We start from the raw sequence: 57,671 nt of genomic DNA, 5'->3' as shown, positions 1-57,671 counted from the left end.
GCGTGGGATCACGTCATCGTCGGTCAGTCGATCACAGCGGGTACACCGTTTGAAGGCTTCATGATCAAGAACGGTATCGACAATACAGCCGTGGAAGGGATGCGTGAGCCCTACGATCTGCCAATGAAACTGACGGTTCATCATCCTAAACTTAACGTGCCTGTTTTGTGGTGGCGCAGCGTCGGCTCGACACATACCGCCTTCGTCATGGAAACGCTGATTGATGAAATCGCCCACGCCAGCAAAAAAGATCCTGTCGCCTATCGTTTAGAGGCCTATGGCGACAAGCACCTGCGTCACCGTGCTGCGTTACAGTTAGCGGTCGAGCAAAGTGGCTACGGTAAAAAATCGCTGCCGAAAGGTCACGCCTGGGGTGTTGCGGTACATGAATCCTTCCAGACTGTTGTCGCCTATGTAGTTGAGGCCTCTCTCAAAAACGGCAAACCTGTTTTACACCGCGCCACTGCCGGCGTTCATTGCAATCTGGCGGTCAATCCACGCACGATTGAAACACAGGTGCAGGGTGCGGCTCTAATGGGATTGTCGATGTGCTTACCTGGCGCAGCAATCACATTTAAAGATGGTGTGGTTGAGCAAAGTAATTTCAGTGATTTCGTGGTACCACGTATTACTGAGATGCCTGAGATTGCCGTCTTTATCGTACCAAGTGCAGAACCACCGACCGGCATGGGCGAACCAGGCTTGCCGCCACTGGCACCGGCATTGGCCAATGCCGTGTATAAACTAACTGGCAAACCAATTCGTCAGTTACCATTTAATGTATAAATAACGCAAAAGAAAGCGCATGGAAGATCTCGATACGATCGTTTTACGTACAGCCCGCCACTGGCAACAGCAAGGGCTGGCCGTGATCTTAGTCACTGTCGCCCGCACGTGGGGTTCCTCCCCACGGCCACCCGGCTCGTTGCTGGCGATTAACGAACGCGGAGAGACCGTAGGGTCGATCTCTGGCGGTTGTATCGAAGATGACCTGATCAGCCGCATCCGTGAAGAAGGCGTACAAGCCGTCTGCACGGATGCACTGCCACAGGTGCAACGATATGGTATTTCGGCCGATCAGGCACATCGTTTTGGATTACCTTGTGGCGGTACTATTGAGTTAGTCCTCGAACCCATTACCGATCGTACTCACTTGGATGCGTTATTGCTCGCCTGCGAACAACGACGCAATATCGCACGCCATCTTGATCTACACACCGGCGAAGCAGAGCTACGCGCCGGCACACGCGGCGGCGTGCCTGTACTAAACGACGATCAACTGATCACCTTTATGGGCCCACAAGTCAGACTCATCGTTATTGGCGCGAGTGATTTGTCACGTTTTTTGTGTCAGTTTGCATTAAGCCTGGGATTTGAAGTGATCGTGTGCGATCCGCGCGAAGAATACCGTGCCAGTTGGCAATTAAGCGGTGTAACCGTATCAGAAGAAATGCCGGATGATTTGATATTGCGCCTCCAGCCTGACGCCCGCACTGCAGTGATTGCCCTCACTCACGATCCTAAACTAGACGACCTGGCACTGATCGATGCCTTACAGTCGCAAGCCTTTTACGTCGGTGCCATCGGCTCACGCCGCAACAGCGAACACCGCCGCGAGCGCTTACGTACCCACTTCGACATCCCTGAAGACAGCCTGCAATCCTTGCACGGCCCTGCTGGCCTCTACATTGGCAGCAAAACCCCTGCGGAAATTGCCCTATCTATCATGGCGCAAATCGTTGCCGTCAAAAATGGTATTCCTGAATCGCTCGCTACTGAAGTCGGGACAGGTAAGCTGCAACATGAAAATCCACCCAACTCAGAAATACAGGGCTGCATTGTCTGACGTCATCATTTAGCGGATCAAAACCTTTGTTCGGCTAATTTGAACACGTGAAAGTAAAGTCTATTCGGCTGAGTTGGCACTTTTGCCCATTTACGACATCAACCACTCTCTTTGCACATTTATTTAGTGCTAAATAAGCCACAATTTTCGGGTTTATTCTTGCTATTTTGGTTAAAAAGTAAATATTTGTGAAATAAGATGCGGTTTTAGTTACAATGTGTTGCAATAAATCACACTGTTCATCATGAGCCCTGCCGACACTGAAATCAGCACTATTCTCTCTTTTCCCGTTTCCAGGCAAGTACAGGCATTGCTTGATGAGTCTGTACATGAAGTTATTTCAGCTCGATACACAACCCACCCTCATGGGGCTTTCGGCAAATGTTCTATGTATGCAATCGTTGGGGCACAGGTACTCACGATGCTGACTGGCACGCAATGTACTGCGGTGTGTGGCGGACAAATTATGGATTGTGGTTCTGATCAATATGTCGTCATTTCTCCAAATCGCAAAGAATTACGTAGCGCAAGAAAACTGTCAGAAATCAGCAATTACCATTGCTGGATCCAGGTATCACCAGTTGACAAAGGCGATACATCACCGGTAATTATTGACTTCACGTTACGTCACGATAGTTATTGTGCAAAACTCTTGAAAAAGCCCTTTAATCGCTGTGACTTATTACCGTTTCTATGGGAGGGTATGAGTTATTTTGATAAACCAATTCCCCAAGAATTACGGCATCACCCACATCTGAAAGACCGCGAATACGGTTGGTTATGGCGCAATGCTCATTGTGAAAAATTACTGCAGCAGTACATCGCTGATAACCGTGCGCATTTTTCCCTGCTGTCGTCCCTCGTCCTCGACACATTTGCTAATCGGATTGAGAGACTCAATTCCTGAGTAATTAGCGAATTATCTTTAAGTGCGAGTAGTAATTTCGAGATTACATCCAGGATCATTTAATTTGAACTGGAAATAAAAAAGGGCTCACATTTCTGTGAGCCCTTAGTCTTACTGGTGCCGGCTGCCGGAATCGAACTGGCTACCTGATGATTACAAGTCAACTGCTCTACCAAGTGAGCTAAGCCGGCGGAAATCTTATCGTTTGCACTTGATTACTCAAGCACTTCCGAAGACCAAGATTATAGTCTACTTTATTATTTTAAGCGAGGGCTTTTCTGATTTTTTTTGATCTTTTTCAGGATTTTGACTTGTGGTATCAGTTGGACCGGAACTTACTGCAGCCAGACCAAGGCCAGGTTTAGGTTTTTCTTCAGATTGGCTAGAAGCTAATTCTGTTGTTGCTGTTGATTCACTCAGATCAACCTCAAATGCCATTCCCTGACCATTTTCACTGGCATAGACGGCAAGAACATTCGCCACAGGCACATAAATTTCGCGAGAAACACCGCCGAACCGGGCTTTAAAGGCAACGGCTTCATTATCCATTTTCAGGCCGCTGGTCGCACCAAAGCTGATATTAAGAACAATTTCACCGTTACGGACAAATTCCATAGGAACTTGTGCGGCACCGCCAACTTTCACAGCCATGTAAGGCGTATAGCCATTATCCGTGCACCATTCGTAAATAGCGCGCATGAAATAAGGCTTGGTAGATGTTTCTTGCATAAGAGTTACTCAAACGTATAAATAATTAAGCATAGATTGCAGTTCGTAAAACAACAAGGCTGACCTGATGCATCGAGTCAGCCTTGTTGTTTGATCTGCAGATATTAATCTGTCAATCTAACGATATGATCCGATAGATTAACGACGCATTACTTTTTCAGATGGCGTCAATGCTTCGATATAAGCAGGACGAGAGAAAATACGTTCTGCGTACTTCATGATAGGTGCAGCCGTTTTGGATAATTCGATACCGTAGTGATCAAGGCGCCATAACAATGGTGCAACAGCCACATCCAGCATGGAGAATTCATCACCCAGCATGTATTTGTTTTTGATAAACAAAGGTGCTAATTGCGTCAGACGATCACGAATTTCAGCGCGGGCTTTGTCTTGAACTTTAGCAGAGCTGGTATTTTTGTCGTTTTCCAAAGTATGAACGTGAACGAACAATTCTTTTTCAAAATTAAACAACATCAAACGTGCACGTGCGCGTTGCAATGGGTCAGCTGGCATCAATTGTGGATGCGGAAAACGTTCATCGATGTACTCGTTGATGATATTGGATTCATACAATATCAATTCACGTTCAACCAGAATAGGTACCTGACCATAAGGATTCATGGTCGAAATATCTTCAGGTTTGTTGAATAAATCAACATCACGGATTTCAAAATCCATACCTTTTTCAAACAACACCAAACGGCAACGTTGAGAAAATGGGCAAGTTGTGCCCGAGTAGAGAACCATCATTTTTATAGTTCCTTAAAAACGATCAGGGCGAGGTGCCAGTTTTGCGCACCTCACCCTAGGGATTACTCGTCCGTCTACGACGGAGAAAAACGGACGATCTGAGAAAATTCTGACTTGTTATTTAACTCACTTCGCAAGACAGAAACATTGCTTTTACTTAACTTCCTTCCAGTAGGACGCATTCAAACGCCATGCGAGTGTCGCCAAAAACGCCATGAATATCACAACTATAGCACCTAAACGCTTGCGAGTTGCTTGTGCTGGTTCACCCATCCACTGTAGATATGCTACCAGATCACCGACTGCGTTGTCATATTCTGCTGCGGTTAATGTTCCATCGGAAACTTTTTCGAAACCGTCAAATTTGTGAACCGACTTAGATTCGTCGTGCGGATCCTTCTCTTCGACAAATTTTGCGGTACGAACACCTTGCAATTGCCACAACACATGCGGCATGCCGACATTCGGGAAAACCATGTTGTTCCAGCCAGTTGGACGTGAATCATCTTTGTAATAGGTACGCAGATAAGTGTAAATCCAGTCGGCGCCTGAGCCAGCATCAGATGCTTTGGCACGGGCAATTACCGATAAATCTGGTGGAACTGCACCGAACCAGGCTTTCGCATCTTTTGGTGACATCGTGGTTTTCATCAGATCACCGACTTTTTCACCAGTGAACAGCAAATTAGATTTAATTTGATCTTCTGTCAGACCAATGTCACGCAAGCGGTTATAACGCATCGCCGACGCTGAATGGCAATTCAGGCAGTAATTAACAAATAATTTCGCGCCATTTTGTAATGCAGCCATATCGGTAGAGCGGTCTGGCGCGTGATCCAGAGGAAAACCTCCTTCATTTGCCATCACCATTGCTGGAATAAAGGCCAGCGTCGCGATCAGTTTTTTAAGTAATTTCATGCTTATTCTTCCTCGCTATATTTGCTCAATGAGGCGTAAAAGTTACACGCTTCGGTACTGGTTTAAAGGTACCCATCGCACTCCACCAAGGCATCAACAGGAAGAAGCTGAAGTAGATGATTGCGCAAACCTGAGAGATACGTTCACGGATTGGTGAAGGTGGTTGTACACCCAAATAACCCAAAGTCACGAAAGTGATTGCAAAAACGATGTAAACCAATTTGTGCCAGTCAGGACGATAACGGATAGATTTTACCGGCGACAGGTCGATCCAAGGCAAGAAAGCCAGAATCACAACTGAACCGCCAAACAACACCACACCCCAGAATTTCGCATCCAACGCGCCTGGCATCATGCCTGCAATCGCCAGTAATGCAACGCCAGCAATCGCAAACTTGATTGCTTGTGGCAATTTAGTTTTCAAGAAAATCAAAGCGACATAAGCGGCCACACCAGCTTGAACGACGAACAAGAATTCAGAAGTTGTCGCACGCAAGATCGAATAGAAAGGCGTGAAATACCATGTTGGCGCAATGTGCGGCGGCGTTTTCAGGGAATCAGCAGGAATAAAGTTATTGTATTCCAGGAAATATCCGCCCATTTCTGGGGCAAAGAATATCACTGTACTGAACAACGTCAGGAACACTGTCACACCAAAAATATCGTGGAAAGTGTAATAAGGATGTGAAGGAACACCATCAACAGGATGACCATCAGGACCTAAGTTTTCTTTGATCTCGATACCATCAGGATTATTGGAGCCTACTTCATGCAGAGCAATTAAATGCGCTACAACCAGACCCAGCAATACCAATGGAATTGCAATCACGTGGAAAGAGAAGAAGCGGTTCAGAGTTGCATCGGAAACGACATAATCACCACGGATCCACAAGGACAAATCTGGACCAATGAAAGGAATCGCACCAAACAAGTTAACAATAACTTGCGCACCCCAATACGACATCTGACCCCATGGCAGCAGGTAACCGAAGAACGCTTCAGCCATCAGGCACAAGAAAATCGCGAAACCAAACAACCAGATCAACTCACGTGGTTTGCGATAGGAACCGTACATGAAAGCACGCGCCATATGCAAATAAACCACGATAAAGAACGCCGATGCGCCAGTGGAGTGCATATAACGCACCAACCAACCCCAAGGCACATCACGCATGATGTATTCAACTGAGGCGAACGCCAAAGTAGCGTCTGGTTTGTAATGCATGACGAGGAAAATACCGGTAACGATCTGAATGACCAGCACCAGCATCGCCAGTGAGCCAAAGATGTACCAGAAATTAAAATTCTTTGGAGCGTAGTATTTACCCCATTGATCGTTCCACAGTTTAGTCAGTGGAAAGCGGGAATCGACCCAATTAAGGGCTTTATCAATAACGGGTGCATCCGCCGGGAGCTTTTTCTCAACAAACGCCATGATTACGCCTCACCTTTCTCATCTTTACCGATGACAATTTTGGTATCCGATAAAAACATGTGACGTGGCACATCCAGATTTTGCGGTGCTGGTTTGTTTTTATATACGCGACCGGCCAGATCGAATGTCGAACCGTGACATGGGCACAAGAAGCCGCCTTGCCAGTCATCTGGCAATGAAGGCTGTGCGCCGGGCTGGAATTTTGAGCTTGGTGAGCAACCAAGATGAGAACAAATACCCACAGCAATCAATAAATCTGAATGTTCTTTGCGTGAGCGCGTTTGCTTGTCGCAATACTCTGGCAATTCCATGGTGTAAGGTTTTTTAGACTCTGGGTCTGCGACCTTATCTTCGGTTTTTGGCAAAGTGGCCAACATGTCAGGTGTCCGCTTTAAAATCCATACTGGCTTACCACGCCATTCAACGGTGGTCATTTCACCTGGTTTTAAAGCAGAGATATCTACCTCTACCGGAGCGCCAGCTGCTTTCGCACGCTCTGACGGCTGAAAGGTACTGACAAGTGCCCCTGCCGTTGCTAATCCTGCTACACCACCCGCCGCGCAAGTGGCGACGAGCAAACCGCGACGGCCGGAATCGACCTGCTTTTCATTACTCATACCAACCCCAATCTGTCAAAAATCGAAACTTGATGAAGCTCAAACCCGCATCTAGCAACATTAAATTATAAAGTAGCTATATATGGTTTTAAAGCAAAAACTACCCAAAACAGCAACACTTCCCGTATATTTTTACAATTCCACCTCTATTTGACTTAGTTCATGCTCTCGCACGGCATTTTGTGCCTAAATTTGAAAATCAGTGATTTTATGTAAAGATAATTGACAAACAAAAACGATAAATTAACTGTTTTGCGCATTAAAATACAGTCAATTCTACTTACGGCGCCTTTGCCAAACATTCACCGGAGATTATCAATGAGCATGATGCAAGAATTCAAAACCTTTGCCACTAAAGGGAATGTAGTCGATCTGGCCGTCGGTGTCATCATCGGCGGCGCATTTGGCAAGATTGTTGACTCTTTGGTTGCTGATATGGTCATGCCTGTGATCGGTAAATTATTTGGCGGCCTGGATTTTTCAAACTACTACTTACCACTCAACGGACAGAGCGCACAACTCACTTTGATTGAAGCGAAAAAAGCGGGTGGTGTTTTGGCTTACGGTAATTTTATTACTGTGACCGTCAATTTTATTATCCTGGCTTTTGTTATTTTTCAAATGGTCAGACTAGTTAATAAATTGCGCAACAATGAGCCAGCTCCGGCACCAGCACCAGTTGCAACGCCTGAAGATGTGCTGTTACTCAGAGAAATTCGCGACGCACTGAATAAATAAGACGGACGCTTCTCCCTCTTCATTTCCGGCTAAGACGAACAACCAAAAGGTTGTTTGTCTTAGCCAGAATTATGTCCCAAAGTATTCGGATCGATTACATTTTTAAATCAGACCGGATTATCGATATCAACGAAATGGTGCACGATACCAAATTGTTGTGCCAGATAATCACCTAAAGCTTGTATCCCATACCGTTCTGTCGCGTGGTGACCACAAGCCAGGTACGCAACCCCTGTTTCGCGTGCCAGATGCACGGTAGGTTCCGAGATTTCACCGCTCAAATACACGGTTGCGCCAGCAGCAATGGCCTGGTCTAACATTCCTTGCGCAGCACCAGTGCACCATGCTACCTTCCCAACCCGCTGCGCCGGATCACCAATGAGTAAGGGTTGTCTTCCGAGCTGCCGCGCCACATGATTTTGCAGATCTGCCATCGTCATTACTCCCGGGACGTCGATACCGCCTAGCCAGCCCAGTTCATCCTCGCCAAACCTGCCGTCCGCTCGCAAACCTAAGACCTCCGCCAGACGCGCATTGTTTCCGATGGTGGGATGCTTATCCAAGGGCAAGTGGTAACCGAATAGGGAGATGTCATGTTGCAGCAATAATTTCAAACGCCGCTGCTTATGGCCAATCACGCGCATGTCCTCCCCACGCCAAAAGTAACCATGGTGTACCATAACAGCATCGGCTTGATATTGAATTGCGGCTTCGAGCAAGGCGATGCTGGCGGTGACGCCGGTGACGATCGTTCCAATCTCATTTCGCCCTTCCACCTGCAAGCCATTTGGGCAATAATCACGGATACGCGACACCTGTAATTCAGTCGCTAGAAATGTTGCCAGTTGATCCCTATTTATTGTATTTTTACTCATTATTTACCTTATGCGACGTCTATGGTTATTATTTGCCCAGACTGTAACGGTCGGTCTGGCGTTTTGGTTTATTTTAACCACCCTCAAACCCGACTGGGCAAATAATGCCTGGAGTATTGGTCATAGCGCGGGTCCATCACCGACATTTAAAATAGCCGATACCTCCGTTAAAAGCGCGGCAGCGCAGGGTTCGTACCGTCTGGCGGCGCAAAAAGCAATGCCATCGGTCGTCAATATCTATACATCAAAAGAAGTACAACGTTCCAGAAATCCTTTACTCAATGACCCTGCCTTGCGACGTTTTTTTGGTGAGCAAGCCGGTCCCAGAGCAGAGCGTCAATCCAGCCTTGGGTCGGGAGTGATTGTCAGTCCCGAGGGCTATATTCTCACGAATAATCACGTTGTCGAATCCGCAGATGAAATTGATGTGGCGTTGGCTGACGGCAGAAACGTCGCAGCTAAAGTCGTTGGAACCGATCCAGAAACGGATTTGGCAGTCATTAAAATTGATCTTCAAAACTTACCCGCAATTACCCTTGGGCATGAAGATGCTGCACAGGTTGGCGACGTCGTGCTAGCGATCGGCAATCCATTTGGTGTTGGCCAAACAGTAACGATGGGTATCGTCTCAGCACTTGGCCGCAAAAATTTGACTGAGAATGCATTCCAAAATTTTATTCAAACGGATGCGGCGATCAATCCGGGCAACTCTGGTGGTGCATTGGTCGACATCAATGGGAATTTACTCGGAATCAATACTGCCATCTATTCGCAAACAGGCGGATCGGTCGGGATTGGTTTTGCAACGCCGATTTCCACTGTCAAATCAGTGATGGAATCCATTATTACGCAAGGCCAGGTAGTCCGAGGCTGGATCGGCGTTGAACCACAAGATATCACTCCAGAACTAGCGGAAAGTTTTGGTATCAAACAGAAATCGGGTGCAATCATTGCGGGTGTGATTCGCGGTGGCCCCGCCGATAAAGCGGGTATGAAGCCGGGCGATATTCTGGTTACCATCGAAGGCAAACCTGTTACTGGAACCATGGAGATGATGAACCTGGTTGCGCAGCTGACACCTGGAAACAAAGCGAAAATTACGGTCTTACGAAATAATCAAGAGCCTACCCTGCAGATCCTGGTCGGTAAGCGACCTCCCTCACGACGCGAAGAGTAAAACCTCATGCACCTGATTGACTTACAAGCTTTTCTGTCGGAACTCTCAGACAATAATAATAGAGCGTGGTTTGTGATGAACAAACCACGTTACGATATTCTGCGTGCGGAATTTTTACAACTGGTGACCGAATTAATCGCCGGCATACAAAAATTCGACCCAGCGATTGCTGGCTGTGAACCGAAGAAAGCTTTATTCCGCATCAATCGTGACGTCCGCTTCGGGCATGATAAATCCCCGTACAAGACGACTTTTTCATCATCTATTCTGCCGAGTGGCCGAAAAAAACCCAGCGAAGGCGGGGGCCCCGCATATTACTTTCAGTTAGATGCAAACGGCAGACTTTTTTTCGCCTGCGGAGAATATATGCCACCTGCTGATCGCTTGAAAGCCATTCGTGATCATATACTTCATGATGAAGCTGGATTTGAAAAATTACTGAAAGATAAAAAACTCAAACAGTTTTTTGGTGAACTACAAGAGGAAGGCAAACTTAAGCGTCCACCAAAAGGCTACGACGCTGATCTCAAGCATATCGAATACCTGAAGCTGAAAAATTTTATGGTCTGGACTGAGTGTCCGTATCAAGGCTTAAGTAGTGACGAAGTCAAGCAAACATTGCTCAACGCATATCAGAGTGCTCTGCCACTGGTGCATTGGTTACGCGCTGCGTAAACGTTTCAAATGCACGTTTCAAATACACGTTTCAAATGCACATTTCAAATGCACGTTTCAAATGCAAAATTAAAAAGACGGGAAATAGTCAATGACGTCCCGTCTTTTTTCTAAATCGGCTTTGAGCTGATATCTTTGAAATCACTTAGTCCACGCTATCGGGCGCCTGTGTCACACGCACAAACAGCGGTGCAATCATCAGGCCAAGCTCATACAACAACCACATAGGCAATGCCAGTGAAAACTGACTCACTAAATCAGGTGGGGTCACAATGGCTGCAATCACAAACGCGCCAACAATCACATACGGTCGAATCGCTTTAAGTTTCTCAACCGAGACCAGTCCCATACGAACGAGCACAACGACCACCACTGGCACTTCAAAGGTCACGCCAAATGCGAGACACATTGACATGATGAAATCCAGATAGTTTTCTATATCCGGTGCCATATGAATGGAGGTTGGAGAAAACGCATTAATAAATTTAAAAACGCGACTGAAGACGATGAAATAGCAAAACGCAACGCCAGTTAAAAAAAGAAGTGATGAAGAAATCACTAACGGTGCAATCAAGCGTTTCTCATGAGCATATAGACCAGGTGCAATGAATGCCCATGCTTGATATAAGATCCACGGCAAGGCGACCAAGACCGCCAGTAACATCGTGACTTTCATCGGCACCATGAAAGGCGAAATCACGCCAGTGGCAATCATCTGCGAACCTACCGGTAAGGAATCTACCATAGGCTGTGCCAGAAAATCATAAATCACCGATGGGCCAGGCCATAACATTAATAGCACGGTGGCGATCGCCAAGCCGTAACAGGCCTTTACCAGACGGTCACGTAATTCGACCAGATGAGAAATAAAACTTTCCTCAACGCTGGGTTCAATTTTATCGCTCATGCGAATACCACCCAAAATAAAAAACGCCGGGACATAGAAATGGACTTAAAAGAAACTGATCGGAGGCCGAGATTTGGCGCGGTGTCGCGCCATGCGAGCTGAACCAGAGACAATATGTTGACGTTGACCATGGCGATTTTTGTACCAACTTGGAATAGCGGATGTTTTTGTCAGCTTTTTACGGCGAAAATCTTTTGCTTTGCGTGCCAGTTGTTCAGTGCTGACAAAGACCTCGCTTGATGTCGCATCCGACGTCGTTACGTCCTGACCGATCGTACGCAATTCTTCGGAAGTGTCGTTCCATGATTGCGCGACAGACTGCTCTACATTATTCGCAGCTTCCTGGACATCTTTTTGCATCTTGCGCAATTCATCGAGCTCAATTTCCTTGCTAACTTCCGCCTTAACGTCGTTAATATAACGTTGCGCTCGCCCCAACAGGGTACCCGCCATGCGGGCAACCCGTGGCAACTTTTCGGGGCCAATAACAATTAACGCAACCACGCCAATTAGAGCGAGTTTGCTGATACCTAAATCAATCATTGCATCTGCCCGGGCTGATGACTACTGCTAAAAAAATCACAGTTTTGATTTCTCTTTAGCGTCAACATCAATGGTTTTTTCTGCATTCGCCTGAGCGACAGGTGCTTTTTCTTCTTCACCCTTGATGCCATCTTTGAAACCTTTGACTGCTTTACCAAGATCACTACCGATATTGCCCAATTTTTTGGTGCCGAAAATCAAAATTACAACAACTAAAACGACGATCCAATGCAAACCACTAAATGAACCCATTTTCAACTCCTGATGAGAGTTTTACTCTCAGATAATAAATTAGCTCTGTCCACGCCAAGGTTGAGGACCACCGATGACGTGCAGATGCAGATGATACACCTCTTGTCCACCATCAGTGCCCGTATTAATCAAGGTTTTATAGCCACCAGTATATTTACCGTCTGCCTGCAAAACTGGAGCGCAACCATGTTCCGCAGCTAATTTAGGCGCCAAACCGAGTATTTTTCCAAGCAATGCTTCATGTTCCGCTTTTGCCGATGACAAGGTATCTAAGTGTATTTTCGGAATCACCAACAGATGTACCGGAGCGGCTGGATTAATATCTTTAAATGCCAACAAGTCATCGTCTTCATAGACAATTGTTGATGGAGTTTGTTTAGCTGCAATTTTACAGAAAATACAATTATCCACGTTTTATCCGTTTCTTTTAAACAAAGAGGCAAGAAAATTGATTTATTATTGACTGATTTTTAGTCTTTTAGTCTTTTAGACTTTTTCGACCTTGCTCAGGCTACTTCTCTGACCGGGCGGCTTTTTCATCCAAACCAGAAAGTCCCTCGCGCCGGGCCAGCTCATCGATGACTTGCTGCGGGCGCAGATCGTACTGCGCTAACATGACAAGTGAATGAAACCACAAATCAGCACATTCATACAAGACTTTAGTATGGTCGCCAGATACCCGCGCGTCTTTTGCCGCCATCACTGTTTCCGTCGCTTCTTCACCGATTTTTTTGAGAATAGCGTCATCGCCTTTGGAAAATAGACGGGCGACGTAGGAAGTGTCAGGGTTGCCGCCGTTGGCCAACTTGCGGCTTTCGATTATGTCAGACAGTCGCTGTAAAACTTGCTCTTGGGATGCATTCATTTATAAATACTTTCCGGGTCTTTCAATACGGGATCCACAGCATGCCAGTCACCGTCGTTTAAGCTCCCTTCAAATTTTTGAAAGAAACACGAATGGCGACCAGTATGGCAAGCGATACTATCGATTTGTTCGATCTTTAGCAAAACCACGTCTTCGTCGCAGTCGAGCCGAATTTCTTTGACCTTTTGCACATGGCCAGATTCTTCACCTTTGTGCCACAATTTCTTACGTGAGCGGCTCCAATAGACAGCCTCACCCAGCTCAACTGTTCTGGATAACGCTTCACGGTTCATCCAGGCAAACATTAATACATCATTGCTGCTGGCTTCCTGAGCAATCACAGGTACCAACCCTTGATCATCCCACTTCACTTTATTTAGCCATTTAGCGGCACTCATACCAACCTCATCGGAATTTGTTGCGCTGCCATGAATTGCTTTGCTTCGCCAACTGTATGCTGACCATAATGAAAAATACTGGCGGCCAAAACGGCATCCGCTCCGCCTATTTTGATGCCATCAGCCAAATCTTGCAAATTACCAACGCCACCTGATGCAATCACCGGGATCGATACGGCGTCGGCAATTGCACGGGTTAATCCCAAGTCAAAACCAGAACGCGTCCCATCTTTATCCATGCTGGTCAACAAAATCTCGCCAGCGCCTAGTTTGGCCATATTTTTTGCCCATTCAACCGCATCCAGACCTGTTGCATTGCGTCCGCCGTGGGTGAATACTTCCCATTTTCCGGGACCAACATTTTTAGCATCAATCGCCACTACGATACACTGCGAGCCATATTTTTGCGCAGCATCGGCCACTAATTGTGGATTTGTTACGGCTGACGTATTGATTCCGACCTTATCAGCGCCAGCATTCAACAAGCGGCGCACATCAGCGACGGTGCGAACGCCACCACCAACAGTCAGTGGGATAAAAACCTGAGAAGCCACGGCCTCGATAATTGGGAGAATCAAATCACGACCATCGGATGAGGCAGTGATGTCAAGGAAGGTAATCTCGTCAGCACCTTGTGCATCATAGCGACGGGCGATCTCGACCGGATCACCGGCGTCTCGCAACTCTTGAAAATTGATTCCCTTCACGACACGACCCGCAGTCACGTCGAGACAAGGAATAATACGTTTGGCTAATGTCATTCGGCGTCTTCTTCTATGTAATACGCAACGCCATCGTCGGTAAGTTCATCGGCACGGTCTTGCGCCGTCAACAAATCCAGCGTGCCTTCATAGATTGAGCGACCACAAATCACGCCTTCAATACCTTCGGCCTGGACTTCGCACAACGCTTCGACGTCGGCTAAATTATGGACACCACCAGAAGCAATAACTGGAATACTCACGGCCTGCGCTAATTTGACTGTGGCGTCGATATTCACACCGCCCATCATGCCGTCGCGACCAATATCAGTATAAATAATGGCTTCAACACCATAACCTTCAAATTTTTGTGCCAGATCGATCACTTCATGACCGGATAATTTACTCCAGCCATCCGTTGCGACTTTACCATCTTTGGCATCAATACCTACAATGATCTGACCTGGAAATGCGCTGCAGGCGTCTGCCAGGAAACCAGGATTCTTGACGGCAGCTGTGCCGATAATGATGTACGAGAGCCCGCCATCCAGATAACGCTCGATGGTATCGAGGTCGCGAATACCGCCACCGAGCTGTACTGGAATTTCGTCTGTATCGGTCTCTTCAGCGTAATCGCGCACCGCCTGAATAATTGCTTTTACTGCCGCTTCATTTTTAGGTTTACCGGCGAATGCGCCATTCAGATCGACCAAATGCAAGCGGCGTGCGCCTTGCTTGAGCCAATGACGGGCAGTTTCGGCAGGATCCTCAGAAAACACGGTGGCTTGGTCCATATCACCTTGTTTGAGGCGTACGCAGTGACCATCTTTCAGGTCGATAGCAGGGATGAGCAACATGATGTAAAAGAAATATAAGCGTCTAAAAGACAGTAAAAAATCAAAATAGCCAATTTAAGTGAACTTGATGAAAACGATGCGCCTGTGAGGACGCAAGGCTGTCATCAGGGCTTCCAGTGTACAAAGTTTTTATACAGTTGCAAGCCAGCTTGTGCACTCTTTTCCGGATGGAATTGTGTTGCAAAAATATTGTCACGTGCGACAGCACATGAGAACGGCTGACCGTAATCAGTTAAACCCACGGTATGCATCGTATTTTCCGGTTGTGCATAGTAACTATGCACAAAATAAAAATACGCCTCATCCGGTATATCTTGCCACAAAGCATGAGACCGTGATTGTTGCACCCGGTTCCATCCCATTTGTGGCACTTTAAAGCGCGAACCGTCAGCTTGCAATTGACCATCGAGTGCAAAGCGTACGACCTTACCTGGTAACAAACCTAAACCTGGTGTTTGTCCTTCTTCACTCAGATCGAACAACATTTGTTCGCCAACGCAGACACCGAACAAAGGTTTGCTACGGGAGGCTTCCAGCACTGCCTCTTGCACCCCAGAATCACGCAAACTACGCATACAATCTGGCATCGCGCCCTGACCAGGTAAAACGATCCGGTCAGCACTCTGAATATCGGCGACTTCGCCTGAAATAAGCACATTTGCTTCAGGCGCGACAGCACGCAGGGCTTGCGCCACCGAGCGCAAATTTCCCATACCGTAATCAACAACAACAATTTTATTCATCATAATTTACCCCGTATCAACATGGCCGACTCGTGATCACGCGCATGTCAGGACAGAGTCTGGAGTGTGAAATTAAAGGCTACCCTTAGTAGATGGGATAGTACCAGCTGCGCGTGCATCAAGTTCTGCGGCCATTCGCAAAGCACGTCCAAACGCTTTAAAGACGGTTTCACATTGATGATGGGCATTGTCGCCACGTAAATTATCAATATGCAGGGTTACTAACGCATGATTCACAAAACCCTGAAAAAATTCACGTGTGAGATCAACATCAAAGCCGCCGATCATGGCGCGGGTAAAGGGGATATGGTATTCCAGACCTGGGCGACCAGAGAAATCAACCACCACGCGCGATAAGGCTTCATCCAATGGCACATAAGCGTGACCGTAGCGACGTATGCCTTTTTTATCGCCGATCGCTTTGGCAAATGCTTGCCCCAGGGTAATGCCGACATCTTCGACGGTGTGATGGGCATCGATATGTAAATCACCCACTGCTTCGATATCGAGATCGATTAAGCCGTGGCGCGCAATCTGATCCAGCATATGATCAAGAAAAGGGACGCCGGTATTGAGCTTTTGCTGACCCGTTCCATCGAGATTGATGGCAACACGGATTTGCGTTTCATTGGTATTGCGGGTAACCGCCGCAATGCGTTGAGTTGAGTTATTCATTTTGATGGCATAGAAGCTGCAAACGCAGCAAGAAAAAGCGCATTCTCTTCCTGAGTACTGACTGTGATACGCAGACAATTCTCAAGCAGAGTATGCATTTTACCTACATTTTTGACTAAAATTTTGTGATTCAACAATTTGGCAAAGACTTGTTCAGCATTTGCAACACGGATCAGCAAAAAATTCGCTGACGATGGAAAAACCTCGACACCTGGTGTTGCCCGTAAGGCAGTAGACAATTTATCCCGTTGCGCGCGTAATTCTGCCGCCTGCGCGTCTAATACTTCAACTCTTTGCAAGACAAATTCGGCAGCGGCCTGCGTTAATACATTGATATTGTAGGGCGGACGTACTTTTTCAAATTCAGCCATCAAGGCATTATTGCCAGCCATGTAGCCGAGACGAATACCTGCCAGACCCAGTTTGGAGACGGTACGCATCACCACCAGATTATCAAACTCGGCGAGACGAGACATAAAGCTAGTCTGGGCAAATGGCTGATAGGCTTCATCCACAACGACCACACCCGTATTGCCGACGGCACGTAAAATCTCGGCCATGTCATCTGCATCATACAAGGTACCAGTCGGATTGTTAGGATATGCCAAATAGATAATAGCAGGCTGATGTTCGACAATTGCCGCCAGCATCGCTACTTTATCCAACGTAAAATCGGCATGTAAAGGTACGCCAACAAACTCGAGTCCAGCAAATTTGGCTGACATGGCGTACATCACAAAACCAGGTAGTGGCGCCAGCACTTTGGCACCCGGCTTAGCACAGGCCACCGACATCATCGCGATCAATTCGTCTGAGCCATTACCGACAATAATGTCATGTCCAGCTGGTACGCCTAATTTTTCAGCAATGATGTGTTTTAGACTACTATAAGAAGGCACCGGATACCGATTCATGGCGACCTGCGCCAGATGCTGCCCCAGTTCTTGTTGCATTTCTTCTGGCAAAACAAATGGGTTTTCCATTGCATCAAGTTTCACATAACCAGCAGATTCTGGCACGTGATAGGCCGATAAACTGGTAATTTCAGGGCGAATTATATTTGTTATGTTGCTGCTACTCATTCCATATACTCCAAGCAGTATGGCATTTCAAAAGCGAAGAAGCCTTTAAAGCTAGATGATAGTATGTAGCCAAAAACCACATACTCCCCCATTCGTCGTTATACAAGCGCCTCTGACGACATTGGTGTCGCTTGTAAACTCAGGCGTCTTTCTATCATTGCGCAATAATCAGGATTTAATTCAAATCCGACAAAATCACGCCCACAACGTTTTGCAGCTACTGCGGTGGTACCGCTGCCCATGAATGGATCAAGAACCACGCCGCCGGGTGGGCAAGAGGCTTTGATAATACGCTCGATAATTTCAAGCGGTTTTTGAGTGGGATGCTCTTCGCGTTCCGCATGTTCACGGTGCAGCCGTGAAACACTCCAGACATCCTTAGGGTTAAAGCCAAGCTCCAACCATTTTGCACCTTCGAAAATTTTCCGGCTGCGCGCCTTTTTGGTGGCAGCATCATACGGGATCCGTATCGCGTCCAGATCAAAATAATAATCTTTGGCTTTGACAAAAAAACCGATGGTGTCATGCACGGAAGAGTATTTGCGCACACTACCTCCCATCGATGGCACCCTTCGGTCCCAGATGATTTCATTCATCATGGTCATGCGTTGCTTGAGCAACACAAACACTTCTGGCGAATACCGCCATGTCAGGAAAATATACAAACTGCCATTCGTTTTCAGCTTAGGCAGCGCGGCATCTATCCATTGCGCCATCCACTCCAGATAGGCTGATGATTCCATCTTGTCGGAATCATTGCCATAATCTTTACCAAGCCCATACGGTGGGTCGGCCAGCAATAAATCGATGCTGGCGTCAGGCAAACGCGCTAAACCTTGCAGCGCATCTTCACAAAAAATCTGATTTCGCCAATCAGTTTTCATGCGTCTGGGCTCATGCGGTCATTCATTTCAAGCGCAATTCTGCACTACGGGCATGCGCCTGCAAACCTTCACCATACGCCAGCTCAGCAGCAACTTTGCCGAGTGTCTGCGCCCCTTCTTCACTAACAAAAATAATCGAAGAACGCTTTTGGAAATCATACACGCCTAGCGGTGAAGAAAATCTTGCAGTACGTGAAGTCGGCAGAACATGATTAGGGCCGGCACAATAGTCACCTAGCGCTTCTGACGAATAGCGACCTAAAAACATGGCACCCGCGTGGCGGATTTTATCTGCCCATTGCTGCGGATTTTCGGCAGAAATTTCTAAATGTTCGGCGGCGATGCTATTGGCAATCTCACAGGCCTCATCCATATCACGCACTTTGATTAAGGCACCGCGATTCGCCAAGGATGTGCGAATCACTTCATGGCGCGGCATCGCTGGCAGCAATTTGACGATGCTGGCTTGAACCGCATCTAAATACGCCTCATCAGGGCACAATAAAATTGATTGCGCTAATTCATCGTGTTCCGCTTGCGAGAACAAATCCATCGCCACCCAATCCGGATTCGTGGTGCCATCGCACAACACTAAAATCTCTGATGGGCCGGCAATCATGTCAATACCAACCGTACCAAAAACGCGACGCTTAGCAGCTGCCACATAGGCGTTGCCAGGACCGACAATTTTGTCGACCTGCGGGATTGTTGCCGTACCATAGGCCAGTGCACCCACTGCTTGCGCACCTCCGATGGTAAATACACGATCGACCCCAGCGATGGCTGCGGCGGCCAATACCAGTGGATTCTTCACGCCATCTGGTGTCGGTACCACCATAATAATTTCTTGTACACCAGCGACTTTTGCCGGAATCGCGTTCATTAATACCGAGGATGGATACGCAGCTTTGCCACCTGGTACATAAATTCCGACGCGATCTAAAGGCGTCACTTTTTGTCCTAATACGGTGCCATCAGACTCTGTATAACTAAAGCCAGCTGAACCACACTCGGTTTTTTGCACTTCGTGATAAGCACGGACTCGCTGCGCCGCTGTTTCTAGTGCGGTGCGACGTTCCGGGCTCAAGGATTGCAAGGCTGCCAGCATTTCATCCTGCGACAATTCCAGTTCAGCAACGCTAGCCGCCTGCAGGCGATCAAAACGATTCGTCGCTTCGATGACTGCGGTATCGCCATTCGCCTTCACGCTCGCCAGAATTTGCGCTGCGGCACGGTCTATTGCTTCGTCTTCACTCGCTTCAAATGCGAGCAATGACGACAATCTCGTAGAAAAATCTACATCGGCAGAATCGAGCCGGGTAATAAGTGAAGCCATGCTTTTCTCTGAAAAATTTACTGATTTAATTTGGAGGCGCGATCAAATGCTTCAAGGATAGGTTGCAACCGTTCACGTTTTAATTTTAATGCCGCCTGATTCACCACCAAACGCGACGAAATATCCATGATATGTTCAACTTCAACCAAATTATTTGCCTTCAGGGTATTACCGGTACTGACCAAATCGACGATGGCATCTGATAAACCAACCAAAGGTGCCAATTCCATCGACCCATAAAGTTTGATCAAGTCAACGTGTACGCCCTTGCTGGCGAAATGCTCACGTGCGGTTTCTGTGTATTTGGTCGCTACGCGCAAACGCGCACCTTGACGCACCGCTTTTGCATAATCAAAACCTGCAGACACTGCCACTGACATGCGACAACGCGCAATATTTAAATCGATAGGTTGATACAAACCTTCACCGCCGTGCTCATGTAGCACATCCTTACCGGCCACGCCAAAATCAGCCGCGCCGTATTGAACGTAGGTCGGTACGTCAGATGCACGGACAATGATCACGCGCACTGCGGGGTCATTGGTTGCCAAAATCAGCTTGCGTGATTTTTCCGGATCCTCAGTTACACGTATGCCTGCAGCTTCTAGCAACGGCAGTGTTTCTTCAAAAATACGGCCTTTGGATAATGCCAATGTCAGTTGTGTCGTCATTATTTCACTCGCTGAATATTGGCACCGACCGCAGACAGTTTCACTTCGATGCGGTCATAGCCGCGATCTAAGTGATAGATGCGATCAATCAGAGTTTCACCCTCAGCCACCATACCAGCGATGACCAACGATGCGGAGGCACGTAAGTCGGTGGCCATAACTGGTGCGCCAATGAGTTTATCGACGCCATTCACCATTGCTGTATGCCCGTCAATTTCGATTTTTGCGCCGAGACGATTCATTTCCTGCACGTGCATAAAACGATTTTCAAAGATGGTCTCGGTGACGCGACTATTACCTTCGGCGATACAATTCATTGCCATGAATTGCGCTTGCATATCCGTCGGGAAACCTGGGTACTCAGTCGTACGGAAGCCGACGGCCTTTGGTCGCGCACTCATCTGCGCACGAATCCAATCAGGGCCAGTAGTCAGAATCACACCGGCTTCACGCAATTTATCTAACGCCACATCCAAAATATCCGTACGAGTATGTGTAACACGAATATCTCCGCCCGTTGCCGCAACAGCGCACAAGAAAGTCGCTGTTTCTATGCGATCAGCAATGACGGTATGGGTCGCACCATGCAAGCGTTCAACCCCTTCAATAACCAAGCGATCGGTGCCGATACCTTCGATCTTCGCACCCATGGCCACCAGCAGATTTGCCAGATCGGTCACTTCGGGTTCGCGTGCAGCATTTTCCAGAATTGTTATTCCATCCGCCAAGGTAGCTGCCATAAGCAGGTTTTCTGTGCCGGTTACGGTAATCATGTCGGTAACGACACGGGTACCTTTTAAACGCGACGCTTTGGCATGAATATAACCAGCCTCAATCGTAATTTCAGCACCCATGGCTTGTAAGCCTTTAATGTGCTGATCAACCGGACGCGAGCCGATGCCGCAACCGCCAGGCAACGACACTTTCGCTTCGCCAAAACGGGCGACTAACGGTCCCAATACCAGAATCGATGCCCGCATGGTTTTCACCATATCGTATGGTGCTTCGAGCTTATCAATCGCATTGCCTCTTAGGGTCGTCACGCCATCTTCTTGCGTTATGCTGACACCCATCTGGCGTAATAATTTGAACATGGTGCTAACGTCTTGCAATGAAGGAACGTTATGCAAGACTAGCTCATCAGACGTCAATAAGGCCGCGCACAGAATCGGTAACGCCGCGTTTTTCGCGCCGGAAATGCGAATATCACCATTCAGGCGGGAACCGCCGGTAATCAATAATTTATCCATTATGCTTGGTACTCTTCTGGCGTCAGGGTTTTCATTGATAAAGCATGGATTTCTTCGCGCATGCGATCGCCCAAAACGGCATAGACCAATTGATGGCGCTGAATCGGACGCTTGCCAGCAAATGCGGCAGAAACAATGACTGCATTGAAATGCTGGCCGTCGCCTTCGACTTCCAGGTGAGTACATTCCAAACCAGCTGCAATGTAATTTTTAATTTGATCAGGGGTAGGAAACACGGCGTATCTTTCTAAAACTAAATTAATGACACAAGCTAATTGACGTGAGCTTATTGACGTGAGATTAGTGACGTAACTTATAGCCACTCTTCAACATCTGCAAAGCTATGGTTGCGAGCAAAATAAAGAAGATCGTAACGATGACCAAGCTATTCACGGGGTCTACATCTGAATGACCGAAGAATCCAAAACGGAAGCCATCAATCATGTAAAAAAACGGGTTAAAGCGCGACAATGTCAGCCAGAATGGCGGTAATGAATGAATGGAGTAAAACACACCCGACAAAAACGTGGCTGGCATGATCAGGAAATTTTGAAATGCGGCCAACTGATCAAATTTCTCAGCCCAAATACCCGCAATCAGACCCATCGTACCCAACATTGCCGCGCCCAGCAAGGCAAACAAGATGATCCACAATGGAGAATAAAAACTTAAATTAGCGAACCAGACGGTGACAATAAATACACCAGCGCCAACTGCCAAACCACGCAATATCGCTGCCAACACATAGGCACCGAAAATTTCCCAATGAGACAATGGAGGCAACAAAACAAACACCAAATTACCAGTAATCTTTGATTGGATTAAGGATGACGAAGAGTTCGCAAAGGCGTTCTGCAAAACACTCATCATCACCAGGCCAGGCACGAGAAACGCGGTATAGCGAACCCCAGGATAGACTTGCACATGATCTTCAAGTACATGACCAAAAATTAACAAATACAGTAAAGCGGTCATGATAGGCGCAGTAATAGTTTGCGTCGCTACCTTCCAGAAACGGAGTACTTCCTTATACAAGAGAGTATTAAAACCAGTCATGTTCGTCATTTTTAGCCTTCCATGATTTGCAGGAAGACATCTTCCAAGTCAGCTTGCAGCAGTTGCAAATCTTCTATGAGGCAACCTGCCAGTCGGAATTCACTCAACATCGACTCCACTTCTGAATAATCGGTTACACGCAAAATGTGCTGACGCGGATCAGACGGCGTTTCATGGCTAATGATCTTAGCGCGCAGGGCTGTTGGTAAATTGATATTACCTTGCGCCGCCAGAGTCACCCGCAACTGCGAACCAGAAATTCGCTTAATCAATGCCGCTGTGCTATCTAACGCCACTACTTTTCCCTGTTTGAGCATCGCGATACGATTGCACAAGGCCTGCGCCTCTTCCAGATAATGCGTGGTCAGAACAATGGTGTGTCCCTCACGATTGAGGCGCGCGATAAATTTCCACAAAGTCTGACGCAATTCAACGTCCACACCCGCCGTTGGCTCGTCCAGGACAATAACTGGCGGTTTGTGAACTAGAGCTTGTGCTACCAACACTCGACGTTTCATACCACCCGACAGCGCGCGCATATTGGTATCAGCTTTGTTCGTCAGATCAAGGTTTTCCATGATCTCGTCAATCCACTTGTCGTTATTTTTGATTCCAAAATAGCCAGACTGCATACGCAAGGTTTCACGTACGGTAAAAAATGGATCAAATACCAACTCTTGCGGCACGACGCCAAGCTTACTACGGGCATTGCGATAGTCACTGACCACATCATGGCCTTGTACCGTAATCGTTCCCGCATCCGCTCTGTTAAGTCCGGCGAGAATCGAAATCAGCGTCGTCTTTCCAGCACCGTTTGGCCCCAGAAGTCCGAAAAATTCACCTTCTTCTATCGCCAGAGAAACGCCCCCCAATGCCTGAAGAGAGTGGTAACGCTTTTGGATATTACTTATTTGTATGGCTGCCATTTGGCGTGTTTGCACTTATGTGCTCAAAAAGAAATCGGAAAAATGATGAATCAACTACATCGCCACTACGTGAAGAATGACCAAACTATTGATTATAGGGGATTTTCAGTGTTTAAACTGAAAGGGCACACGGCAAAAGCAGTGAAAAACCGTCCCCTGGCGCGAAGCGTCAATGTCGCTCGGCAGGGGAAAGCTGGAATTGTCCGGTCAGACCGTAAAGTTGTATCAAACTGATCACACTTACTGGCACCGAATGAAAATGCAGTGTTTGATGTTTTTTTGCAGCTTCGCGTTGCCATTCAATCATGCTGGCAACTGCAGTGGAATCTATTTGCACCAGGTCGGAGAAATCAAAATCCAACTGCCCTTGTGTAATCGCTGCATTGCCTGCAGCAACTTGCACTCGAGCATTGTTCTGGGTTAGTTCACCTGCTAATTTATACACAGAAAACTCTCACTTACGTAGTAGTTATTATTTAGAAGTTGACTTATTTGGCGCCGAAGCCAACTTCTTATTTTTATCTGACAAAGTTTTAATCAATCCATCAATGCCTGTTTTACTGATCGCTTCAGTAAACGTCCCTTTGTAGGTTTCAACTAACCACGCACCGAGAACATTGATGTCATAGATTTTCCAGCCTGTCGCCGATTTAGCAAGGCGATAGTTCAATTGAATTGGATCACCACGTGACTGAATGACCTGCGAGCGGACTTCGACTTCAGTATCATCTGCAGCGGCACGCATTGGCTTAAATTCAATGCGCTGATCTTTGATTTGCGTAATCGCACCAGAATAAGTAAATACCAGCAAAGTACGAAACTCTTTGATCAACTGCTGCTGCTGGTCAGGTGTTGCATCTCTCCAATTTTTCCCCGCGGCCAAAGAAGTCATGCGCTGAAAATCAATGTACGGCAGAATTTTTGACTCCACCATGTCATAGACGCGTTTTTGATTACCTGCTTGAATTTCTTTGTCGCTTTTCGCTAAATCGATGATTTCCTGACTGATACGTTTCACCATTTGATCTGGCGCTTCATCTGCCGCCATTGCAGGTGCAGAAAACGCCAAACCTGCAAAAGCAATCACAAAAAACTGTGCAAAAAGATTTTTTACTGATGTCATTAATTTCATTTTTTTATCCCTATCTGGCGATCAGCTTCAAGCCTCTGGTCGCTCATTAATCTCACCAATGAATGAGACGGTCATCAAATCTCAGTCACTAACTATTGATCTAATTCAATCTAATCATCGTCCGGATGAATTTCATTCGCTCTACGTTGCAAGTAAGCATCGCGAATAAATACATATTTATCTAATGCAGCGTCCTCAATCAGTGAACCTGCATCCAAAACGCCAGCACGCAAATCAACCAATCTAACCGCACTACCCGAATTACGAATATAAACCGGTCTGTAATATGACCAAGCATCGCCATAGTAATCAAGAGGCGTCGCTATGGCGTCACGGACGGTCGTCGGGCCAATGACTGGTAACACCAAATACGGCCCAGATCTTACGCCCCAAACTCCTAATGTCTGACCAAAGTCTTCTTTGTGCTTACTCAGACCCGCTGAAGAACTAATATCAAGCAGACCACCTAATCCAAAAGTCGAATTTAAGCCCACCCGCATGATACCGTTGACAGTTTCACCCGCCTTGCCTTGCAACAAGCTATTGAAGGCACTCCAAATATCACCAACGTTGCCGAAAAAATTCCCTATGCCTGTTTGCACAAACGATGGCATCACGTCGTGATACATCTGAGCAACTGGTTTGACAACTGCCTGATCGACACTATCGTTAAAGTTAAACATGGCACGGTTAAAGCCCTCTAACGGGTCACGCGGATTTTGGCCAATATTCGTCTTTACAGCGATCGCATCAATCGTTTTATCGGCCTTGGCTTTGATATTTTCGACATTAACTGTACTACAGGCCGTCGTCAACAGACTCAAAGTGATTACCAACATAGCACCTAAATGGGTACGACCATTACTAGTGAACATTTGTTTCATTTTTTCTCTTCCGAACTGCTATCGGTAGCCTTACTAAACAAAAACTGACTAATCAGATTTTCTAAGACGATTGCCGATTGCGTCATTTTTATTCTGTCACCGGCGACCAGATTATTGGTATCGCCACCTGCCTCTAAACCAATGTATTGTTCCCCAAGTAAGCCTGCAGTCAAAATCTTTGCTGAACTATCTTTTGGAAATTGGTAGCGCGTATCCAAGCGCAAAGTAACCGTTGCCTGAAAGGTCTTATCGTCAAACTTGATTTCTGCGACACGACCAACCACCACGCCAGCACTCTTTACCGCCGCCCGTGGCTTCAATCCACCAATATTGTCGAACCGACTTACTACATCATAGGTCTTATCCAGCGAAAGTGAACTCATATTCCCGGCTTGCAAGGCTAAAAACAGCAAGGCCGCCGCACCAAGTACTACGAATAGACCAACCCAGAAATCCAGAGATTTTTTTTGCATCATATTTCCTTACTTAATCCGCTCACCTCAGCAAGAGAGGTGCGTATCTGACATTTACCTTCAATGGCCATTGGCGTCAAACAGATCCGCCAGGGTTAGTACAATAATTCCTATGGGCATAGGTATGGGCATAGTTATAAGTATCAGTATGAAGATGGGCTCATTGTTTACTGAAACATCCACGCCGTCAGCAAGAAATCCAGCCATAACACCAGCAACGATGAAATCACGACTGTACGCGTAGTCGCCCTTGCAACGCCTTCGGGCGTAGGCTGTGCTTCATATCCTTGAAACAGAGCCACAAAAGTCGCAGCAAACCCAAACACAATACTCTTAATCACGCCATTACCAATATCCTGCCAAACCTCAACACCAGACTGCATTTGCGACCAAAAAGAGCCTTCATCGACACCGATCAGCTTTACCCCAACAATGTAGCCACCAATAATGCCCATGGCGTTAAAAATCGCGGTCAGGATTGGCATTGCAATTAAGCCGGCAATAAAGCGCGGCGCAAGAACGCGTTCAATCGGATTCACCGCCATCATTTCCATCGCCGCCAGTTGCTCACCCGCTTTCATCAGCCCAATTTCCGCTGTCAGCGAAGTTCCGGCACGGCCGGCAAATAATAAGGCAGTCACAACCGGCCCCAATTCACGCGTCAGTGCCAGAGCAACCAACAAACCCAACGCTTCTTCGGAACCATAGCGATTGAGTGTGTAATAGCCCTGATAGCCAAGTACAAAACCAACAAATAAACCTGAAATAGCAATAATCACCAGCGAATAATTACCGATGAAATGAATTTGATCGGTAATGAGTCGTGGTCGGCGCCACAAACCTGACGCACTTCGCAAAATTAAAAAGAAAGAACGGGTTGCATAGCCAAGATCACTGGCAGATTCGCGAACCCATTTTCCTATACGCTCAAATATCATGCCTCTCCTTTCAAACCCAGATCATCGAGCAACGACTTACCTGGATAATGGAAAGGTACCGGCCCATCCGCCTCAGCATGTACAAATTGTTTTACGTACGGATCTTCAGAGGCCAACATCTGCTCAGGAGTTCCATTAGCAACAATTTTTCCTTGTGACAAAAAGTACACGTAATCAGCAATCGCAAATGACTCATTCACGTCATGCGATACCAGAATGCTGGTAGACCCCAATGCGTCATTTAAGTTTCGGATTAAATTTGCGGTGACACCCATAGAAATTGGATCCAAACCAGCAAACGGTTCGTCGTACATCATTAATTGTGGATCTAATGCAACCGCACGTGCCAACGCGACGCGACGTGCCATGCCACCAGAAATTTCGGAGGGCATGAGTTGCGCTGCGTTACGCAAGCCAACGGCTTGCAGTTTCAGCATCACCAGGTCACGTATCATCGACTCTGACAAATCGGTATGCTCACGGATCGGAAAAGCGACGTTGTCGAATACGCTCAAATCGGTAAATAGAGCGCCATGTTGAAATAACATGCCCATTTTTCTGCGCATCGCATAAAGACCCTTGTTGTCCAACGTTGGAATTTCTTGTCCGTTGACGCTGAGACTGCCCGATTGCGGGCGAATCTGACCACCAATCAAGCGCAGGATAGTGGTTTTACCTGACCCCGACCCTCCCATAACGGCAATGACTTTGCCGCGCGGGAAATCCATAGTAAGCCCAGACAAAATTGTCCGCTCTCCATAACCGAATTGCACATTACGAATTTCTACGAGATTTGGCACGTCAACGATAAGTTTTTACAAAAACTAGATTGTAATGCAGATCCGGAAATGGAGTTGTGACAAGAAGTATATCGAAAATAGAATCAAATAATAATAATTCTGAATTATCACTTTAAACTAAATAAAAAATTGTAAAAATGTAAATTAATGAATTATTATTTAAATTGTTGTTTTAAAACAAATAAATTTAATGAATTGAAAGTCAGTAATTTATAAATATTTTGCTATTTCCGAAAAGAAAAAGCGACTAATTGCCTCTTTTAGAAGCAAATCAGTCGCTCTTTAATATTGCTAAAAAATTAAATTTAACGTGGCAATAAGGAGCTTCCCATCAAAAATGCATCGACTTCACGTGCACATTGACGACCTTCACGTATTGCCCACACAACGAGCGATTGACCACGACGTATGTCACCTGCAGCAAATACTTTATCAACATTGGTCTTATAACAATCAGCACCATCCGTTGTCGCTTTTGCATTACCGCGAGCATCTTTATCAACGCCAAAAGCGTCCAATACTTGCTGCACAGGAGAAACAAAGCCCATCGCCAAGAGAACCAGATCCGCTTTCATTTCAAATTCTGAATCGGGCACTTCTTGCATTTTCCCGTCTTTCCACTCAACACGGCAGGCAATCAGCTTATCTACTTTGCCAGCTTTGCCTTCCAGGCGTTTGGTCGCCACTGCCCAATCGCGCTCACATCCTTCTTCGTGGGAGGACGAAGTACGCAACTTAGTAGGCCAGTAAGGCCAGACTAAAGGTTTATTTTCTTGCTCTGGCGGTTGCGGCAACAATTCAAATTGCGCTACCGATTTAGCTCCATGACGATTCGAGGTACCGACACAGTCAGAACCTGTATCGCCACCACCGATCACAACCACGTGTTTGCCTGTTGCAAGAATTTGATCCTTGACCTTATCACCCGCATTGACCTTGTTTTGCAAAGGCAAAAAGTCCATTGCAAAATGAACGCCTTTGAGCTCACGACCAGGCACAGGCAGATCGCGCGGCGTTTCGGCACCACCTGCGATGACAACGGCATCAAATTCTTTTTGCAAAGTGTCAGGCGAAATTGTCTCTTTAGACCAGTTAGTTACTGAAGCGGGAAAATCTTTTCCAACAAATACGCCAGTACGGAAAGTCACGCCCTCCGCTTGCATTTGTTCGACGCGTCTGTCGATATGCGATTTTTCCATTTTAAAATCGGGAATACCGTAGCGTAACAAACCGCCGACGCGATCATTTTTTTCAAACACAGTCACATCGTGTCCGGCGCGAGCTAATTGTTGTGCTGTAGCCAAACCTGCGGGACCAGAACCTACCACCGCGACTTTTTTACCCGTTTTAGCAGCAGGAATTTTTGCTGTCACCCAGCCATTTTCCCAACCTTTGTCAATGATGTAGTGTTCTATTGATTTAATACCCACCGCATCTTCATTGATTCCCAGTGTACAAGCCGACTCACATGGTGCGGGACAAATCCGTCCTGTAAATTCCGGAAAATTATTCGTCGAATGAAGTACTTCTAAGGCTTGCTTCACATCCCCGTGATACACCAGATCGTTCCAATCCGGAATGATGTTATTGACTGGACAGCCGTTATTACAAAAAGGAATGCCACAATCCATACAACGTGCAGCTTGTACTTTCGATTGCGCATCATCAAGATGAACTAAAAACTCTTTGTAATGTTTTTTACGAGACTGCGGCGCTTCGCTGGCTTCCTGCAAACGCTGATACTCCATAAAACCGGTAACTTTACCCATAATCTGACCTCAATATCGTTGTGGGCTGTGCGCCCTAAAATCATTTTTTAAACGTTGACATGCTTTGTGCAAATCACATACGCGAAATGTGCCAATGTCGATGTTTTTTTAGTCGCCCGTTTAAGCTGCCTTTTTAAGCTGCCTTTTCGAGCACTGTCGCCGCTTGTTTAGCGGCATACATCTCAGCCAACGCACGTTTATATTCTGTCGGAAATACCTTGACGAATTTGGCACGGCTACGCGCCCAGTCATCCAACAAATTACGAGAACGCGTGCTGCCAGTATGTTTAAAATGTCGTTCAATCAGGTTGCGCAAAATAGCTTCATCAGTCTCGCCTTCACCACCGCGCAAACGGCTGTGCCAGATCGCTTTATCAACGGTTGCTGTCTGCACATCACCAGCCAAGACTGGTTCCAGCGTCACCATCGACAAATTACATTTCGCTTCAAATTCGCCGTCTGGATCATAGACGTAGGCGATCCCACCCGACATACCCGCAGCAAAGTTACGACCAGTATTTCCCAGAACAATCACGGTGCCACCAGTCATATATTCACAACCGTGATCACCAGTTCCTTCAACAACTGTCAGAGCGCCGGAGTTACGTACCGCAAAACGCTCACCAGCCACACCATTAATAAACGCTTCACCAGAAATTGCACCGTATAAAACTGTATTGCCGCAGATAATATTATCGACTGCCCAGCCGCGGAATTCGGTATTTGGACGAATAATGATACGGCCGCCAGACAAGCCCTTACCAACATAATCATTACCTTCACCGACCAGATCCAGTGTCACACCTTGAGCAAGGAATGCGCCAGCGGATTGACCGGCAGTGCCTTGCAATTGAATATGGATCGTGTCATCTGGCAGGCCAGCATGGCCATATTTTTTCGCTACTTCGCCAGAAAGCATTGCGCCAACAGTACGGTTCAAATTTTTAATAGGTGAAATAAACGATACTTTTTCACCTGTTTCCAAAGCGATTTTCGCTTGAGCAATCAGCTTATTGTCTAATGCTTTTTCGAGACCGTGATCCTGAACGTCGACATGACGAATATCTGCATGCGCTGTCGTTTCGGGTTGATGAAATATTTTCGCGAAATCCAATCCCTTTGCTTTCCAATGCGTGATCGCTTTTGATTTATCTAAAAGATCCACACGGCCAATCAGTTCATCGTAAGTGCGCACACCGAGTTGCGCCATGATTTGACGAACTTCTTCTGCAACAAAGAAGAAATAATTCACAACATATTCTGGTTTACCAGAGAACTTGGCACGCAACACTGGGTCTTGTGTCGCCACACCGACAGGACAAGTATTGAGGTGGCATTTACGCATCATGATGCAGCCTTCAACGACCAGCGGTGCCGTTGCAAAACCAATTTCATCGGCGCCCAACATGGCAGCGATCGCAACGTCACGGCCGGTCTTCATTTGACCATCAGCTTGCACCCGTACACGGCCACGTAATCCGTTCAGTACTAATGTTTGCTGAGTTTCGGACAAACCTAATTCCCACGGCGTACCGGCATGCTTAATCGATGATAATGGGGAAGCACCTGTGCCACCATCATGCCCAGCGATAACCACGTGATCCGCTTTCGCTTTAGAAACACCAGCAGCGATGGTACCCACACCCACTTCGGAAACCAACTTGACCGAGATCGATGCTTTAGGATTGACGTTTTTCAAGTCATGAATTAACTGCGCCAAATCCTCAATCGAGTAAATATCATGATGCGGCGGAGGCGAAATCAGTCCAACGCCTGGCACGGAGAAGCGCAATTTCGCAATGTATTCAGACACTTTATGGCCAGGCAATTGACCACCTTCGCCTGGCTTCGCGCCTTGCGCCATCTTGATCTGAATTTGATCAGCCGAGATCAGGTATTCCGCCGTCACGCCAAAGCGGCCAGAGGCGACTTGTTTGATGCGTGAACGTAAGGAGTCACCGTCTTGCAGAGGAATATCGACTTCAATTTGCTTAGGCCCAATGACCGATGCCAGCGTCTCACCTTGCTTGATTGGAATGCCTTTCAATTCTTGTTGATAGCGCGCTGGATCTTCGCCTCCTTCACCGGTATTTGATTTACCACCGATACGGTTCATGGCGATCGCCAATGTCGCATGCGCTTCTGTGCTGATCGAACCCAGTGACATCGCGCCAGTTGCAAAACGTTTGACGATTTCTTTTGCGGGTTCCACCTGATCAAGCGGAATGGCTTTAGCAGGATCAATTTTAAATTCAAACAAGCCGCGTAAAGTCATATGGCGCTTGGATTGATCGTTGATGATCTGCGCATATTCTTTGTACGAGTTGTAGTTGTTAGCACGTGTGGAATGTTGCAATTTAGCAATTGCATCAGGCGTCCACATGTGGTCTTCACCGCGAATACGGAATGCATATTCACCACCTGCATCAAGCGTATTTTCCAATACTGGATCAGCACTGAACGCCAATGTATGCAAACGCAAAGCTTCTTCAGCAACTTCGAATACACCAATACCTTCCACGTTAGAGGCGGTGCCTTTGAAGTATTTGTCAACCAAGGACTTATTGAGACCGATTGCTTCAAAAATTTGCGCTCCGCAGTAAGACATGTAGGTAGAAATACCCATTTTGGACATGACTTTCATCAAGCCTTTGCCTACCGCTTTGGTGTAGTTGTAGATTGCTTTTTCTGCAGAAATATCGCCTGGTAACGAGCTGGCGATATCGGCCAAGGTTTGCATTGCCAAATAGGGATGAACGGCTTCTGCACCATAGCCCGCCAGCAAGGCAAAGTGATGCGTTTCACGCGCCGAACCCGTTTCGACGACCAGACCAGTCGTCGTACGTAAGCCTTTACTGACCAAATGTTGATGTACGGTCGACGTTGCTAACAGAGCTGGAATTGCCACAAAATTTGCATCCATTTTACGATCAGTGATGATCATGATGTTGTGACCAGACTTCACTGCATCGACCACTTCCGCACAAATAGATGCCAGGCGAGCTTCAATACCATCTTTACCCCACGTAATTGGATAGCAGATATCCAACTCATAGGATTTAAATTTGCCCCCGGTGTTGGCGCTGATATTGCGGAGTTTTGCGATATCGTCAAAATTCAATACTGGTTGCGCTACTTCCAGACGCATCGGTGGGTTGATGTTGTTAGTATCGAGCAGATTTGGTTTAGGACCAATAAACGACACCAGGGACATCACCATCGCTTCACGAATAGGGTCAATTGGCGGATTGGTGACCTGCGCAAACAATTGTTTAAAGTAGTTATACAGCGGTTTGAGTTTATTCGACATCACAGCTAATGAAGAATCGTTACCCATCGAACCGATGGCTTCTTCACCGCTGACCGCCATCGGCGTCATCAGGAATTTAATGTCTTCTTGGGTGTATCCAAACGCCTGCTGTCTGTCGAGCAAAGTCGCTGACTCTGGATGCGCGTCGACGTTACCCTTTAACTCATTGAGTTTAATGCGTACGGATTTAATCCATTGCTTGTAAGGCTTGGCATTGGCGTAGGTATCTTTGATCTCTTTGTCGTCAATGATACGTCCTGCTTCCAAATCGATCAGGAACATTTTGCCTGGTTGCAAGCGCCATTTTTTGATTATTTTTGATTCTGGAATCGGCAACACACCGGATTCCGATGCCATCACAACCAAATCATCGTCCGTGACGATATAACGCGCTGGACGCAGGCCATTTCTATCTAATGTACCGCCAATTTGACGGCCGTCGGTAAATGCCATCGCTGCTGGACCATCCCATGGCTCCATCATCGCCGCATGGTACTCATAGAAGGCGCGACGATTTTCATCCATCATGTCGTGATTTTCCCAAGCTTCAGGAATCATCATCATCATTGCTTGGGCAATCGGATAACCCGCCATCACCAGCAATTCCAGCGCATTATCAAAACTTGCGGTATCGGATTGACCTTCAAAAATCAATGGATATAATTTTTGCAGATCGTCGCCCAATACTGCAGACTTCATCACGCCTTCGCGGGCGCGCATCCAGTTGAAGTTGCCTTTGACAGTATTGATTTCACCGTTATGTGCAATCATGCGATACGGGTGAGCAAGCGGCCATTCTGGGAAAGTATTCGTAGAAAAGCGTTGATGTACGAGAGCCAAAGCAGACACACAACGTTCATCTTGCAAGTCTTTATAGTAGACACCGACCTGGTCCGCCAGCAGCAGTCCTTTGTAGACTATCGTCCGAGCAGACATTGAAGGGACAAAATATTCTTTGCCGTGGATCAGTTTCAAGGCCTCAATCGCATGTACGGCTGATTTGCGGATCACATACAGCTTACGTTCAAGCGCATCGGTCACCATAATATCTGGGCCGCGACCAATGAATATCTGCCGAATAACTGGCTCTTTCTCACGCACGGTCGGTGACATAGGCATGTCACGATCAACAGGCACGTCACGCCAACCGAGCACAACCTGACCTTCAGCACGCACTGCGCGTTCAATCTCTTGTTCGCAAGCGAGACGAGAAGCGTGTTCTTTTGGTAAAAAGATCATACCAACGCCGTATTCACCAGGCGGCGGCAATTGCACGCCTTGTTTGGCCATTTCTTCGCGATAGTATTGATCTGGAATCTGAATCAGCACACCCGCTCCATCCCCCATTAAGGCGTCGGCGCCAACAGCACCCCGATGATCGAGGTTCTTCAGGATAAGCAAACCCTGTTCAACGATGGCGTGGTTCTTTTTTCCTTTAATATGAGCAATAAAGCCGACGCCACAAGCGTCATGTTCGTTGGATGGATCGTATAAACCTTGGGCTTGCATAGCTATCTCCAGAGTGCAAAATTGAAAGTCTGTGATGGAGGATAGTGCACTGCAAAAGAAAGTTCAACAGAAATAAATAGGGTCAGAGTACATTAAAATTAAAAAATAATTCCCGTATTTTTTATTAGGGTCAGAGTAAATTAAATACAAAGAAGAGGCGCGATTCCAATTCGCGCCCAATAACGCGCTAAGCCGCTGCTACTTTACGTGGGCGGCCAGGCTTTGCAGGTTCCACGCGACGTTCAGTCAATTTAGCAATCTCAACTTTAAAAGCGGCCGATCCAAGCAACCAGCTTTTGTGCGTTGCTTCTGTTAGCTGCGCAATGTCTTTTGCGGACAGCGACGAGGCAATCATTTCTCGATAGTTAGCTTCACGCTGAAAAGGCGTATTACCTAAAGCCCAAAAAATCGGATGATCAGAAACTAATGGATCTACCCGGTGGCCGATGTGATGTTGATAGCTTGACCACTGATAATCACCTGCATCTTGCACTAAGCGAGATCTCACTGGATTAGTTTCCATATAGACACTGCATGGTAAAAAGTAGGTTTCGGCCTGGATCACCGTCGCTTTATATCTTCCTTGCCACAAACTGCCCACACGTTGATATTTCCGGTTAAAGTATGGAACATAAAAGCGCCCTACAAACTGCATCATTCTACTTAAACCCTGCTCATCGGACGGTGTCAGTGCGAAATGAACATGATCAGGCATTAAAACGTAGGCATGAATTGAGACCTTATATTGTTTTGATGCCTGCAAAACAAAGCCTAAAAACGTGCGACAATCCTCGTCATCCCGGAATAAAGAGATATCCTGATGGCTGCTTTGCATCACGTGATGCAAAGCGTGCGGAATTACCAAACGAGGAAGTCTTGCCATACGATGCCGTCCGAAAAATAATGAAATTGTAGTGCAGAAATTCCTTTGCCAATATCAATGAATCTATCAGCTGAAAAATATTAATTTCTGGCGCCATGACCTGCGCAAGGATCGACATTCAAGTGAGAATTACGCTATGATCAGGCACAAAATTTCCAAGATGCAATAAAATTTGCACCATTTTATACCACCCCGCAACCGCTAGCATTTTGAGTTAAATGAACAAAAATTGTCGATCGATATAACAGTCCCGTTTCGAACACAAAATCTGTAAATACAGCGAGAAAAATAATGCATTCATTCACCAGACAATTATCCGTAGGGCAACGACTAGGCCTGAGTTTTGCGCTCGTTCTTTTACTGTCACTAATCACAAGCTCTGTCGCCTTATACCGTTTGAGCGATGTCGCCCATGCAACCCAACAGTTATTAAACGAACCATTAACCACCGAAAGGCTGCTCAGTGATTGGTACCGCTATGTGCATACTGGCATCCGTAGAACCACCGCGATCGCAAAAAGTAGTGATCCATCGTTAGCGGTATTTTTCAAAGCCGATCAGGAAGAATCAACTCGCAGCTCAGGGATTTTACAAAAAGCAGTCGAAGAACATATGAACACGGAGAAGGAAAAAGCCCTGTTTAAAGCAATTTTGGAGACTCGTAAAATCTATATGGAAGGCCGTGAAAAGGTCGTTGCCCTAAAAAAAGCAGATAAACCAGAGGAATCCAATCAGGCACTAGAACAAATCTTCATACCGGCTTCATTAAATTATATAAAAAGAATTGAGGAGCTATTGGCTCTTCAACGTCAAAAAATTGATACGACAGCAGCGACAATCCAAGTTGCATATGAATCTAGCCGAATTTTACTCATTGTCTTGATACTTTTTGCCGGCTGCCTTTCCGTTCTTTGCGCTTGGTTAATAACGGGATCGATCATCAAACCACTGAAATCAGCATCCGATATCGCCAAACAAATTGCGCGCGGTGATCTTACCAACACCATGAGCATCGAGCGGGAGGATGAGATTGGAGAATTAATCAATGCGATCAATGGCATCAGTGTCGGTTTAAGCCAGGTAATTTCAGACGTCCGGCAAGGCACCGAGACCATTCATATTGCAGCGGATGAAATTGCCTCAGGAAACGCTGATTTATCCGCACGTACCGAAAACCAAGCCGGCTCTTTGGAGGAGACGGCCTCATCAATGGAAGAACTGACTTCAACGGTAAAGCAAAACGCTGACAATGCCCGCCAAGCGAATCAATTGGTTGTCACTGCATCCGGCATCGCAGTTAAGGGAGGAAATGTCGTTGAACAGGTTGTAACAACAATGGGTTCGATCAAAGAAAGCTCGAACAAAATCGTTGATATTATTGCCGTGATTGACGGCATCGCCTTTCAAACCAATATTTTGGCCTTGAATGCAGCAGTAGAAGCTGCACGTGCTGGCGAACAAGGGCGAGGATTCGCAGTGGTCGCCTCTGAGGTCAGAAATCTTGCGCAACGCAGTGCATCGGCAGCGAAAGAGATAAAATCCCTGATCGATGATTCCGTCGACAAGGTTGAGCATGGCAGCAAACTGGTCGATACTGCGGGTCAAACGATGAGAGAAATCGTCAAGAGCGTGCAGCACGTTGCGGACATCATGGCAGAAATCAGTTCAGCCAGTCAGGAACAAAGTTCTGGCATCGAACAGGTCAATATCGCGATCAATGAGATGGATGAAATGACACAGCAAAACGCGGCTTTAGTCGAACAAGCTGCCGCCGCTGCCGAAAGTATGCGCGATCAATCGATCTCGCTTTCTCAAATCCTTGCACAATTTAAACTTGCCGGACAAGATCGCGACAGCCGTTCAGCAATGATCAACGGGTCAACACGAAGCAACACACAGAAAAAACCTGTCATAGCGGCCAACAAGCCAAAGGTTCTTACTTCACAGACGAAAAAAGTCAGAAAAAATAACGACCGCGAACGAAGCGGACCAAGTCGGCCAAGCGTGATTCGCTCCGTCAACGACAATGACTGGGAAGAATTTTAAAGATAACAATAAACCAATTTGCAAGGCAGAAAAGCACAAACTGAACAACATCAGCTTGTGCTTTTTTTCCGTTATCTCAATTTACAGATAAGCGGGAACTAACTCGCTTTTTTGTGCCTTAAGACGGAATGCACTTAATGCTTTAGACGCATCAGGAACATCACGCACCTCTGGTTGTCCACTCATTAACTCAGAAATACGGCTTTTCAGTGCCTTCGCTTGCGTCGCCAATTTAAAATGCGCCTGACGCGTCGTCTGAACGATACTCCAACGTACGATAGGTGCCGTCAACGTGCCATCTAATAAGGCGCGGTCACGCAGCCATTTTTCAAACGAACGTGATGGCAGATCACTTTCGATCCAAATCAAATTATCCGATGTCATCTTCTTATTATCGGAAGCGCGAACCAAAATTTCGTAAATCATTTCCAGACTCCTTGAGAAGGGAATCTTCGCTACCCGAAAAGTACTGGCAAAGATTCTTTAGTATCCAAAACGATGGCACCCAAGATCCCGTTGACAAGTAAAGTTACAAAAACCCGAAATTTTTTAATTATTTTTCTTTTTTTCGATTAAAAATTTAGTATTTATGGTTTTTCTTACACTTTAATTGTGCTTTTTATATTTTTTTCTTCAAAAAAGTAATACAAATTGTAAGAATAAACTTCAGAGATAAATTGATTATTGATCATGATTCGATACCCAGACTTGACGATAAATACTTAGGGACGAACCACAAAGCAAATAGACAACAACGCTACTGTGCGAATGACCACACATGTTATTGCATTTCCAATGAGATTTACTGACAATAGACCCGAAGTGCCCCTCGCATTAATACGCACTTGCCGACCGCTTCCAACAACGGCGCCAGAAAAGACTTCTATCCGTTCTGTATCACACGTTCCGTATCAAATTTTTTCAGCCTTTCTTGTTATTAGGATAAGGCGACATAGCAATTGAACTGAATTCGTTATCCGACATTGACTGACTCCTTTGGAGAAATGCATGACTTTGACGTTGAAGCAAAAAATGCTGTTAATCATTCTTGCGGTCGCAATAGGCATTAGCGGACTAGCGAGTTTTCTTTTGTTCGAAATCGACAAAGTATTTGAACAAGCTAGCTACACAAATGCAAACTCCATTGGCAGTGTGGTCAATTTAGTAAATGCTCGTGGTGGTTTTAACAAAGTTCGAATTGAACTTGGGTTGCATATTGCAAATACTGATCCGCAGAAGATAACTTCCATAGAAGAAGAAATCATAAAGGGTCGCAATGAAGTCATCAGCAGTTTTAAAAAATTCGAAACCGATGGTTGCCTCAATGTTAGTTGCGTCAGTGATGAAAAAGACCAAAATTATCTCACCGAACTAAAAGCAACATGGAATGACCTATCCCCGGAAATCGACAATATTCTCGCGCAATCACGCGCACAAAAAAAATCCTACGCAACTGCCTTGTTAATCGACGAAAAAATCAATAAGCAGTTCTATAAATTCAATAACGTCATGCTTGATGAAATTCTCTATAACGTCAAATTAGGCAATGACGGCGCCAGAGCGGCTGAAGAATCCAAAAATCGCGCATTACTGTTAGGAAGTTTTATCTCGGTCATGATTCTGATATTGATCACGACAATCAGTATATTTACATCTAACGCAATACTCAAAACGCTAGGTGGCGATCCGCAGCACGTTACCAACCTGGTCAGTCGCGTTGCTACCGGTGATTTGAGGATTAGCCACGATCTGGATAAAGCGGCAGCAAACAGCCTTTTGGGGAATGTCAGAGGACTAGTAAAAAATTTGGAAGATCTGGCAATACAGACCGATATGATTGGTAAAGGAGATTTTACCAAACAGGTCAGAGTTTTATCTGAGCATGACCGACTGAGTCTATCGATCAATAGCATGACCAATTTGTTGCGTGCCTCTAAACAAAACGATGACCAGCGCAATTGGCTCAAAGACGGCAGTAGCCAACTTACTACAGCGCTGACAGGCGACTACTCGATTCAAGAATTAACCAGCCTCAGCATCAGTATTTTGTCGCGCTATTTGAATGCCGGGCGTGGCGTCATTTATTTACGTCATCATGAAGAAGACGTATTAGATTTAATGGGCAGTTATATGTACACGGAGTGTGACCATCTGGGTTCACGGTGTAAGCTCGGAGAAGGTGCGATCGGACAAGTTGCGCTAGAACGCAAACCGATCATTCTGGCCACTGTCAGCAATGACGCGGCACCTATTGTAACGGGGACGACCAGCAACAAACCACTGTATACCTATACCTATCCACTGCTGAGAGAAGATGCCTTGTTAGGTGTGATCGAACTTGCTAGTTTTATAAAATTGGAAAGCGTAGAACTGGAACTGCTAGCAAATGCCTGTGGAATCATCGCGTCATTCCTATACGTTGCAGAGCAACGCGACAGTATTCGTCAATTACTTGCAAAAACGACTGCAGCAGAACAAGACGCGCGCAGGCAGAGTGAAATATTGCAAGAAGCCAATGCGCAAATGGAAGAACAACAACAACAATTGCAACAGCAAAGCGAAGAATTACGTCAAGCAAATGCGCAGATGGAAGAGCAACAGCTGATACTGGAACAAAATAATCAAGCCTTAAAACAGTCGAAACTTGAACTCGATATCAAAGCCAAAGATCTGGAAAATTCAGGCCGCTACAAATCTGAATTTTTAGCCAATATGTCGCACGAATTACGCACGCCATTAAATGCGATCATTTTGCTGTCCAAAATTATGGCGACGAATAATGACCATCATTTATCTCCAGACGATGTCAAGCGGGCTGAGGTCATTCTGCGCTCTGGCAAAGACTTATTAGCATTAATCAATGACGTGCTTGATTTATCAAAAATCGAAGCAGGACACATGGATATTGCTTATTCAGAAATTGTAGTTTCTTCATTTACGTCCTATTTGCAAGACCTGTTCAATGCGCAGGCTGACGAGAAAAATCTGAAATTTATTGTCGAGGATCAGTTACAAGGAGACTTTATCAGTGATCCTGACAAACTTGCTCAAATCCTGCGCAACCTTTTGTCGAATGCATTTAAATTTACGAAGCAAGGTAGCGTGACTCTGAAATTATCACGACGTCCTGGTGGACACTTGCCTATCTGTCTGAGCGTTATTGACACGGGAATTGGCGTCCCGCCAGAAAAGCAAGCTGTGATCTTCGAGGCATTCAGACAGGCGGACGGCTCTACTTCCAGGGAATTCGGTGGTACTGGGTTAGGCTTAACCATTAGCCGTAGTATTGCCAATTTACTCGGCGGCACCATTGAAATTCAAAGTATTGCGAATCAAGGAAGCACTTTCTCAGTCTTTCTGCCCGAAGCCCCAGTAGGTTGGGTCAATAAAATTAAAAATGCCTCCGCGATTCCCTCAACATCAGTCGCATCACCAATCCAAACCATCGTTGATGATCGTTGGACCTTAAAAGAAGGCGATCAAGTGATCTTGCTGATCGATGACGATCCGGCGTTTGGCTTTGCCCTTTTAACCATTAATCGCCGGCTAGGTTACAAAACGATTCTGGCAGAAAATGCTGCGCAAGGGATTGCGATGGCCCATACCTATCAACCATCTGGCATCTTGCTAGACTTAGGCCTGCCAGATATGGAAGGCACGGAGGTACTAGAAAAAATTAAATCGACACGCGATCTGGCTACTATTCCAATTTACATCGTCTCGGCCCGAGACCATAGCGAAGCCCGGCATCTAAGCAAAAGCATTGGCTATTTACAAAAGCCAGCCAATGAAAGTCAGCTCATCGAAGCAGAGGCGACGCTGCTGTCATTCGTCCGTAACGATACAACGCAATCTGTTTTGACCATCAGTAGTGGCGGCATTAGCTTGCACGATATACAAAAATTATTAACGCCTTATCCCGACAGTGAAGGTAAGCACTTGCAGGAAATACAGGCTGTCCAGGATATTTCTGCGGTGTTAAGAGAACGCGTTTGGAGCATTGCGATTATTGATGTCAGTAACATCACGATACAACGTGCGGTTGAAATTGCCAATGCGACCAAGCACAGCCATACAAATACTGCGCTTATCTTTTTCAGCCTTCACGACCTAAGTGAAGAGCAAGAAGCCGTCTTGCATCGATATTCGGACTGCATCATTATCAATACTGGTCAGGCAGAATTCAGATTACAAGAAAATATTGAGCGTTTTCTAAGCGAAGTGAGACAAACACCGGCGATCAAACAATTGAAAAGTCCCGCTGGAACTAAATTAAAAGAGTTTGCGGGCCATACCATTTTGGTTGTTGATGACGATCCACGTAATCTGTTTGCCGTCACGGCGGCACTGGAACAATATGGCGCAAAAGTGATCTGTGCAATTAATGGAAAACTTGCATTAAACCTGCTCGAAAAAAATGGTGTTGACCTGATCTTGATGGATATTATGATGCCTGAGATGGATGGCTTCGAGGTTATCGCCGCAGTTCGCGCGAACCCTCATTTGCTTAATATTCCCATCGTTGCACTAACAGCCAAAGCGATGCCACAAGACAAGCAAAAAATTCTTGAAGTTGGTGCCAACGATTACTTGTCCAAACCTGTCGATTTCGATGATTTGATTCAGATTTCCAAAAAATGGATTTCGATAAAGGGACAAAATTAAGGTGGAAATTCTCATTCGTCAGACTGAAAATGGCCGACGCATTTGTGTACTCGACAATATTCAAAGTGATGCAGAGTTTCAGGAATTTAAGACCGCGATAATGGCTGTCGGACGCCAGGAATTATTGCAAGTTGAGTTTTACGATGCGGATCATCTCAGGGCAGATATTCTTGCCGTACTGAGAGAGTGTGCTGATACACGTCCCTCCTTTAAAGTCGTCGCGTATCACAGTCTGTTGGGTCAACGACTTATGCGTCTCAATTTGCCTGTTCAAGTTGTAAATGTGGAAAATGGACTGAGAAAAAATTTGAAATGCGAGGCACTTGTCATTGCGGGATCGGCGAATAGTCTCGATAAAATTTTGTATATCGTCGAGCAGCTTCCATCATCTGATAGCAGTATTTTTGTGTTGCAACATGTCTTAGAAAATCAAGTTAATTTACTGGACACCTTGCTGCGAACAAAGACCGATTACACCGTGCTAATGCCGCATCAGATGTGCCGCATTGAACCGGCAACAATCTATGTCGCGCCGCCAGGCCACCACATGAAAGTTGCCCACGGCTTTATCTATTTGACGCAAGATAAAAAAATTCAGTTCTCGCGTCCATCGATAGATGTGCTACTCGAATCAGTTGCCTTTGAATATGGCACAAAAGCAACGGCTGTCGTTTTATGTGGCTTAGGCAAAGATGGTGTCGCCGGATGTGCTGCATTGAAGCATGCAGGAGGTTGCGTCATTGTCGAGGACTCAACAGAGTGCATGGGTGCAACCAGTATGCCAGACTCAATTAAACAGGCTGGCCATCATCATTATGTTTTTCCACATCATGTTATCGCCAGCATTTTGTCGGCTTATTTGGTCAGCGATGCACACGACATCAATGAGAGTAAGTTGAACGGTTTTCTCCACGCGATTGAGGTGCAATTTGGCTTTAATTTCAAAAATTATCATCGGGGAAGCATCGAACGTCGAATCAGCAATTTGATGACGAGATTTGACATTCCACGTTTTGCAGACTTCCAGCTCGCAGTACTTTCTAGCAATACGTTGTTTGAACGCATGCTGGCAGAAATGTCTGTCGCCGTCACACAATTTTTTCGCCATCCGACGCAATTTATGCAGCTAAGGCAACAAGTTTTACCTTACCTGAGTAGTTTTCCAGTGATACGGATTTGGTCAGCCGGATGCGCAACTGGAGAAGAAGCATACTCTTTGGCAATGTTGGCCAGTGAACTTGGTATAGACAAAAAGTGCCGTATTTTTGCGACGGATATTAATCAACATTTGCTAGATATTGCCGCGACGGCAACCTATCCCCTGGAGGAGTTGGCGATTGCCCAAAGTAATTATTCTCAGACCGGTGGCACTGCGGAATTTGATAATTATATTGATGTCAATTCACGCTATCTGAGTTTAAAAGATAATTGCAAGAAATTACCCACTTTTCATCAACACTCATTAGTAAACGATGGAAGTTTTAATGAATTTCAGCTTATCATCTGTCGTAATGTATTAATTTACTTCGACACTGAACTACAAACAAAAATATTGCAGCGTTTTCTTCTTTCTTTGCATAGAGACGGTTTTCTGGTGCTGGGTCCCCAGGATGGTTTAGATGTTCTGGCTCGCTCAGTTGGTTTCACGCCTTACATAAAGGGAACGACAATTTATCGTCGGAACAACGAGAAAAATAATGACTAAAGACTTTTTAGTATTGATTGTTGATGACAATGTCAACAATATCTTTGCTCTGAAACTATTGCTCACCAAATTGCCAGGAATCAAAATTCTTGAAGCAACTTCTGGTGAAGATGCTTTGTTGCAATGTATTGAATTTAACGTACATCTGATCTTGCTCGACGTCCAAATGCCCAAAATGAATGGCTATGAGACTGCTCGTCATCTACAAATGATGGAACGCACCCGGACGATACCTATCGTGTTTCTCACTGCACATTTACGCAGTGAAGCATTCATTCAGGAAGGCTACGCCCTCGGCGCAGTCGACTATCTGACCAAACCCATCGACGATAATTTGTTACTTAACCGGGTTCGTCACTACCAACACTTGCATGACCGTGAAACTAATTTATGGGAAAAAACCCGCGAGCTTCAAAGCACCACTGATCAGTTGCAAAATACGCTCAATCGCTTGAAACAAACGCAAGCGCAACTTATTCAATCAGAAAAATTAGCGGCACTTGGCAGAATCGTTGCGGTCGTCGCACACGAACTCAATACACCCATCGGCAATTGCCTGACCGTTGCCACCACGCTAGATGAAAAAAATCAGGTCTTTGAAAATATTGTGAAAAGTGGTGAGCCGTTAAAACGTGGCCAAATGCTGGACTACCTGGAACAAACGCATCAGGCGATGAATATAATTTCGCGTGGACTGGGGCGTGCTGGTGAATTGGTAGAGAATTTTAAAAAAATATCCGTCGATCAGGAATCGGACAGCAAAAAACAATTTGATTTAAAAACGCTGGTCGACAACACCATGACACTGCTTTTACTGAGTGATAAAGAATCGCGGTGGAAAATGACGATCAGTATTCCCTCTGCCATTATCCTCAACAGTTATCCAGAAACCTTAGAACAAATTTTAGCAATTTTATTTGATAACGCAGTCACTCACGGATTTGAAGGTAAGACACAAGGTCACATACGAATAAAAGCAAAAACCGATGACCAAAGAGTGGCATTGAGTTTTTCTGATGACGGCTGCGGGATGTCAGAGGAAACGCAACAACGGATTTTTGATCCGTTCTTTACAACGCGTTTGGGTAAAGGCAATAACGGCTTGGGTATGAGCATCTGCTATAACCTCACTGAAGGAATTTTGGGTGGTCACATCAGCATTAATAGTCAACCTGCCCAAGGCACGACTGTAACACTGGAGGTGCCATTGGTTGCGCCTGAATTCGCTGCGGTCTGACCTCAATTTCAGATTATTTTTCCTGGTGATTACGCCAGCTGGTGGGCGACATTCCCATTTGAATTTTAAAGGCTCTTAAGAATCCAGCCTGACTGACATATCCTACGCGCTCTGCAACCAACTTTAGGGGCACGCCTTCACGAATCAATGCCTGTGAAAGCGTAATGCGCCAGCGGCTTAAATAATTGCCCGGGGAGTCCCCAATTTCGTCTTTAAATGTAGAAGCAAAGCTGCTTCGAGACATGCCGGCCAATTCAGCTAGTGTCTCTAGTGACCACTGATGTGCGGGGTCTGCATGTATTGCCGCCACCGCCTTGCTAATCTGTGGATGCGTCAAACTTCGAAGTAGGCCAGACGCATTCTCTTGTCCTACTAACACCACGCGTAACAAATCGATAAGTAATACTTCGAACAGTCTGTCGAGCACTTCTTGACGACCAGGTTTGGTGTCAAAGGCTTCTTTAAAAAGTAAATCTAGTAAGCTTTCTACGCCCTTTAGTGAACTTAGCGGGCATTCAAAACGCGCCGGCAACGCCTGTAGGATAGGGTTAAAAGCCTGATGTTTAAATCGCATAGAGGCACACACTAAATCAGCACCACCGTTCGGTGCTGGGTGAAACCTATGCTGGAGCGGACGCGAATAAAATACCAAAGTCGGCTCCTGCAGAGTCACCGCATATCCTGTTGCATCCTGCATTTTGATACTTCCTGCTTTAAGCAGATGCAAAAAACCCGTACCCAAATCATCGCCAAAAGTAACGTCATTACACAAGTTACCTGAATAGAAAAGCTGCGCCTGCGCTTTAAAGTGAGCCAGCAAGGGTGTGAGAGGATCTTTCATCATATTTGGACGATTCGCATGTAATTTAATACTTTTGTTTAACAAACGTATTTCAGTATAGCCTATTCTGTGTCCTGTCGCTCAAGCCGAGAGATCAAACCAAAAAAGGAAATTACCATGACATACATCAACTCTTTATCAATTGAACAAGCTGATCCAACTACCGCCGCTACGCTCAATGCTGTGAAGGCACAAATTGGCATGATCCCAAATTTGTTCTCCACGCTAGCAAAATCGCCAACCGCGCTCAATAGCCTCCTGGGTTTGAATCAAACCATTGGTACTAGTGCTTTATCCGCTAGCGAACGTGAAATCATCGCATTGGCCACGTCGCAAGCCAACAGCTGCCAATATTGCGTTAGTGCACACAGCTTGCTCGGAAAAAATGCTGGCCTCAATGCCGAGCAGTTGATTAACGCGCGTTCAGCAAAGGCAGGAAATGACCGCGCATCGGCAATCGCCAGCTTCACCAAGGCATTGGTAGAACAACGTGGTCACGTCGCACCTGAAGTACTCGATCAATTCAAAGCAAACGGTCTAAGTGAAGCAGACTTGCTAGAGATTATCGCGAATGTCGTTGCAACGACCTTCACCAATTACACCAATAACGTTGCCAGAACCGTGATTGATTTTCCGGTTGTTGCTTTGGAATTAAATTCTTAAAACCACCACTAGCCGAAGTTATTGGAGATTAATCATGAATATATTGAAACGCTTCCTATTTGCCATTTCTGCTATGTTGACCGTATTGGTCGCAGCACCAAGTTATGCTAACAGCATCACAAACAATGTTGTCGGGGCTGGCGGTTACGATTTGACGACGTACTTCACTCAAGAAAAACCACAGCGTGGCAATGGCAACCACTTAACTGAATTCAATGGTGTCACTTATTTATTTGCGACAGACGACAATAAAAAGAACTTTGAAGCCAATCCCGAAAAATTTCTGCCGCAATACGGGGGTTATTGCGCTTTCGGAGTATCAGTGAACAAAAAATTTGTCGCCGACCCAGAACAGTTTGATATTGTCGATGGAAAATTGTATTTAAATCTGGATGCAAAAGTTCGTTCTATCTGGTTACAGAACGTACCTGGACGAATCGCTGACGCTAATGACAATTGGAAAATCATCGCGAAGAAAAAACCATCTGAGCTGTAATTTGATTGTATGTTATTGGGTAGATCAGCGAAAACTGCATCTACCCTTTTTGACTTTCTCAGTACCCGTGTAGGCTCAAAAATAGGAATCAAGGACAATGGCCAAAACAAAGCTCGACAAACTGTTGTCAGAAGTGCGCTCTTGTACTTTATGTCAGGAGTATTTGCCACACAGAACGCGACCAATAGTACAAGTCCATCCGACAGCTCGCATTCTGATTGCGGGGCAGGCACCTGGTAATAAAGTGCAACAATCAGGAATTCCTTTTGATGATGCCAGTGGCGACCGGTTGCGTGAATGGATGGGCGTCAGTAAAGAAGAATTTTACGATGAAAAAAAATCGCGATACTTCCTATGGGATTTTGTTTTCCAGGTACCGGTAAATCGGGTGACTTACCACCGCGCAAAGAATGTGCACCACAATGGCGTGACCAATTGCTTGCTCAGCTTCCGCTGATTGAATTGACCTTGGTTATCGGTCAATATGCGATGGAGTGGCACTTACCAACAAATCAGAAAATGAATGTCACTGAGCAAGTTTTGGACTGGAAAAAAAACTGGCCGCACCTATTACCACTTGCACATCCAAGTCCCAGGAATAATATTTGGCTCAAGCAAAACCCATGGTTCGGTGAAGAAGTTTTACCTGAGCTAAAAAAACGGGTTACGCAAATTCTACAAAAGTAGCGCAAATAGAAAAATTTATTGACAGGTTATCTGCACAATAACGCCACTACCCACCAAACCAGACCCATTGCTTACCGTACAAGTTTGTCCTATAGGTTGTGTAGAAACAGTGACCAGGTAACTCGAACCAGTGGAGAGCGGCTTGGGAAATATAAAACTACCGCCAGTGCTGGTGTAACTATCCGTACCATTATTCGATAGGATCACACTCTTGCCGCTGGCAAGCCCAGTCACGTTGCCATAGACGTAATTATTATTTGAGATATTTGCAAGGCAATTTACGGTGATATTGGTAACGTTAGAACTATTGAAATTACTGATATTTCCCGACCCATTGCTGACGGTACAGGTTTCATTGATAGGTTGGTTCGTCACGGTAACGTTATAGGCGGCACCGGCTGAGATTTTTTTTGCAAAAGTGAAATTCCCATTCGCATTCACCGTCAATGAATCAGTACCATTATTAAGCAATGTCACTGTGGTACCGCCTGACAAGCCTGTGACAACGCCGCCGATTGTGCCTTCAAAAGTTCCTCCGCAAGCCGAAAGCAAGCAAATAACCAACGAATAAACCAGCGAAGAAGTCCACGCAAATTTTAAGTATTTCATATAGTTTTATTACTAGGTTGAAATTCACTCTTATTGCAGCAAACGTTGCGTCCTTAGATTAATGTTGAGCAAGGACGCACTTTTTACTGTGTGTAATGCCAGAAGCCAATCAATGACTAGAAATTCGCATTGTAGTTAGATTTTATCCCTATCCTTTGGCACATGATTAAGCTGTGACAAATTGTTACCACGTGGCGCGTGTCGATTTGTCATTTTAAGCGGACAGAGATCAAATTGGCGAATTTGGCCGAATTTTGCCGAATTTTGCCGAATTTTGAATAAGCAATGCGCCATTCTAGCGAGCCACTTGATTTCTTTGCATTTACCAAGCAGAGGGACGGTTGAAAATTTGCGATGCGTCATTTTTATTTTTCTGCTTCCTTTGTTGACTGATTTTATTCTCTGCCAATGAAAGGCTTGGCACTTGAACAAGGCAGCAAAAAAAATGCAGAATTAATGCAAAATCAACGCGGCTTTAATACGGCAAGAATGAGTTGCAGCTGCTTTTCATCGATTGACGGATCCGGCTGATTAGAAAAACCAATGAATGCCCAATACGTCCAGTTGCCCAAGGTATCTGCTTCTTCGGGCTGCCAACCGACCTCACGTAATAACTTGCACAGATATCTGGTACGTTGCTGATCAACTCTGGTCTGTACTTCACTCACAAGAGAATGCGACATGGACCAGGTTAGTGCTATGTGATAGCGCTACTTCAGCAGTTGATTGATCCCAAAACCGACAACACCAGAGACCAGCCTGAACTTAGCCGGGTGCCATTCACGTTGCACCATTCTATCTTGGGTTGCTGACGGTCCTGCCGTTAACAATGGCAGGCAACCCATAGACTGCTAGTTGCCAGTACCTGAATAATAAACGAGGTGGCGGGCCACTCAATCCACTCGACGCAAAGGTGCCAGAACCGGAAATGCTGCCGATGTCACTATTTGCGCATAACGCATTTTGTCCAGCCACTTTTGCAGATTGATCGCATTGTTTGGTGCCATATGTGCAGTAGTCAATACACCGTTTTGACTAAGGTTTGTGATGGCCACTGTTGGTGCGTTTTCCGTCACAGTATCTACCGTGAAATTGGTTATGGCTGCTACGCTGGTGTTCCCGTAGGCATCAGTTTGCGTTACCGAAATCGCTTGTATGCCATTCGCCAATGGCTTAATCAAAGGCAACTTCCAATTGCCGTTAATGTCAACGAAGATTGATCCAAGTACAGTGTTTCCGTCTTTAACGACCACGATATTACCTGCGATGCCGGAACCACTAACCGTTGGTGTAGTTACCTTCGTCCTACTGCCATGAGCAACAGTGCCAGAAGGCGTGCTCACCGTCACACTTGGTGCGCCAGGGATCACATTTTGAATCAATGCGCTGGTCGAACCTGGGTGGGATACATTCCCAGCTGAATCGGTTAATGTTGCGACAACTTTGAAGTTCGTGCCTGGGGCAGGCGCCAAAAAATTCCCTAACAACGTGACAACCCCTACAGTAATATGAGCCGCCGTCAATCCTTGAGTCACTTGATTGCCAGCCTGATCGACCATCGTCAAAATATCACCTGCTGAGGCATTGCCTGGCAAGCTGATGAGCAGATTAATGTGACCTGCTCCTGGCATGCCGCTTGGGCCAATACTCGCCGCAGTCAAAACACCATGTTGAGATGGGTTAGTGATCACCACTGTTGGTGCACCATAAGCAATCGTATCTACAGTAAAGCTGAAGTTTATAGCCGGACTAACATTACCGTTTTTATCAGCTTGAGTGACCGAAATTGCCTGCAAGCCATTGATGAGAGGCGTGTTCAGTGTTAATGCCCAAGTACCATTGTTGGCGACCACGGACGTGCCAAGCACGGTAGTACCATCCTTGACAGTCACCCTATGACCGATGACACCTGTTCCGCTAATCACTGGCGATACATCATTGGTGACACCACCATTTTGCACAACACCCGAGTGTGTCGTAATCACGACTGTCGGCGCAGTAATGCCATTCACTGGAATCGTCACTGCCTGGAAATAGTCATTGGAATTAATTTGAATCCCGGAATTCCAGGCATGAACGATGACGTTGCCATTGATAACACCTTGGCCGCCATTCACTGTCGCATTGGGTGCCAAGATGCTTCCATAAACGTTGGTATCAATAGTGATATTTGTTGCACTACTTAAGTTATACAACGCGTTATAGATAGTCATCCCATTAGTCCAACCGCCAAGAAAGCTAACGCTATCGCCACTAATATTGACAATGACGGTCTGACCAGGTGATAAATTGCTAAAGCTGCCGTAAGTGACATTGGCCATTTGCGCTGCCGTGACATCGAAGACCTGAGGATTATTTGTGCCATCACCAATGAATTGCACGCCACCATATAAGAACACGGCTTTACCGTTGGCTGGTGCTGCACTAAGTTGCGATGAGAGTGTACCCAGAACGTTTTTTTCAGCCGAAAAATCAATCGCTGCGGTCGGGCTATGCTGTGAAACATCCTTAAGATCAATGCGAGTAACGCTCGCACTTCCAGAATAGTCTATCTGACCGATAAAACTGCCCGCATCAAAATTGACGTCACGGCCAACGATCACAGCAACACGTGAATTAGATGCGTAGACGTCATTAATCGAATAATTTTGTACATCTACATTCCCACCAACGGCCAAGGTACCTTTAGTGTTGCTACTGTAACTTGTGAAATTCGAAAAAACAAAGGCATTAAATTGACCTGCAATCCCCAAATTAACATGCAATGTTGCTGGCTTAGTTGCAGCGTTCACTGTGGCGTTCACTGTGGCATTTGCTGATGGCATGTTTGATATTCCTGATGAGATAAATTCCCGACAAAAGCTGTCGATATTTAATAATTTTTTGCATTAAGGCAAATTCTGAACGTATCGGATCTCTGACGGATTGAAGTGAGACGTTTGAACACACATGCAGGTCAGTTACTTTCAGAAACTTGCGCGCCTGGTTGGCGAGCAAATTACCGCTAACGTCTTTTGCGGAGATGCCTTCGATAACAACCGCATTACGAATCACTGCGTGGCTCGGTTCTGCGATTAAACACGCTGAAGAAACTTAAAATTGTCTTTAGGAAATTTAGTTGCCAGAGGGAGTGCATACACACTTAGCAACGACATGGCGCAGGCTGGCGCCGAGCGTGGAAGATACGCTGTTGCGACGGTTTGTCTCTTCATGGCATTTTCTCTTTTTACAGAAATAGAATAAAAATTTAATTTTTCCTACTTCTACTAAGACGAAGTGCTTTAAAGAATCCGCACGTTTTTTGCAAAAGAAATCTATAACGAATGTTAAATTATTTTGAAATACTGACTTGATTACCTTTTACTGTAATTTTCAGTCCCAAGCCTTCACGTAATACAGCAGTAAATGCATCGACATTCCGCAATTCAAAATTACAAGCAATTTGCAAATTAGCCACCGCAGGATCAATACTTATTTGTTTGTTATTGTAGCGATTGAGCTCTGCAGCGATGGTGCCCAATGGCAAATTATCGGCGATAAGACGCCCTTGTTGCCACGCCAAAGCTTGCTTCATTTGTTGAGGGGTTTTGATCGAACGAATAACTTCTTCGCCATGAATGGCAAGCGCATCATTATCTCTGACCACTTCGGCATTCAGATCAGAATCAGGTTTTGACACATTCGGTACCACCTCAACCCGACCGGAGCTCACCGAGACGATGACGTCATCTTTATCCCGGCGCACTGAAAAACGTGTCCCCAGAACCCTCACACGTTGATCACCCGCCATAATAATAAATGGTCGACTGGCATCATGCGCAACATCAAAAAATACTTCACCGCGATCCAGCCAGACCCGCCGTTGATTATTGTTAAATTTAGTGCGTAACTGCGTATTTGTATTTAATGTCAGATGTGAGCCATCAGCTAAATTAACCACTTGGCGATCACCAACTTGGGTATTGAATTGTGCATCCAGAATGCCCGCAGGCTGCATCGTCATCAAACCACGGTAACCGATCATCGCAACCAGACACAAAGTCAGCAATCCAATAGGCAGATTGCGCCAGCTGCGCTCTAGACGCCAGGGTGATTTGAATGGGGCAGGTTTCGCGGGCTTCACCGATTCGCGCAAAACTTCCAACTGATCCGCGCGCTTCCAGGCGGCATCCAAGCGCAAGTAGCTAACACGATGTGCGACACTGGACGCCAGCCAAATATCTAAATTTTGTTGATCCTGAGAAGACCACAACCCTGCATCACGGCGAATGATCCATGTTGAGGCCTCAGACTGGATACGCTCTGCTTCTCTCATGCGTCATTTTCCTCGTTACGCTGGCGTGTTAAACCATAGCGCCGAACCACTTCTATTCCCTGCTCATAAAGTACTTGTGCCAGTACGAACAATCCATGTTTTAAATGCTTCTCCACCGTACTCTCTGTGATACCTAAGTGTTCTGCGATTACGCGCTGAGAGCAGCCTTCAATTTTGCGTAATTTCACAACCTCACGACACCTGGGAGGAAGGTCATCAACAGCCGCTTGTAATAAATTTATTTCTTCACGAGCACTGGTAATTCTTTCCGGCGTTAATTCATTCGCACTCGCCAAAGCTAAACCGTCTACCTCAGCCATCGACTCCATCGTCACCACACGCGAACGCCGGACATGATCAATAATCAAATTCTTTGCCGTTGCAAATAAAAATGCGGCGGTATTTTCGGGCAAACCTTGCTGCAAAGCATGATTGTAAATCCGAACATAAATATCTTGGCGGAAATCTTCTAATTCATCAGATTGGCGCCAATGATTACGCAACATACGCATCAGCGCCGGCTCCAATGGCAATACATGTTCAACGAACCAATCGTCAACAAGCGCCATTTTAAGAACGTGACGAGCTTCGACGCCGACAGCTACCCCAGACGGCTGAGAAGTAACCCCTTCCGACTCAATAAGCGAGCTCATTTTTTCTCATTCGCGCTACTTGGGCATAGAGGAAACCATGGCACCAATAATGTCGTTTGTTGCAATCTAGTCTCTACTTTCCCCGGCATTTATGTGCTCGCTGATGGCATCTTTACTCAAACGAGTTTGTGCTTAGTTTGCGCTTAAAAACTAAGACGAACTTCATTTGTATTTCCGCAGGCCAAAATAATATTTTTTTTGATGACTTCAGCACCATGTGTGAAGTCGCTTTTTCGATGGATAACCGCCGCACCAAAACGGGCAGTTCAAGATTTACTATAGGCAAGCATAATCAAATTTCAAGACGAATGATTATGTGTAACAAGATTTCAAGTTTATATAACCGCTGACAAACTAGACAATGATTTGCCAGCCCGTAACGGAGCGTCATGCAAACATATGCACGACGCCTTTCCGCTATTCAATCCACCTTATGGAAAATCAGCGCAATTTCACCCAGGTCATTCGTTTGCCAGTGGACGACCCGGCTTGATCGATTGTCGTTGCGCTGCCAGTACCGGACGTGTTTTGCTGCACCATCGACTGCTGACTAATTGAACCGGTGCTTCCGCTGCTTCCCGAATTATTCGAGCTAGTCCCCGTTGAGGTGACAAACGTCGGCGTTCCTGTGCCACTCAATCCCAACCCTGCAATGACTGCCCCAGAAGGAAGCGAGATACCGGCGTTCAGTGCGGCGGTCGAGAAATAGGAAGCTACCGGCGCCCCGCCCGTATCTGGCGCTAATGCCATCGTAAAACCAGATGCTGGTTGGGTAGAACAACTCAATACCTGGTTAACAGCCGGAATTGTTGTATTAACAAATAAACCACCGTTTTGAATCACTGGATTATAAATAATTTGTTCTCCAGCACCAGGCAATGACATCTTCCATCCAAATTGATTGTTTGACGAACTGCAAGTGGTAGAACCCGACCAGCAAACTGGATTTTGCGTGACCGTCCTGTAACCAGAAACACCGCCCGTCCCGCCGCTGTAGCTTGATATCGTCTGAGTTTGCAAATCGCTCGCGGTAAAACTTTGGGAACTACTTAAAGAGGCAAAAGGAGATGAGCCCAATTTATTCCAGGCAGACATATTCCAATCCCAAATACCATATAAGGCCTGTGTACCAGATGCATAGGTACTCGCACTGGAGAGGGTTTGAGGATACTGCACACCTGTTCCGAAGTTCAGAATAATGCGATTATTCCCTTTTGCCTGCTGAGAAGAAGTGACTAAAATTTTGGTCGTAATAGGCTGTCCGCTCGGGGTCGTAAAGAGTTTTGGTCCCATCGCCCATTTGGTAGGATCGTTGCTCGTTAAATCTAAACGCCATACCTGACCGTACGCATCGCCCGCATACACGTAATCAACAACACCATCGCTATCAAGGTCAGCCGGCGTCACAAAATCTATCCAATTCATATTGCTTGCGCTGCCGGAATTAGTATCAAAGTAGTTAAATGTAATAGCACCTGTACCACTATTAACTGACATCACAAAAATACCGGCGGTACCGTTTGCACTATTTCTGCCATTGCCAAAGATGACAGCAAAATTACCATCGTGCAACGTTCTGACAACGGGTGTACCAAAAATGTTGCCTAACTTTGTCTTGCAATTCGCATCGTTGACACAGCTAATATTAGAAGAACTCCATTCACCTATGACTAATTTGGCGGCGTTACTTTCTGCAAATGTTGTCGGATCTGTCACGTCAATGGCATAAAGCACGCCGTTCCCTGTACTAACGACATCGTTTATGGTGCCATTAGAATTACCGCCGGCACCTAATCCCCCCACTACCCAGGTATGCCACGCATTCGCGTAATAAAGGCTACCTGTGCCGGGTGTTGCGTCAATATAACTGTTGTGTGCGTAACTCGGCGAAGAATAGTCCAGAGTAACATTTGACGAATGGATACTGTTAACGACGGCATTTGGAACATAAGCAATTAATTCTTTTCCATCATTCGGATTCCCAGCTCTGAATCCATGTAGCATCCCATCATTCGCACCGACATACACAATACTGGTTCGGGCGGCGTACTTCGTTGCAAAATTCGAATAAGAACTATACCCAGGCAATACCTTGCTGTAGAGCGCATCTGTGGTCGGTATGACATTCGGAACTGTCGGCGCACCGACCCATATCGGGCTGGAAGCCATAATATCGCCTAAGACACCGGTGCGAATACGATAAGGCCCCACGCCCGAATCATTCACTTCATTCGTCCTATCCCCGCGTATAAAACTCACCCGATTAGCCCCCGTATCGGTGCCAGAGCCCGCGCCGCCAATGGCATTTGCTTGCGTTGCACTGAGACTACCGTATTGAAATGGAATACCCGTCGCCCCAGACGACGTCGGAATCGAACTAAGAATCGTTCTGGTAGTGGGACCTTGCGCCGTCGCCGGTGTCGCACCTGATGAACAACCAGTCAGTACACAATGGGCGTCCCAATTCGGCGTTGAATTTATCGTGATATTGCCTTTGCTATCAGACAGAAGACTAATTGCCTGCAACTGTCCCCATGAATTAAGAGGGTGGTAATAAGCGAGATAAATTTGAGACCCTACCTGAACTTTGGCTGCTTGCTGCGCATTAGAACCTGCCGAATCGCCCGCGCTATTAATAGGCGCCGCTTTAAAACACGTAATTTCATGCACGTTCGAGCCGCCACCGGTACCAGCAGTAAAACCAAATAACAATGTCGATGGCACTGCACCATTCGACACCTGAATATTTTGGTTGGTAATGAGCGCCGAACTTGGGCCGCCGTTAACACTATAGTTGAGCGACAATATCCCTTGTGACGTGATTTTCAAGTCATACGTAATTGGCGTTGCCAGACTTCGTAGCGGCTTGGCGACATTCTCCTGACTATAAATTTTTGTACTTAATAACGTCGGGTTTTTTAGAATTTTATAATCGGGCGCTGGAATACCCGTGCTTTGCCATGAATATCCGTTCCACTGTTGATAATAGCCTGATGAACAAGTGCTTCTAATACCTTGCTGCATGTTAGCGAGCGAGATATTTGAAGGATAATAATTTGGATATAACGCAGATAAACTTGGGTAATAAACACTGCCAGCACCTTTGACAGTGACCGCACCAGGGGTAAAGCCGGGGCCCGCTGAACCGTTGTCACCCGGGTTGGGGAAATTACCAAATTCATCCATCGCCACCGCAAGATAACCACCGTTTGTACCGTGGCTGTCGGTTCTGTTATTTGCGCAACTATAACCAAGACTACCACCAGCAGAACCCAACACCATATCCGAGGTGCGAGGAGTAAGGTAACTCCCGTCTACAAGAAAAAACGCCATGCCGTCGGCACCAGTGCCATTCAATCCATTGCCGCCATAAGTCACGGTGGTAAAGGTAACTTGAACACCTTGGGTAGTATTAAATCGCGATGTTGAAACAATTTGTCCGGTTCGTTGTATGTCATTCCCACCATTCGTCAGGCGCAATGCTCCTTGTCCGATCGGGTCGGGCAATACGCCATTCGCGCCACCCACATGGGCATATCCAGACTTATTTGTTGCTGTACAAGCAGGAATTGTGCTCGCTGATCCATCGCCAGCGGTCAGACAGGCGTCGCCAAAAGTTTGCCATGCCACAGACGAGGATGCGCCTGTTAACGTGTCACTGACAACCACCTGCTGCGCAATAACGCAAAAAGGTGCCAGCAGTGCAATCAAGCCGCTCATGTAAAGATAAATCGACTTATCTGACCTCATTGTGGTGTACCTTTTTATTTAAGAACGCATATGCATGTAAGTTCTCATCAAATTATAAAATTGTTGAATTTTCAAATGATGAAGAGGAGCGATCTCGCATTAGCCAGATGATTGAAGACATGAACATCACCACAATAAAATAGCACTACAGTCTTACAAACTCCATCCACAGAAAGCAAGCTATTGCCAAACCAAAAAAATGGTGGTTTCTAAACAATCATTAATATTTGATCATTTTTGGATCGCTTTTAACTAAGACGGATTCTATAAACAAACCCCCCATCAGGAAAAGACAACAATTGCAAAATGTTGTTGAAGTACGTTTTATTGCAATTTTATTATTTTTAAAAAATTTTTAAAAATAACTGGCGAATTCTAGGATGAAGTGCAATTTATGAACGGTACCGGTTAATGAGGGCAAGATGCGATAGCATTTGTGCCTTTTTGACCGGCCAGTCGAAATTGCATAATGAACTACACACATCTCACCCAA

At 46.0% G+C, this 57,671-nt stretch carries 54 protein-coding genes, 1 tRNA gene and 1 pseudogene (1 of these 56 running past the window's edge); 13 read left to right on the top strand and 43 right to left on the bottom strand.

The features are described 5' to 3' along the window. The 3 genes from ACO0K1_RS11215 to ACO0K1_RS11205 form a co-directional block, all read left to right on the top strand. On the top strand, positions 1-786 hold the 3' portion of the coding sequence (locus ACO0K1_RS11215; protein ID WP_423025679.1) for a molybdopterin cofactor-binding domain-containing protein. It extends 1,452 nt beyond the left edge of the window; 786 of the gene's 2,238 nt are visible here — the last part of the coding sequence; the start codon falls outside the window, past its left edge; it ends in the stop codon at positions 784-786. Between the two features lie 19 nt (positions 787-805). Next, positions 806-1,846: an XdhC family protein gene (locus ACO0K1_RS11210; protein WP_423025677.1), complete on the top strand. Its 1,041-nt coding sequence runs from the start codon at positions 806-808 to the stop codon at positions 1,844-1,846. Positions 1,847-2,234: 388 nt separating this feature from the next. Continuing rightward, positions 2,235-2,753, top strand: coding sequence for a hypothetical protein (locus ACO0K1_RS11205; RefSeq protein ID WP_423025675.1), 519 nt, complete (start codon positions 2,235-2,237; stop codon positions 2,751-2,753). 115 nt (positions 2,754-2,868) lie between these two features. Here ACO0K1_RS11205 and ACO0K1_RS11200 read toward each other — a convergent pair. The 6 genes from ACO0K1_RS11200 to petA all read right to left on the bottom strand — a co-directional run bounded on the left by ACO0K1_RS11200 (position 2,869) and on the right by petA (position 7,202). Next, positions 2,869-2,944, bottom strand: a tRNA-Thr gene (locus ACO0K1_RS11200). A 58-nt stretch (positions 2,945-3,002) separates the two neighbouring features. Next, on the bottom strand, positions 3,003-3,482 hold the full coding sequence (locus ACO0K1_RS11195) for a ClpXP protease specificity-enhancing factor (RefSeq protein ID WP_423025673.1): 480 nt from the start codon (positions 3,480-3,482) through the stop codon (positions 3,003-3,005). A 138-nt stretch (positions 3,483-3,620) separates the two neighbouring features. After that, complete coding sequence (locus tag ACO0K1_RS11190) at positions 3,621-4,232, bottom strand: glutathione S-transferase N-terminal domain-containing protein (protein WP_186913049.1); 612 nt, start codon at positions 4,230-4,232, stop codon at positions 3,621-3,623. A gap of 153 nt (positions 4,233-4,385) precedes the next feature. Then, positions 4,386-5,150 carry a cytochrome c1 gene (locus ACO0K1_RS11185; RefSeq protein WP_423025671.1) on the bottom strand — a complete coding sequence of 255 codons (765 nt, stop codon included), beginning with the start codon at positions 5,148-5,150 and terminating at the stop codon, positions 4,386-4,388. Positions 5,151-5,175: 25 nt separating this feature from the next. Continuing rightward, complete coding sequence (locus ACO0K1_RS11180; RefSeq protein ID WP_423025712.1) at positions 5,176-6,588, bottom strand: cytochrome b; 1,413 nt, start codon at positions 6,586-6,588, stop codon at positions 5,176-5,178. After that, complete coding sequence (gene petA, locus ACO0K1_RS11175) at positions 6,588-7,202, bottom strand: ubiquinol-cytochrome c reductase iron-sulfur subunit (protein ID WP_423025669.1); 615 nt, start codon at positions 7,200-7,202, stop codon at positions 6,588-6,590. Before petA ends, ACO0K1_RS11180 begins: the two co-directional genes overlap by 1 nt. 318 nt (positions 7,203-7,520) lie before the next feature. Here petA and mscL point away from each other — a divergent pair, with 318 nt between their 5' ends. After that, positions 7,521-7,940 (top strand): large conductance mechanosensitive channel protein MscL, encoded by a 420-nt coding sequence (gene mscL, locus ACO0K1_RS11170; RefSeq protein WP_423025667.1) that lies wholly within the window; start codon positions 7,521-7,523, stop codon positions 7,938-7,940. 107 nt (positions 7,941-8,047) lie between these two features. Here the strand turns inward: mscL and ACO0K1_RS11165 are convergent, their stop codons facing one another. Continuing rightward, on the bottom strand, positions 8,048-8,815 hold the full coding sequence (locus ACO0K1_RS11165; protein ID WP_423025665.1) for a Nif3-like dinuclear metal center hexameric protein: 768 nt from the start codon (positions 8,813-8,815) through the stop codon (positions 8,048-8,050). Between the two features lie 10 nt (positions 8,816-8,825). On the opposite strand from ACO0K1_RS11165, the gene ACO0K1_RS11160 reads away from it, so the two are divergent. After that, on the top strand, positions 8,826-9,992 hold the full coding sequence (locus ACO0K1_RS11160; protein ID WP_423025663.1) for a Do family serine endopeptidase: 1,167 nt from the start codon (positions 8,826-8,828) through the stop codon (positions 9,990-9,992). A gap of 6 nt (positions 9,993-9,998) precedes the next feature. After that, the gene (locus ACO0K1_RS11155; RefSeq protein ID WP_423025661.1) at positions 9,999-10,667 is read left to right on the top strand and encodes a DUF2461 domain-containing protein; all 669 of its coding nucleotides are present in this window, start codon (positions 9,999-10,001) and stop codon (positions 10,665-10,667) included. A 145-nt stretch (positions 10,668-10,812) separates the two neighbouring features. On the opposite strand, the gene tatC is transcribed toward ACO0K1_RS11155, so the two are convergent. The 27 genes from tatC to ACO0K1_RS11020 all read right to left on the bottom strand — a co-directional run bounded on the left by tatC (position 10,813) and on the right by ACO0K1_RS11020 (position 35,511). After that, positions 10,813-11,574 (bottom strand): twin-arginine translocase subunit TatC, encoded by a 762-nt coding sequence (tatC, locus tag ACO0K1_RS11150; protein ID WP_423025659.1) that lies wholly within the window; start codon positions 11,572-11,574, stop codon positions 10,813-10,815. A gap of 45 nt (positions 11,575-11,619) precedes the next feature. Continuing rightward, entirely contained in the window at positions 11,620-12,117 is a 498-nt protein-coding gene (gene tatB / locus ACO0K1_RS11145) for a Sec-independent protein translocase protein TatB (RefSeq protein ID WP_423025657.1), read from the bottom strand. 36 nt (positions 12,118-12,153) lie between these two features. Further along, complete coding sequence (tatA, locus tag ACO0K1_RS11140; RefSeq protein WP_423025655.1) at positions 12,154-12,369, bottom strand: Sec-independent protein translocase subunit TatA; 216 nt, start codon at positions 12,367-12,369, stop codon at positions 12,154-12,156. Positions 12,370-12,408: 39 nt separating this feature from the next. Continuing rightward, positions 12,409-12,780: a histidine triad nucleotide-binding protein gene (locus ACO0K1_RS11135; protein ID WP_423025653.1), complete on the bottom strand. Its 372-nt coding sequence runs from the start codon at positions 12,778-12,780 to the stop codon at positions 12,409-12,411. Between the two features lie 100 nt (positions 12,781-12,880). Further along, positions 12,881-13,234 carry a phosphoribosyl-ATP diphosphatase gene (locus ACO0K1_RS11130; RefSeq protein ID WP_423025651.1) on the bottom strand — a complete coding sequence of 118 codons (354 nt, stop codon included), beginning with the start codon at positions 13,232-13,234 and terminating at the stop codon, positions 12,881-12,883. Next, entirely contained in the window at positions 13,231-13,632 is a 402-nt protein-coding gene (gene hisI, locus ACO0K1_RS11125) for a phosphoribosyl-AMP cyclohydrolase (RefSeq protein WP_423025649.1), read from the bottom strand. The genes ACO0K1_RS11130 and hisI overlap by 4 nt, the downstream gene beginning before the upstream one ends. After that, the gene (hisF, locus tag ACO0K1_RS11120) at positions 13,629-14,393 is read right to left on the bottom strand and encodes an imidazole glycerol phosphate synthase subunit HisF (RefSeq protein WP_423025647.1); all 765 of its coding nucleotides are present in this window, start codon (positions 14,391-14,393) and stop codon (positions 13,629-13,631) included. The genes hisI and hisF overlap by 4 nt, the downstream gene beginning before the upstream one ends. Beyond that, positions 14,390-15,190, bottom strand: coding sequence for a 1-(5-phosphoribosyl)-5-[(5-phosphoribosylamino)methylideneamino]imidazole-4-carboxamide isomerase (gene hisA, locus ACO0K1_RS11115; protein ID WP_423025645.1), 801 nt, complete (start codon positions 15,188-15,190; stop codon positions 14,390-14,392). The genes hisF and hisA overlap by 4 nt, the downstream gene beginning before the upstream one ends. 104 nt (positions 15,191-15,294) lie before the next feature. Beyond that, positions 15,295-15,933, bottom strand: a complete 639-nt coding sequence (hisH, locus tag ACO0K1_RS11110; protein WP_423025710.1) for an imidazole glycerol phosphate synthase subunit HisH — start codon at positions 15,931-15,933, stop codon at positions 15,295-15,297. A 72-nt stretch (positions 15,934-16,005) separates the two neighbouring features. Next, positions 16,006-16,608 (bottom strand): imidazoleglycerol-phosphate dehydratase HisB, encoded by a 603-nt coding sequence (hisB, locus tag ACO0K1_RS11105; protein ID WP_423019679.1) that lies wholly within the window; start codon positions 16,606-16,608, stop codon positions 16,006-16,008. Continuing rightward, positions 16,605-17,690, bottom strand: coding sequence for a histidinol-phosphate transaminase (gene hisC, locus ACO0K1_RS11100; RefSeq protein WP_423025644.1), 1,086 nt, complete (start codon positions 17,688-17,690; stop codon positions 16,605-16,607). Before hisC ends, hisB begins: the two co-directional genes overlap by 4 nt. A gap of 98 nt (positions 17,691-17,788) precedes the next feature. After that, entirely contained in the window at positions 17,789-18,574 is a 786-nt protein-coding gene (locus ACO0K1_RS11095; RefSeq protein WP_423025642.1) for a DNA-methyltransferase, read from the bottom strand. Positions 18,575-18,596: 22 nt separating this feature from the next. Then, a complete protein-coding gene (hisD, locus tag ACO0K1_RS11090; protein ID WP_423025640.1) occupies positions 18,597-19,910 on the bottom strand; it encodes a histidinol dehydrogenase in 1,314 nt (437 codons plus the stop codon). A 17-nt stretch (positions 19,911-19,927) separates the two neighbouring features. Beyond that, positions 19,928-20,581 carry an ATP phosphoribosyltransferase gene (gene hisG, locus ACO0K1_RS11085; RefSeq protein WP_423025638.1) on the bottom strand — a complete coding sequence of 218 codons (654 nt, stop codon included), beginning with the start codon at positions 20,579-20,581 and terminating at the stop codon, positions 19,928-19,930. Beyond that, on the bottom strand, positions 20,581-21,831 hold the full coding sequence (gene murA, locus ACO0K1_RS11080) for a UDP-N-acetylglucosamine 1-carboxyvinyltransferase (RefSeq protein ID WP_423025636.1): 1,251 nt from the start codon (positions 21,829-21,831) through the stop codon (positions 20,581-20,583). Before murA ends, hisG begins: the two co-directional genes overlap by 1 nt. Further along, positions 21,831-22,067, bottom strand: a complete 237-nt coding sequence (locus ACO0K1_RS11075) for a BolA family protein (protein WP_423025634.1) — start codon at positions 22,065-22,067, stop codon at positions 21,831-21,833. The genes murA and ACO0K1_RS11075 overlap by 1 nt, the downstream gene beginning before the upstream one ends. Positions 22,068-22,131: 64 nt before the next feature. Further along, the gene (locus ACO0K1_RS11070) at positions 22,132-22,887 is read right to left on the bottom strand and encodes an ABC transporter permease (protein WP_423025708.1); all 756 of its coding nucleotides are present in this window, start codon (positions 22,885-22,887) and stop codon (positions 22,132-22,134) included. Positions 22,888-22,898: 11 nt separating this feature from the next. Beyond that, on the bottom strand, positions 22,899-23,813 hold the full coding sequence (locus tag ACO0K1_RS11065) for an ABC transporter ATP-binding protein (protein ID WP_423025706.1): 915 nt from the start codon (positions 23,811-23,813) through the stop codon (positions 22,899-22,901). A 169-nt stretch (positions 23,814-23,982) separates the two neighbouring features. Continuing rightward, complete coding sequence (locus ACO0K1_RS11060; protein ID WP_423025632.1) at positions 23,983-24,258, bottom strand: STAS domain-containing protein; 276 nt, start codon at positions 24,256-24,258, stop codon at positions 23,983-23,985. A 27-nt stretch (positions 24,259-24,285) separates the two neighbouring features. Beyond that, the gene (locus ACO0K1_RS11055; protein WP_423025704.1) at positions 24,286-24,936 is read right to left on the bottom strand and encodes an MlaC/ttg2D family ABC transporter substrate-binding protein; all 651 of its coding nucleotides are present in this window, start codon (positions 24,934-24,936) and stop codon (positions 24,286-24,288) included. Between the two features lie 119 nt (positions 24,937-25,055). After that, positions 25,056-25,829, bottom strand: a complete 774-nt coding sequence (locus ACO0K1_RS11050; RefSeq protein WP_423025630.1) for an MlaA family lipoprotein — start codon at positions 25,827-25,829, stop codon at positions 25,056-25,058. Further along, on the bottom strand, positions 25,826-26,302 hold the full coding sequence (gene mlaD, locus ACO0K1_RS11045; protein ID WP_423025628.1) for an outer membrane lipid asymmetry maintenance protein MlaD: 477 nt from the start codon (positions 26,300-26,302) through the stop codon (positions 25,826-25,828). Before mlaD ends, ACO0K1_RS11050 begins: the two co-directional genes overlap by 4 nt. A 167-nt stretch (positions 26,303-26,469) precedes the next feature. Continuing rightward, entirely contained in the window at positions 26,470-27,240 is a 771-nt protein-coding gene (mlaE, locus tag ACO0K1_RS11040) for a lipid asymmetry maintenance ABC transporter permease subunit MlaE (protein ID WP_423025626.1), read from the bottom strand. Then, positions 27,237-28,040 (bottom strand): ABC transporter ATP-binding protein, encoded by an 804-nt coding sequence (locus ACO0K1_RS11035; RefSeq protein ID WP_423025624.1) that lies wholly within the window; start codon positions 28,038-28,040, stop codon positions 27,237-27,239. Before ACO0K1_RS11035 ends, mlaE begins: the two co-directional genes overlap by 4 nt. A 305-nt stretch (positions 28,041-28,345) precedes the next feature. After that, the gene (locus tag ACO0K1_RS11030) at positions 28,346-29,809 is read right to left on the bottom strand and encodes a glutamate synthase subunit beta (RefSeq protein WP_423025622.1); all 1,464 of its coding nucleotides are present in this window, start codon (positions 29,807-29,809) and stop codon (positions 28,346-28,348) included. A gap of 133 nt (positions 29,810-29,942) precedes the next feature. Continuing rightward, a complete protein-coding gene (locus ACO0K1_RS11025; protein ID WP_423025620.1) occupies positions 29,943-34,628 on the bottom strand; it encodes a glutamate synthase-related protein in 4,686 nt (1,561 codons plus the stop codon). 187 nt (positions 34,629-34,815) lie between these two features. Next, a complete protein-coding gene (locus tag ACO0K1_RS11020; RefSeq protein WP_423025618.1) occupies positions 34,816-35,511 on the bottom strand; it encodes a transposase in 696 nt (231 codons plus the stop codon). Positions 35,512-35,802: 291 nt separating this feature from the next. On the opposite strand from ACO0K1_RS11020, the gene ACO0K1_RS11015 reads away from it, so the two are divergent. Further along, positions 35,803-37,557: a methyl-accepting chemotaxis protein gene (locus tag ACO0K1_RS11015; protein WP_423025616.1), complete on the top strand. Its 1,755-nt coding sequence runs from the start codon at positions 35,803-35,805 to the stop codon at positions 37,555-37,557. An 81-nt stretch (positions 37,558-37,638) separates the two neighbouring features. Here ACO0K1_RS11015 and ACO0K1_RS11010 read toward each other — a convergent pair whose 3' ends face one another. Continuing rightward, positions 37,639-37,983, bottom strand: coding sequence for a hypothetical protein (locus ACO0K1_RS11010; protein ID WP_423025614.1), 345 nt, complete (start codon positions 37,981-37,983; stop codon positions 37,639-37,641). A gap of 582 nt (positions 37,984-38,565) precedes the next feature. Between ACO0K1_RS11010 and ACO0K1_RS11005 the strand changes: the two genes are divergently transcribed. The 3 genes from ACO0K1_RS11005 to ACO0K1_RS10995 are packed head-to-tail and all read left to right on the top strand — an operon-like array spanning position 38,566 to position 45,164. Beyond that, positions 38,566-42,222, top strand: coding sequence for a response regulator (locus ACO0K1_RS11005; protein WP_423025612.1), 3,657 nt, complete (start codon positions 38,566-38,568; stop codon positions 42,220-42,222). Between the two features lies 1 nt (position 42,223). Then, positions 42,224-43,927, top strand: coding sequence for a CheR family methyltransferase (locus ACO0K1_RS11000; RefSeq protein WP_423025610.1), 1,704 nt, complete (start codon positions 42,224-42,226; stop codon positions 43,925-43,927). Next, positions 43,920-45,164, top strand: a complete 1,245-nt coding sequence (locus tag ACO0K1_RS10995; protein WP_423025608.1) for an ATP-binding protein — start codon at positions 43,920-43,922, stop codon at positions 45,162-45,164. The genes ACO0K1_RS11000 and ACO0K1_RS10995 overlap by 8 nt, the downstream gene beginning before the upstream one ends. Before the next feature lie 13 nt (positions 45,165-45,177). Here ACO0K1_RS10995 and ACO0K1_RS10990 read toward each other — a convergent pair whose 3' ends face one another. Next, a complete protein-coding gene (locus tag ACO0K1_RS10990; protein ID WP_423025606.1) occupies positions 45,178-46,008 on the bottom strand; it encodes an AraC family transcriptional regulator in 831 nt (276 codons plus the stop codon). A gap of 114 nt (positions 46,009-46,122) precedes the next feature. On the opposite strand from ACO0K1_RS10990, the gene ACO0K1_RS10985 reads away from it, so the two are divergent. The 3 genes and pseudogenes from ACO0K1_RS10985 (at position 46,123) to ACO0K1_RS10975 (ending at position 47,851) form a co-directional block, all read left to right on the top strand. Beyond that, positions 46,123-46,668: a carboxymuconolactone decarboxylase family protein gene (locus tag ACO0K1_RS10985; RefSeq protein WP_423025604.1), complete on the top strand. Its 546-nt coding sequence runs from the start codon at positions 46,123-46,125 to the stop codon at positions 46,666-46,668. Positions 46,669-46,702: 34 nt separating this feature from the next. Then, positions 46,703-47,164: a YHS domain-containing (seleno)protein gene (locus tag ACO0K1_RS10980; protein ID WP_423025602.1), complete on the top strand. Its 462-nt coding sequence runs from the start codon at positions 46,703-46,705 to the stop codon at positions 47,162-47,164. Positions 47,165-47,408: 244 nt separating this feature from the next. Then, a pseudogene (locus ACO0K1_RS10975) lies at positions 47,409-47,851 on the top strand (uracil-DNA glycosylase family protein). A gap of 15 nt (positions 47,852-47,866) precedes the next feature. On the opposite strand, the gene ACO0K1_RS10970 reads toward ACO0K1_RS10975, so the two are convergent. From ACO0K1_RS10970 to ACO0K1_RS10940, 7 genes are all read right to left on the bottom strand, one after another. Next, positions 47,867-48,460: a hypothetical protein gene (locus ACO0K1_RS10970; RefSeq protein ID WP_423025600.1), complete on the bottom strand. Its 594-nt coding sequence runs from the start codon at positions 48,458-48,460 to the stop codon at positions 47,867-47,869. A 464-nt stretch (positions 48,461-48,924) separates the two neighbouring features. Beyond that, entirely contained in the window at positions 48,925-49,143 is a 219-nt protein-coding gene (locus ACO0K1_RS10965; RefSeq protein ID WP_423025598.1) for a hypothetical protein, read from the bottom strand. A gap of 210 nt (positions 49,144-49,353) precedes the next feature. Further along, the gene (locus tag ACO0K1_RS10960) at positions 49,354-51,285 is read right to left on the bottom strand and encodes a collagen-binding domain-containing protein (RefSeq protein ID WP_423025596.1); all 1,932 of its coding nucleotides are present in this window, start codon (positions 51,283-51,285) and stop codon (positions 49,354-49,356) included. A 249-nt stretch (positions 51,286-51,534) separates the two neighbouring features. Further along, the gene (locus ACO0K1_RS10955; RefSeq protein ID WP_423025594.1) at positions 51,535-51,672 is read right to left on the bottom strand and encodes a hypothetical protein; all 138 of its coding nucleotides are present in this window, start codon (positions 51,670-51,672) and stop codon (positions 51,535-51,537) included. Positions 51,673-51,791: 119 nt separating this feature from the next. After that, positions 51,792-52,775 (bottom strand): FecR family protein, encoded by a 984-nt coding sequence (locus ACO0K1_RS10950; RefSeq protein WP_423025592.1) that lies wholly within the window; start codon positions 52,773-52,775, stop codon positions 51,792-51,794. Continuing rightward, positions 52,772-53,428: an RNA polymerase sigma factor gene (locus ACO0K1_RS10945; RefSeq protein WP_423025590.1), complete on the bottom strand. Its 657-nt coding sequence runs from the start codon at positions 53,426-53,428 to the stop codon at positions 52,772-52,774. The genes ACO0K1_RS10950 and ACO0K1_RS10945 overlap by 4 nt, the downstream gene beginning before the upstream one ends. Before the next feature lie 441 nt (positions 53,429-53,869). Then, positions 53,870-57,178, bottom strand: a complete 3,309-nt coding sequence (locus ACO0K1_RS10940; RefSeq protein ID WP_423025588.1) for a PilC/PilY family type IV pilus protein — start codon at positions 57,176-57,178, stop codon at positions 53,870-53,872. Positions 57,179-57,671: the final 493 nt, after the last annotated feature.

The organism is Undibacterium sp. SXout20W, assembly GCF_049340285.1.
Lineage (GTDB): Bacteria > Pseudomonadota > Gammaproteobacteria > Burkholderiales > Burkholderiaceae_D > Undibacterium.
This window is presented reverse-complemented; position numbering and strand designations above follow the sequence as displayed.

Bases quoted from the DNA above. Each gene is read 5' to 3' on its own strand.
- ACO0K1_RS11210 (WP_423025677.1), top strand. From the start codon at position 806: ATGGAAGATCTCGATACGATCGTTTTACGTACAGCCCGCCACTGGCAA.
- ACO0K1_RS11205 (WP_423025675.1), top strand. From the start codon at position 2,235: ATGTATGCAATCGTTGGGGCACAGGTACTCACGATGCTGACTGGCACG.
- ACO0K1_RS11195 (WP_423025673.1), bottom strand. From the start codon at position 3,482: ATGCAAGAAACATCTACCAAGCCTTATTTCATGCGCGCTATTTACGAA.
- ACO0K1_RS11190 (WP_186913049.1), bottom strand. From the start codon at position 4,232: ATGATGGTTCTCTACTCGGGCACAACTTGCCCATTTTCTCAACGTTGC.
- ACO0K1_RS11185 (WP_423025671.1), bottom strand. From the start codon at position 5,150: ATGAAATTACTTAAAAAACTGATCGCGACGCTGGCCTTTATTCCAGCA.
- petA (WP_423025669.1), bottom strand. From the start codon at position 7,202: ATGAGTAATGAAAAGCAGGTCGATTCCGGCCGTCGCGGTTTGCTCGTC.
- mscL (WP_423025667.1), top strand. From the start codon at position 7,521: ATGAGCATGATGCAAGAATTCAAAACCTTTGCCACTAAAGGGAATGTA.
- ACO0K1_RS11165 (WP_423025665.1), bottom strand. From the start codon at position 8,815: ATGAGTAAAAATACAATAAATAGGGATCAACTGGCAACATTTCTAGCG.
- ACO0K1_RS11160 (WP_423025663.1), top strand. From the start codon at position 8,826: ATGCGACGTCTATGGTTATTATTTGCCCAGACTGTAACGGTCGGTCTG.
- ACO0K1_RS11155 (WP_423025661.1), top strand. From the start codon at position 9,999: ATGCACCTGATTGACTTACAAGCTTTTCTGTCGGAACTCTCAGACAAT.
- tatC (WP_423025659.1), bottom strand. From the start codon at position 11,574: ATGAGCGATAAAATTGAACCCAGCGTTGAGGAAAGTTTTATTTCTCAT.
- tatB (WP_423025657.1), bottom strand. From the start codon at position 12,117: ATGATTGATTTAGGTATCAGCAAACTCGCTCTAATTGGCGTGGTTGCG.
- tatA (WP_423025655.1), bottom strand. From the start codon at position 12,369: ATGGGTTCATTTAGTGGTTTGCATTGGATCGTCGTTTTAGTTGTTGTA.
- ACO0K1_RS11130 (WP_423025651.1), bottom strand. From the start codon at position 13,234: ATGAATGCATCCCAAGAGCAAGTTTTACAGCGACTGTCTGACATAATC.
- hisI (WP_423025649.1), bottom strand. From the start codon at position 13,632: ATGAGTGCCGCTAAATGGCTAAATAAAGTGAAGTGGGATGATCAAGGG.
- hisF (WP_423025647.1), bottom strand. From the start codon at position 14,393: ATGACATTAGCCAAACGTATTATTCCTTGTCTCGACGTGACTGCGGGT.
- hisA (WP_423025645.1), bottom strand. From the start codon at position 15,190: ATGTTGCTCATCCCTGCTATCGACCTGAAAGATGGTCACTGCGTACGC.
- hisH (WP_423025710.1), bottom strand. From the start codon at position 15,933: ATGAATAAAATTGTTGTTGTTGATTACGGTATGGGAAATTTGCGCTCG.
- hisB (WP_423019679.1), bottom strand. From the start codon at position 16,608: ATGAATAACTCAACTCAACGCATTGCGGCGGTTACCCGCAATACCAAT.
- hisC (WP_423025644.1), bottom strand. From the start codon at position 17,690: ATGAGTAGCAGCAACATAACAAATATAATTCGCCCTGAAATTACCAGT.
- ACO0K1_RS11095 (WP_423025642.1), bottom strand. From the start codon at position 18,574: ATGAAAACTGATTGGCGAAATCAGATTTTTTGTGAAGATGCGCTGCAA.
- hisD (WP_423025640.1), bottom strand. From the start codon at position 19,910: ATGGCTTCACTTATTACCCGGCTCGATTCTGCCGATGTAGATTTTTCT.
- hisG (WP_423025638.1), bottom strand. From the start codon at position 20,581: ATGACGACACAACTGACATTGGCATTATCCAAAGGCCGTATTTTTGAA.
- murA (WP_423025636.1), bottom strand. From the start codon at position 21,831: ATGGATAAATTATTGATTACCGGCGGTTCCCGCCTGAATGGTGATATT.
- ACO0K1_RS11070 (WP_423025708.1), bottom strand. From the start codon at position 22,887: ATGACTGGTTTTAATACTCTCTTGTATAAGGAAGTACTCCGTTTCTGG.
- ACO0K1_RS11065 (WP_423025706.1), bottom strand. From the start codon at position 23,813: ATGGCAGCCATACAAATAAGTAATATCCAAAAGCGTTACCACTCTCTT.
- ACO0K1_RS11055 (WP_423025704.1), bottom strand. From the start codon at position 24,936: ATGACATCAGTAAAAAATCTTTTTGCACAGTTTTTTGTGATTGCTTTT.
- ACO0K1_RS11050 (WP_423025630.1), bottom strand. From the start codon at position 25,829: ATGAAACAAATGTTCACTAGTAATGGTCGTACCCATTTAGGTGCTATG.
- mlaD (WP_423025628.1), bottom strand. From the start codon at position 26,302: ATGCAAAAAAAATCTCTGGATTTCTGGGTTGGTCTATTCGTAGTACTT.
- mlaE (WP_423025626.1), bottom strand. From the start codon at position 27,240: ATGATATTTGAGCGTATAGGAAAATGGGTTCGCGAATCTGCCAGTGAT.
- ACO0K1_RS11030 (WP_423025622.1), bottom strand. From the start codon at position 29,809: ATGGGTAAAGTTACCGGTTTTATGGAGTATCAGCGTTTGCAGGAAGCC.
- ACO0K1_RS11025 (WP_423025620.1), bottom strand. From the start codon at position 34,628: ATGCAAGCCCAAGGTTTATACGATCCATCCAACGAACATGACGCTTGT.
- ACO0K1_RS11020 (WP_423025618.1), bottom strand. From the start codon at position 35,511: ATGGCAAGACTTCCTCGTTTGGTAATTCCGCACGCTTTGCATCACGTG.
- ACO0K1_RS11015 (WP_423025616.1), top strand. From the start codon at position 35,803: ATGCATTCATTCACCAGACAATTATCCGTAGGGCAACGACTAGGCCTG.
- ACO0K1_RS11010 (WP_423025614.1), bottom strand. From the start codon at position 37,983: ATGATTTACGAAATTTTGGTTCGCGCTTCCGATAATAAGAAGATGACA.
- ACO0K1_RS11005 (WP_423025612.1), top strand. From the start codon at position 38,566: ATGACTTTGACGTTGAAGCAAAAAATGCTGTTAATCATTCTTGCGGTC.
- ACO0K1_RS10995 (WP_423025608.1), top strand. From the start codon at position 43,920: ATGACTAAAGACTTTTTAGTATTGATTGTTGATGACAATGTCAACAAT.
- ACO0K1_RS10990 (WP_423025606.1), bottom strand. From the start codon at position 46,008: ATGATGAAAGATCCTCTCACACCCTTGCTGGCTCACTTTAAAGCGCAG.
- ACO0K1_RS10985 (WP_423025604.1), top strand. From the start codon at position 46,123: ATGACATACATCAACTCTTTATCAATTGAACAAGCTGATCCAACTACC.
- ACO0K1_RS10980 (WP_423025602.1), top strand. From the start codon at position 46,703: ATGAATATATTGAAACGCTTCCTATTTGCCATTTCTGCTATGTTGACC.
- ACO0K1_RS10970 (WP_423025600.1), bottom strand. From the start codon at position 48,460: ATGAAATACTTAAAATTTGCGTGGACTTCTTCGCTGGTTTATTCGTTG.
- ACO0K1_RS10965 (WP_423025598.1), bottom strand. From the start codon at position 49,143: ATGTCGCATTCTCTTGTGAGTGAAGTACAGACCAGAGTTGATCAGCAA.
- ACO0K1_RS10960 (WP_423025596.1), bottom strand. From the start codon at position 51,285: ATGCCATCAGCAAATGCCACAGTGAACGCCACAGTGAACGCTGCAACT.
- ACO0K1_RS10955 (WP_423025594.1), bottom strand. From the start codon at position 51,672: ATGAAGAGACAAACCGTCGCAACAGCGTATCTTCCACGCTCGGCGCCA.
- ACO0K1_RS10950 (WP_423025592.1), bottom strand. From the start codon at position 52,775: ATGAGAGAAGCAGAGCGTATCCAGTCTGAGGCCTCAACATGGATCATT.
- ACO0K1_RS10945 (WP_423025590.1), bottom strand. From the start codon at position 53,428: ATGAGCTCGCTTATTGAGTCGGAAGGGGTTACTTCTCAGCCGTCTGGG.
- ACO0K1_RS10940 (WP_423025588.1), bottom strand. From the start codon at position 57,178: ATGAGGTCAGATAAGTCGATTTATCTTTACATGAGCGGCTTGATTGCA.